This is a genomic window from Stutzerimonas kunmingensis (genome assembly GCF_900114065.1).
Taxonomy (GTDB): domain Bacteria; phylum Pseudomonadota; class Gammaproteobacteria; order Pseudomonadales; family Pseudomonadaceae; genus Stutzerimonas; species Stutzerimonas kunmingensis.
In genome coordinates this window covers 1-54,667 of record NZ_FORS01000006.1, presented here as the reverse complement: position 1 = coordinate 54,667, position 54,667 = coordinate 1, and the positions used below count along the sequence as shown (strand labels likewise).

Below are 54,667 nucleotides of genomic sequence, written 5' to 3'. Positions count from 1 at the left end.
CAACAGGAGTGCTACATGAGCTTTCTGATTCCCGCCGCCTATGCCCAGGAGGCTGCTGCTGGTCCTGCTGGTACTGGTTTCGAGTGGGTTTTTCTGGTCGGTTTTCTGGTCATCTTCTACCTGATGATCTGGCGCCCCCAGTCCAAGCGTGCCAAGGAACACAAGAACCTGATCGCCGGCCTGCAGAAGGGCGACGAAGTGGTCACTTCCGGCGGTATCGCTGGCAAGGTCACCAAGGTTGCCGATGACTTCGTGGTGATCGAGGTGTCTGACAACGTTGAGCTGAAGTTCCAGAAAGTGGCGATCGCCGCAACGTTGCCCAAGGGCACACTGAAAGCCATCTGAGCTGACTTCATTCAATATCGACGGGGCGCGCAAGGCGCCCCGCGTTCATTAAACGGGCTGCGTCATGCTCAATAGATTCCCTCTCTGGAAATACCTGCTGATTCTGGCAGTGCTCGCGATCGCCTTTATTTACTCTGCTCCCAACCTCTATCCGGATGACCCGGCGATTCAGGTTACCGGTGCCAGCACATCGCAGGAGATCGGCGAGGCAGACCTTGAGCGCATCAGCAAAGCACTCGTGGATGGTGGTATCGCGGTCAAGTCTGCGTCCCTGGACGAGCAGGGCCGAGGTGGCCTTGTGCGTCTCGAGCGTCAGGATGATCAGTTGCCGGCAAAAGATATCGTGCGCCGCGCGCTCGGCGACGCCTACGTAGTTGCGCTCAATCTGGCGCCTACGACTCCCGACTGGTTGCGCAATCTTGGCGCAAGCCCGATGAAGCTTGGTCTGGATCTCTCCGGTGGTGTGCACTTCCTCCTGGAAGTGGACATGGACAAGGCAATTGAAACGCGCCTGAACGTCTCCGAGGGTGAGGTCAAGAGTCTGCTGCGCAAGGAGCGTGTGCGATACCGCAGTCTGCCGAATCTGAAGGATTCCGTGCAGTTGGGCTTTGCCGATGAGGCTACCCTGGATGCAGCCCAATCGCTCATCCGCAAGGAATTTACCGACTTCGAGCTGACGTCCGCAGAGCGCAACGGCCAGTACGTGCTGCGTCTGACGCTGACCGAAGCCAAGCTGGCGGAAATTCGCGAGTACTCGATCAAGCAGAATCTGACCACGGTGCGTAATCGCGTCAACGAACTCGGCGTGGCTGAGCCGTTGGTTCAGCGCCAAGGTGCCAATCGGATCGTCGTCGAGCTGCCGGGTGTGCAGGATACGGCCGAGGCCAAACGTATCCTCGGCAAGACGGCGAACCTTGAGTTCCGCCTGGCTGCCGATTCAGATGCATCGCGTGCTTCCACCGAAACCTTCGAGTTCCGCGAAGAGGGCCGCCCGCCGGTTCAGCTTGAGCGCACACTGATCATTACAGGTGATCAGGTGACCGACGCCCAGGCCAGCTACGACGAGAATGGCCGTCCGCAGGTGAATATCCGGCTCGATGGCCATGGCGGCGATCTGATGAATCGCGCCACGCGCAACAATGTCGGGCGCAGCATGGCCGTGATCTTCATCGAGCAGCGGCCGATGACTCGCTATGTGCGGCAGACGGTTGATGGTGTTGAGCAGGAAGTGCGCGTCGAGACCTTCCAGGAAGAAAAGAAGATCATCAGCCTTGCAACTATCCAGTCGCCACTCGGCAGCCAGTTCCGCATCACCGGCCTCGATGGCCAGGGCGAGTCGTCAGAGCTGGCGTTGCTGCTGCGCGCCGGTGGTCTGGCGGCGCCGATGTACTTCGCAGAAGAGCGCACCATCGGCCCGAGCCTGGGCGCTGAAAACATCAAGCTGGGCGTCCAGGCAGCCATGTGGGGCTTCCTCTTCGTCGCCATCTTCATGGTGCTGATCTACAAGTTCTTCGGTGTGTTGGCGACCATTGCGCTGCTGTTCAATATGGTCGTGCTGACAGCCCTGATGTCGATGCTCAATGCCACGCTGACCCTTCCGGGTATTGCCGGTATCGTGTTGACCATGGGTATGGCGGTGGATGCCAACGTGCTGATCTTCTCGCGAATCCGCGAGGAGATCGCCAATGGCATGTCGATCCAGCGCGCCATCCATGAAGGCTTCGATCGGGCCTTCTCGGCGATCGTCGACGGCAATCTGACCACTCTGCTGGTCGGCGGCATCCTGTTCGCCATGGGGACCGGCCCGATCAAGGGCTTCGCGGTCACCCTTTCGATCGGCATCCTGACGTCGATGTTTACCGCAATCATCGTGACGCGCGCCATGGTCAACCTGATCTACGGTGGCCGCGATCTCAAGAAGCTGTGGATTTAAGGGGCTAGCACGATGAAACGCGTAATCAATTTCATGGGTGTCCGCCATGTGGCCTTCGCTCTGACCGTGGTGCTGACCGTTGCGTCACTGGCGAGCCTGGTGGTCAAGGGGCTCAACTTCGGGTTGGACTTTACTGGCGGTACACTGATCGAGCTCGGCTATGAGCGCCCGGTTGAACTCGAGCAGGTGCGTGGGCAGCTGGTGCAATCCGGTTTTGGCGACGCTGTAGTGCAGAGCTTCGGTGCGACTACTGACGTGCTGGTGCGCATGCCGGGCGACGATCCTCAGCTGGGAGAGCGCATCGCTGATGCATTGCGCGGCGCTGACAGTGCCAACTCGGTGAGCGTCAAGCGAGTCGAGTTCGTCGGGCCTGCGGTGGGTGAGGAGCTGCGCGACCAGGGTGGCCTGGGCATGCTGCTCGCGCTGGGTGGTATTCTGGTCTACGTGGCCTTTCGCTTTCAGTGGAAGTTCGGTCTCGGTGCCGTGCTGTCGCTGTTCCACGATGTGATCGTCGTTCTCGGGGTGTTCTCCTTTTTCCAGATATCGTTCGATCTCACCGTGCTGGCCGCTGTGCTGGCGGTTATCGGCTATTCGCTGAACGACACAATCGTCATCTTTGACCGGATCCGCGAGAACTTCCGCATGCTGCGCAAGGCGGAGCTGCTGGAAAACATCAATATCTCCACGACGCAAACCTTGCTGCGCACCATGGCAACTTCGGTATCCACGTTGCTGGCTGTCGGTGCGCTCATGGTCTTTGGTGGCGAGAATCTGTGGGGCTTCTCGTTGGCGCTGTTGATCGGCGTTGGGGCAGGCACGTACTCGTCGGTCTATGTCGCTGGCATGCTGCTCGTCTGGCTGAAGCTCACCCGTGACGACCTGATTCCACCAGTGGTGGAAGAGGAAGCGGACGAGCGCCCCTGATCTTCTTCGAACTTCCGCAGCCTAAAGGAGTCCAAGGCTGCGGAACGGGCGCAGCCCGAAGGAAGAGGAAGTCACAGTGAACAAGTCCATGTTGGTCGGTACGGCGCTCGGAGTGGTGGTCGCCACGGCTGGCGGCGCTTTCGCTACTTATAGTCTGGTTGATCGCGGGCCGAAATTCGCCGATGTGCTGGCGGTGGAGCCGATCAAGGAAACCATTCGGACTCCGCGAGAGGTTTGCAAGGATGTCGCGGTGACTCGGCAGAAACCAGTGCAGGATCAGCATCGCATCGCAGGTACAGCAGTGGGTGCGGTGGTTGGTGGCCTGCTCGGCAATCAGGTTGGTGGCGGTACCGGCAAGAAAATTGCGACGGTCGCCGGTGCGGTCGGTGGCGGTTATGCAGGCAATCAGGTGCAGGGCCGCATGCAGGCCAGCAGCACCTATACCACTACCGAAACACGCTGCAGCACGGTAACCGATTCGCACGACAAGATCGTCGGCTACGACGTGAAGTACGACCTCGCCGGCAAGGTGGGTCGCGTACGCATGGATCGTGATCCGGGTAGCCAGATCCCGGTGCAGGATGGACAGTTGTCGCTATCGCAGCAGTGAGTTGAGCGATTGTGCAGCAACAAAAAAAACGCCCCGTTGGGGCGTTTTTTATGCCGCCATCGTTCTCAGCGCTTGAGAGAAGGTGTCAGGTGCGGCTGGATGGTGGTCAGTACCGCCTTGAAGCATTTGGTGTTGCCGGCAACGATCTGACCCTTCTCAAGGAAGTCATGGCCGCCGCTGAAATCGCTCACCAAGCCGCCGGCTTCCTGGATCAGCAGTGCGCCTGCAGCCATGTCCCATTCGGAAAGGCCAAACTCCCAGAACGCATCAAAGCGGCCTGCAGCGACATAAGCCAGGTCGAGGCTTGCGGCGCCGGCACGACGTAGGCCGGAGGTCTGGCCGACCAGGCTGCGGAACATCTTCAAGTAGCTGTCCAGGTTGTCCATCTGGCCATCCTTGAACGGAAAGCCGGTGCCGAGCAGTGCGCCGTCCAGGCTCTTGCGTGCGCTAACGCGCAGGCGGCGGCCGTTCAGGGCGGCGCCACGGCCGCGGCTAGCGGTGAATTCTTCCTGGCGTACCGGGTCCAGCACGACCGCGTGTTCCAGGCGCCCGCGGTACTTGCAGGCGATGCTGACGGCGTAGTGAGGAATGCCGCGGACAAAATTGGTGGTTCCATCCAGCGGGTCGATGATCCACAGGTAATCGGCGCCGTCCCCGCTGCCTTCGAGCAGTCCGCCTTCCTCGCCCAGGATGCCGTGATTCGGGTAGGCCTTGCGCAGCGCATTGACGATGCTCTGCTCTGCGGCCTTGTCGATTTCGGTGACGTAATCCTTCGCTTCTTTCTCGTTGACCGAGATTGCATCCAGGCGATCGGTGGAACGGACAATCAGTTCGCCGGCGCTGCGGGCGGCGCGCAGCGCGATATTCAGCATGGGCTGCATGGATCAATTACCTGGTCGTTAAAGAAAGCGCGAAATTCTATCAGGAAAGCGCCGGCGCATGTAGCGTCACGGTGGTGGTTGCAGGGGGCGGCAGATGGCGGATCGGGAGCCGCTTCCTGTAAGCTTTCTGCTCGCTTTCAAGCAGAGAATTATTGTGTCGCTGCAGAACATTCGTGTCGTGCTGGTCAATACCAGTCATGCCGGCAACATCGGTGGTGCGGCTCGCGCCATGAAGAACATGGGGCTTTCGCGCCTGGTATTGGTCGATCCCGAGGATTTCCCGAGTCCCAACGCTGTGGCCAGGGCGTCCGGTGCAACCGACATTCTCGATAGTGCACGGGTCGTTGCAACGCTGGAAGAGGCGCTGGCTGGTTGCAGTCTGGTGCTCGGAACCAGTGCTCGTGATCGGCGCATTCCCTGGCCGTTGCTCGATCCTCGGGAGTGCGCGTCGGTTTCCGTGGAGCAGTCTGCCGGGGGCGGCGAAGTCGCATTGGTATTCGGTCGCGAGTACGCGGGGCTGACCAATGAGGAGTTGCAGCGCTGCCAGTACCACGTCCATATCCCGTCTGATCCACAGTTCAGTTCATTGAATCTCGCTGCGGCCGTGCAGGTGCTTACCTACGAGGTGCGCATGGCCTGGTTGGCTGCCGAGGGGCGGCCAACCAAGGTCGAAAAACTGGAAACCACGGCGATGCTGGATGCCCAGCCCGTGACTGTCGACGAGCTGGAGAATTACTTCGGTCATCTTGAGCAGACTCTGGTGGATATCGGCTTTCTCGATCCGGCCAAGCCCAGGCATCTGATGCCCCGATTGCGTCGGCTCTACGGGCGCAGCGGTGTCAGCAAGCTGGAAATGAATATCCTGCGCGGTATTCTCACCGAGACACAAAAGGCTGCCCGCGGCGAGCCTCACAAGCGGAGAAGTGATTGATGTTCGAACGCATGCGCGAAGACATTCAGAGCGTTTTCCATCGCGATCCGGCGGCACGCAATGCGTTCGAAGTTCTGACCTGTTATCCGGGGCTGCACGCCATCTGGATTCATCGCCTGTCCCATTGGCTGTGGGTGCATGAATTCAAGTGGCTTGCGCGGGTGTCCTCGAATCTGGGGCGCTGGCTGACCGGGGTCGAGATCCATCCGGGCGCCAGGATTGGCCGGCGATTCTTCATTGATCACGGGATGGGCATCGTCATTGGCGAGACCGCGGAAATTGGCGATGACGTGACGCTCTATCACGGCGTGACACTCGGTGGCACCAGCTGGAATAAGGGCAAGCGCCATCCGACGCTTGAAGATGGTGTAATCGTGGGAGCCGGCGCGAAGATCCTTGGGCCGTTCACCGTCGGCGCGGGCGCGAAGATCGGCTCTAATGCGGTGGTTACCCGTGAAGTGCCGCCGGGAGCGACGGCGGTTGGGATTCCGGGGCGGGTGATCGTCAAATCCAGCGATGAGCAGGAAGCCAAGCGCAAGGCCATTGCCGAGAAGATCGGATTCGACGCCTATGGCGTCAGCGAGGATATGCCTGATCCCGTCGCGCGAGCCATTGGGCAGTTGCTGGATCATGTTCAGGCCGTAGAGGAGCGCTTGGAGGGCATGTGTGGCGCGCTCAAGGCGCTGGGCAGCGATTATTGCGCCAAGGACCTTCCGGAGCTGCGAGAAGAAGACTTCGTTGAAGTGAAGTCCAACGCTGGCGATGCCCGCACCTGAAGTGCGCGGGCTGGCAGCAGCTGGTATCATGCCGGCCCGCTGCCTCCGGCCGGGCGTGGTTCCAGACTAAAGACCTACTGAATTAATAGGTCTTATAGTTGACTCAAATACTCGGGAATTGCATAATTGCGCCAAACCGTAATGCTTGGTGCAGACCGATGCGATTAACCACCAAAGGCCGTTATGCCGTGACCGCCATGCTCGATCTGGCGCTGCATGCGCAGCATGGGCCGGTCTCCCTGGCCGATATTTCCGAGCGGCAGGGTATTTCCCTTTCCTATCTCGAGCAGCTCTTCGCGAAGCTGCGCCGCGGCAGCCTGGTGACGAGCGTGCGAGGGCCCGGCGGCGGCTATCAGCTTTCTCGCGACATGGCCGGCATTCAGGTCGCCCAGGTCATCGACGCTGTGAACGAGTCGGTCGATGCCACGCGTTGCCAAGGTCTGGGCGGCTGCCACTCTGGCGATACCTGCCTGACTCACCATCTGTGGTGTGACCTCAGCCAGCAGATTCATGAATTCCTCAGCGGCATCAGCCTGGCCGACCTGGTCAAGCGCCAGGACGTGCAGCAGGTCGCCCTGCGCCAAGACATGCGCAAGGCTGGCGGCACTTCGCCGCATATGGACAAGATAGAAACGTCCGCCATCGATTGAGCAGGGCGACTGCCTGATAGGAGATATCTGAATGAAATTGCCGATTTACCTGGACTACTCTGCGACCACACCTGTGGATCCGCGTGTTGCCGCCAAGATGATCGAGTGCCTCACCAACGAAGGCAACTTCGGCAATCCGGCGTCGCGCTCTCATGCCTTTGGCTGGAAAGCCGAGGAAGCCGTGGAGAATGCGCGCCGTCAGGTTGCTGAACTGGTCAACGCCGATCCCCGTGAAATCGTCTGGACATCCGGTGCAACTGAGTCGGACAACCTGGCCATCAAGGGCGTCGCGCATTTCTATGCGTCCAAGGGCAAGCACATCGTCACCACCAAGATCGAGCACAAGGCGGTACTGGATACCACTCGCCAGCTCGAACGCGAAGGCTTCGAGGTTACGTATCTCGAACCGGGCGAGGATGGCATCGTCACGCCGGCGATGGTCGAAGCTGCGCTGCGCGACGACACTATTCTTGTGTCGGTCATGCACGTGAACAACGAGATCGGCACTATCAACGACATCACCGCCATCGGCGAGCTGACCCGTTCTCGCGGCATTCTTTTCCATGTCGATGCGGCGCAGTCGACCGGCAAGGTCGAAATCGATCTGGAGAAGATGAAGGTCGATCTGATGTCCTTCTCCGCTCATAAGACCTATGGGCCGAAGGGCGTGGGTGCGCTGTATGTTCGCCGTAAGCCCCGCGTCCGCCTTGAGGCACAGATGCATGGCGGTGGCCATGAGCGTGGCATGCGTTCCGGTACGCTGGCTACGCACCAGCTGGTCGGCATGGGCGAGGCCTTTCGTATCGCGAAAGATGAAATGGCCCAGGAGAACGAGCGCGTCCGCTCCCTGCGTGATCGCTTCTACAAGCAGGTCGAGCATCTCGAAGAGCTTTATGTGAACGGTAGCCTGACCGCCCGTGTACCGCACAATCTGAACCTCAGCTTCAACTACGTCGAGGGCGAGTCGCTGATCATGGCGCTCAAGGATCTGGCGGTATCGTCTGGCTCCGCCTGTACGTCCGCTTCGCTGGAGCCGTCGTACGTGCTGCGTGCACTGGGTCGTAACGACGAATTGGCGCATAGCTCCATCCGTTTCACCTTTGGTCGGTTCACTACTGAAGAGGAAATCGACTACGCAGCGCAGAAGGTTTGCGAGGCCGTCACCAAGCTGCGCGAGCTTTCGCCCCTGTGGGACATGTTCAAAGACGGCGTCGACATTTCCAAGGTCGAGTGGCAAGCCCACTGACCGGCGTCAAGCGCCGCACAGCCTGATCTAAGAGGATTGCACCATGGCATACAGCGATAAGGTCATCGACCACTACGAAAACCCGCGCAACGTCGGCAAGTTCGACGCTGAAGACCCGAGCATCGGTACCGGCATGGTAGGTGCGCCGGCATGTGGCGACGTGATGCGTTTGCAGATCAAGGTCAACGAGCAGGGCGTCATCGAAGATGCCAAGTTCAAGACCTATGGTTGCGGCTCCGCCATCGCCTCCAGCTCGCTTGCTACCGAGTGGATGAAGGGCAAGACCCTGGAAGAAGCGGAAACCATCAAGAACACGCAGCTGGCTGAAGAGCTGGCGCTGCCGCCGGTGAAGATTCACTGCTCCGTGCTCGCCGAAGATGCGATCAAGGCAGCCGTGCGTGACTACCGCGAAAAGAAAGGTCTGCTTTAAATAGGGAGGTTGCGATGGCTATCACCATGACGCCCGCTGCAGCCCAGCACGTTCGCCGTTCGCTGGACGGGCGAGGCAAGGGTGTAGGTGTGCGACTCGGGGTGCGTACGACCGGCTGTTCGGGCTTGGCGTACGTACTTGAGTTCGTCGACGAAACGGCGGCCGAAGATTCGGTGTTCGAGAGTCATGGGGTCAAGGTGATCATTGATCCCAAGAGCTTGATATACCTCGACGGCACGGAACTCGACTTCGTTCGCGAAGGGCTCAATGAGGGCTTCAAATTCAATAACCCGAACGTTCGTGGCGAGTGTGGCTGCGGCGAGAGCTTCAATATCTGAGGATGCCGTGGGTACTCCCTGTCATTTTGCATTGTTCGAGTTGAAGCCCGAGTTCGAACTGGATCTCGCGTCTCTTGCCGATCGCTATCGAGAGCTTGCTCGTCAGGTTCACCCTGATCGCTTTGCCGACGCTGGCGACAGCGAGCAGCGTCAGGCCCTTGAGCGCTCTGCCAACCTCAATGAGGCCTACCAGACGCTCAAGAGTCCGAGCCGCCGGGCAAGGTATCTGTTGGCCATCGAGGGGCATGAGGTTCCACTGGAAGCGACTGTTCAGGATCCCGCGTTCCTCATGCAGCAGATGCATTTGCGCGAGGAGCTTGAAGAGCTCCATGAGCAGGCCGATCTGGATGGCGTAGCGGCGTTCAAGTCGCGCTTGAAGCAGGCGCAGCAGGGGCTGAACGATGATTTCGCCCGCATCTGGCAGGATTCTGAGCGGCGTGCCGATGCTGAGCGTCTGGTTCGACGCATGCAGTTTCTCGACAAGCTGACCCAGGAAGTGCGCCAACTCGAAGAGCGCCTCGACGATTAACCCCGCGCAGCGCCCGGCGTTGCGCCCGATATCAGACAGAAATGGCCTTACTTCAGATTGCCGAGCCCGGACAAACCCCCCAGCCCCATCAGCGGCGCCTGGCTGTCGGAATAGACTTGGGGACCACCAACTCCCTCGTAGCTGCCCTGCGCAGTGGTGTCACTGCGCCGTTGGCCGATGCTGATGGGCAAGTGATCCTGCCGTCGGTGGTGCGCTATCACGCTGACCGGATTGAGGTTGGCGCACAAGCCAAACTTGCCGCGGCCACCGATCCGTTCAACACCATCAGTTCGGTCAAACGGCTGATGGGGCGCGGGCTGGCCGATGTGAAGCAGTTGGGCGAACAGCTGCCGTACCGCTTCCGTCAGGCTGAGTCGCAAATGCCGTTCATCGAGACCGTTCAGGGCGCCAAGAGCCCTGTGGAAGTCTCGGCTGAGATCCTGCGCGAACTCCGTCAGCGTGCCGAGGCGACCCTGGGCGGTGAACTGGTCGGTGCGGTGATTACCGTTCCGGCCTATTTCGACGATGCCCAGCGTCAGGCGACCAAGGACGCCGCGCGGCTCGCTGGGCTCAGCGTGCTGCGCCTGCTCAACGAGCCGACCGCGGCCGCCGTCGCCTATGGTCTGGATCGTCATGCCGAAGGCGTCGTCGCGATCTACGATCTCGGAGGCGGTACCTTCGATATTTCGATTCTTCGCCTGACCAAGGGCGTTTTCGAGGTGTTGGCCACTGGTGGCGACACGGCTCTGGGTGGTGATGATTTCGACCATGCCGTAGCGGACTGGATTCTCGAGCGTGCCGGTGTGTCCGACGATCTCGAGCCGGGCGCGCAGCGTGAATTGCTGAAGATTGCCTGCGATGCCAAGGAGCATCTGAGTGATGTGGATGCGGTGGATGTCGCGTATGCCGGCTGGTCAGGCGAGCTGCAACGCGAGACCTTCGATGCGCTGATCGAGCCGATGATTGCGCGCAGTCTCAAGTCCTGCCGGCGTGCCGTGCGGGACTCGGGTGTGGAGCTTGAGGAGATTACCGCAGTGGTCATGGTCGGCGGTTCGACCCGAGTGCCAAGAGTGCGCTCGGCAGTTGGGCAGCTGTTCGGTCGCGAGCCACTGACCGACATAGACCCTGATGAGGTTGTGGCCATTGGCGCGGCGATTCAGGCTGAGACTTTGGCTGGCAATAATCGCGATGGGGAAGAGCTGTTGCTGCTCGATGTGATCCCGCTGTCCCTCGGGCTGGAGACCATGGGCGGGCTGATGGAGAAGATCATTCCGCGCAACACCACGATTCCGGTGGCGCGCGCGCAGGACTTCACCACCTACAAAGATGGCCAGTCGGCCATGATGATTCATGTGCTGCAGGGCGAGCGCGAGCTGATCTCCGACTGCCGTTCGCTGGCTCGATTCGAGCTGCGCAGTATTCCGCCGATGGTCGCCGGGGCGGCAAAGATTCGCGTTACCTTCCAGGTCGATGCTGATGGCTTGCTCAGTGTGTCCGCGCGTGAGTTGGCATCTGGCGTCGAGGCGAGTATTCAGGTCAAGCCTTCCTATGGCCTCACCGATGGCGAAATCGCCAGGATGCTGGAGGACTCTTTCCGCAAGGCGGACGAGGACCGTGACGCCCGGGCGTTGCGTGAGCAGCTGGTTGATGCCCAGCGCCTGCTCGAGGCGGTCGAGGCTGCGCTGGCCGTCGATGGCGAGCGCTTGCTGTCTGCTGACGAGCGCGTGGCGATCGACTCCCAGGTCGCCGAGTTGCGCGGATTGCTGGACAGCCAGGATGTGCTGGCCATCGAGCGCCAGACCAAACGCCTGAGCCAGATCACCGACGCCTTTGCTGCGCGCCGGCTGGATTCGACCGTCAAGGCCGCGCTGGCCGGGCGGCGGCTAAACGATATCGAGGATTGACCCAGATGCCGCAGATCATTTTCCTGCCCAATGCCGACCATTGCCCTGAAGGCGCCGTTATCGAGGCGCAGACCGGCGAGACGGTGCTGGACGCCGCGCTGCGCAATGGCATCGACATCGAGCATGCATGCGAAAAATCCTGTGCCTGCACCACCTGTCACGTCGTGGTTCGCGAAGGCTTCCAGTCAATGGAAGCTTCCGATGAGCTGGAGGACGACATGCTCGACAAGGCGTGGGGGCTTGAGCCCAATTCCCGGCTGTCCTGCCAGGCAGTGGTGGCTGATGCCGATCTCGTCGTGGAGATTCCGAAGTACACAATCAATCAGGTTTCCGAAGGGCACTGAGGGTGGGCGTCATGCAGCTGAAATGGAGTGACGTGCAGGAAATCGCCATTGAGCTGGCCGAGCGCAAGACCGATGTAGATCCGCGCTATGTGAATTTCCTTGATCTGCATCGCTGGGTGGTGGAGCTTCCGGGCTTCGCCGATGAGCCCGGTCGGGGCGGCGAGAAAGTGCTCGAAGCCATCCAGTCGGCCTGGATCGAAGAGGCCGAATAGAGCGGTTTCGAAGTTTTCGTTTTCCTCCGGTTGGGTATCTCGGGACCGTTCGGCGGCCCCTGGCGCCATTCGGGCTTCTACCCTCTACCCTTATGTTTTTTGACATGAACCCGCGTATAATCCGCGGGTTTACTCGTTCGCTTTAACCCATCAGTTTTGGAGTCCTACATGGCCCTGCAACGCACCTTCTCCATCATCAAGCCCGACGCTGTCGCCAAGAACGTCATCGGCGAAATCACTACCCGTTTCGAGAAGGCCGGCCTGCGCGTCGTCGCTTCCAAGATGGTTCAGCTGTCCGAGCGCGAAGCGGCTGGCTTCTACGCCGAGCACAGCGAGCGTGGCTTCTTCAAGGATCTGGTTGCTTTCATGACTTCCGGTCCAGTCATCGTTCAGGTTCTGGAAGGCGAAGACGCCATCGCCAAGAACCGTGAGCTGATGGGCGCCACCAACCCGAAAGAAGCTGCTGCCGGCACCATCCGCGCCGATTTCGCCGTTTCCATCGACGAGAACGCCGTGCACGGTTCCGATTCGGAAGCTTCCGCTGCTCGTGAAATCGCTTACTTCTTTGCTGCCACCGAAGTGTGCGCACGCATTCGCTGATTGAGCGAAGGTGAATTCAATGATTGCCACGACCGGTAAAGTGAATCTGCTCGGGCTTACCCAGTCGCAACTGGAGAGCTTCTTCGAGTCCATCGGGGAGAAGCGTTTTCGCGCCGGTCAGGTGATGAAGTGGATTCACCATTTTGGTGTCGATGATTTCGACGCCATGAGCAATCTCGGCAAGGCCTTGCGCGAAAAGCTCAAGGTCTGCGCCGAGATTCGCGGCCCGGAGGTCGTCAGTGAAGACATCTCCAGCGACGGCACCCGCAAATGGGTCGTGCGTGTCGCCTCGGGCAGCTGTGTGGAAACTGTGTACATCCCCCAGGGCGGACGTGGAACGCTGTGCGTGTCCTCGCAGGCCGGATGTGCGCTGGATTGCAGTTTCTGTTCCACCGGCAAGCAAGGCTTCAACAGCAACCTGACAGCGGCCGAGGTGATCGGTCAGGTCTGGATTGCTAACAAATCATTCGGCTCCATCCCGGCGAAAATCGATCGTGCGATCACCAACGTGGTGATGATGGGGATGGGCGAGCCGTTACTGAATTTCGACAACGTCGTCGCTGCCATGCACATCATGATGGACGACCTTGGTTACGGGATTTCCAAGCGCAAGGTGACGCTCTCGACCTCCGGCGTCGTGCCGATGATCGACGAGCTGGCCAAGGTCATCGACGTTTCTCTGGCATTGTCGCTGCACGCACCCAACGATGCGTTGCGTGATCAGTTGGTGCCGATCAACAAGAAGTACCCGCTTGACATGCTGCTGGCGGCATGCAGGGGCTATATATCGAGGCTTGGCGAGAAGCGCGTGCTGACCATCGAGTACACCCTGCTCAAGGGCATCAACGATCAGCCCGAGCATGCCGAGCAGATGATCACGTTGCTGGCGGATATCCCGTGCAAGATCAATCTGATCCCGTTCAATCCGTTCCCTCACTCCGGATATGAGCGGCCGAGCAACAATGCCATCCGCCGTTTTCAGGACATCCTGCACAAAGGTGGGCACAATGTAACGGTGCGTACCACCCGCGGCGAAGACATCGACGCGGCTTGCGGTCAGCTCGTCGGCCAGGTGCTGGACCGGACGCGTCGAAGCGAGAGATACATCGCTGTGCGTGAGCTACAGAGCGAGCCAGGTGCGGCGCAAACCGCTTCGAACCGATCCTGAGGGGGATGCTGATGATTTTGCGCGCTGCGCTGCTGCTTCTACTGACCGGCCTGTTGGCCGGTTGTGTGTCTTCTGGATCCACTGATCCGCTGAGAACCGACGAAGGTCGCCAGCAGGCCCGCGACGCCTATATTCAATTGGGGATCGGCTACCTGCAGCAGGGCGCCGCCGCGCGCGCCAAGACGCCACTGCGCAAGGCCCTCGAAATTGATCCGAACAGCGCCGATGCACACGCCGCCCTGGCTTTGGTGTTCCAGACCGAAATGGAAAACGACCTGGCCGACAAGCACTACCGTGAAGCGCTCTCCAGTCGCAAGGACGCCCGCATACTCAACAACTACGGCAGCTTTCTGTTCGAGCAGAAGCGCTACCCCGAAGCCATGGAGCGTTTCCGTCAGGCTTCCGAAGACAACATGTATTCCGAGCGGGCGCGGGTCTTTCAGAATCTGGGTATGACTGCACTGCAGTTGGGCCAGCGTGAAGAGGCCGAACTCCATTTCACCCGCTCGCTGCGCCTCGACAGTCGCCAGCCCCGCGCGTTGCTCGAGCTTGCACTCATGGCCTTCGAGGACAAGCAATACGTTCCAGCCAAGCGTTACTACGATAGCTTCAGCCAACTGGCCGAGCAGAACGCACGGAGTCTGCTGCTCGGTATCCGTCTGGCCAACATCCATCAGGACCGCGACACTGCTGCAAGCCTCGCGCTGCAGCTGAGGCGACTGTATCCCGGTACGGATGAATACAAGCAATATCTTTCGGAGCAACGATGACCGCGCCGCACCAAGAATCCGCTGCACCGATGGGCAACAACCCCGGCGAGACGCTGCGTATAGCTCGCGAAGACAAGGGCTGGCCGCTGTCTGCAGTTGCACAGCAGCTGAATCTCACCGAGCGCTCGCTGGCTCGCATCGAGGCCGGCGATTTCAGCCAGTTGCCAGGGCACACCTTTGCCCGGGGTTACGTTCGTGCCTATGCCAAGTTGCTGGGGTTGGATCAGAATCGCCTGGTTCAGGAGTTCGACCTGCACACCGGTACCAACGCTTCTGGAAGCAACGTCAACAGCCTGGGGCGCATCGAAGAGCCCGGCCGTCTGTCGCGAAGCTTCATGCGGTTCTTCGGCTTTGCCTTGTTGCTGCTCCTGGCTGCAGTCGCCTGGTATTGGTGGCAGGAACGCATGGCTCGAGAGGCCACGACGCCACCGGTCTCGGCCCTGGAGCGAATCGAAGTGGAAGGCGCGGATGGAACCACCGAGATCCATCTGCTTGATCGCGCTGACGAGGGTGCCGAGCAGCAGAGCGAACAGACAGTCGAGCAAACAGCACCGCTAGCCGATTCGAACGAGAGTGAAGCGATCGAGTCTGAGCAACAGGCTCCAGCCACCACTGATGTGCAGGGCACCATCACCGAGCCGGCGGGCGAGGCCGCGCAGTCTCTGCCGCTGACGCTGCCTGACAGCCCCACGCAAAGCGCTGACGCAACGGCCTCCCCGGCTCCCACGAGTGCCTCGAACGACACCGCCCCGCCAGTAGCCGGCGAGGCCCAGCTAGAGCTGAGTTTCACCGCCGATTGCTGGACGCGAGTCAGCGATGCCGACGGACGAGTACTGTTCAGCGCGCTGGCCAAGGCCGGGACCAGCAGGGCGGTCAGCGGCAAGGCACCATTGGACGTACATCTGGGCTACGCTCGCGGCGCCCAACTCAGTTACAACGGCGAAGCTGTGAACCTCGCCTCTCATATGCGCGGCGAGACAGCGCGCCTCAAGCTCGGACAGTAAGCTGACCATGCATTCCGAATCTCCTATCAAGCGTCGCCAATCCCGCAAGATCTGGGTGGGCAATGTGCCGGTCGGTGGTGATGCGCCGATTTCCGTACAGAGCATGACCAATACCGAGACCTGTGATGTCGAGGCGACGGTTGCGCAGATCCAGCGCCTGGCCAATGCAGGCGCCGATATCGTCAGGGTTTCAGTGCCTTCCATGGAGGCTGCCGAGGCCTTTGGGCGCATCAAGCAACTGGTGCAGTTGCCGCTGGTGGCCGACATCCATTTCGATTATCAGATCGCTCTGCGCGTGGCCGAGCTCGGCGTTGATTGCCTGCGCATCAATCCCGGCAATATCGGTCGCGAAGATCGCGTGCGCGCGGTGGTCGATGCGGCGCGCGACAAGGGCATCCCGATCCGCATCGGGGTGAATGCCGGTTCGCTGGAAAAGGACCTGCAGAAAAAGTACGGCGAGCCGACCCCGCAGGCGCTGGTGGAGTCCGCCCTGCGCCATGTCGATCATCTCGATCGCCTGGACTTTCAGGACTTCAAGGTCAGCGTCAAGGCTTCCGACGTATTCATGGCGGTCGAGGCCTATCGGTTGCTGGCCGGGCAGATCGAACAGCCGCTGCACCTGGGCATTACCGAGGCGGGTGGACTGCGTTCCGGCACTGTGAAGTCCGCGGTCGGGCTGGGCATGCTGCTCGCTGAAGGCATCGGTGACACCATTCGCGTGTCGCTTGCGGCCGATCCTGTCGAGGAAATCAAGGTCGGCTTCGATATCCTCAAGTCGCTGCGTCTGCGTTCACGTGGTATCAACTTCATCGCCTGCCCGAGCTGTTCGCGGCAGAACTTCGATGTGGTCAAGACCATGAACGAGCTGGAAACCCGCGTGGAAGACCTGCTGGTACCGATGGACGTTGCCGTGATCGGTTGCGTTGTTAACGGCCCGGGAGAGGCGAAGGAGGCCCATGTCGGGTTGACCGGTGGCAGCCCTAACAACCTGGTCTACATCGACGGCAAGCCGGCGCAAAAACTGAACAACGAAAATCTCGTCGATGAGCTGGAGCAGCTCATCCGACGCAAGGCCGCCGAGAAGCTCGCGGCCGACGCGGCGGTCATCGTGCGCAGCTGATCTTTAAGGAATCCCATTGAGCAAGTCCCTGCAAGCCATTCGTGGCATGAACGACATCCTGCCTGCGCAGACCCCGACCTGGCGTTATCTGGAAAGCACCTTCGCGCAACTGCTCGACAGCTACGGCTACAGCGAGATTCGCCTGCCTATCCTGGAGTTCACCGACCTCTTCGCTCGCGGCATCGGTGAAGGCACCGACGTGGTCGACAAGGAGATGTACACCTTCCTCGATCGCAACGAAGAGTCGCTGACCCTGCGTCCTGAAGGCACTGCCGGCTGTGTGCGCGCCGTGCTCGAGCATGGCATGACCGGCGGCGGCCAGGTGCAGAAGCTCTGGTACACCGGGCCGATGTTCCGTTATGAGAAGCCGCAGAAGGGCCGCTATCGGCAGTTCCACCAGATCGGCGTGGAAGTCTTCAACCAGCCTGGGCCTGATGTCGACGCCGAGCTGATCGTGATGACGGCGCGCCTGTGGAAGCAGCTCGGCCTGGCCGACGCTGTGACGCTGCAGCTCAACAGCCTGGGCTCCAGCGAAGCACGTGCGCGCTACCGCGATGCGCTGGTGGCCTACCTGCAGCAGCGTTTCGATCAGCTCGACGAGGACAGCCAGCGGCGCCTGACGACCAATCCGCTACGTATTCTCGACAGCAAGAATGCCCAGACTCAGGCGCTGCTGGCCGATGCACCGACGCTGCATGACTACCTCGACGATGAGTCGCGCGTGCATTTCGAAGGCCTGAAGGCGCGCCTCGATGCAGTCGGCATCGCCTACGAAATCAACCCGAAGCTGGTGCGTGGTCTGGATTACTACGGTCGAACCGTGTTCGAGTGGGTTACCGACAAACTGGGCTCGCAGGGCACCGTCTGCGCTGGCGGCCGTTACGATGGCCTGATCAGTCAGTTTGGCGGTAAGCCTACTCCGGGTGTCGGCTTCGCCATGGGCGTCGAGCGCCTGGTGCTGCTGCTGGAAACCCTTGGTCTGGTGCCGGACGCCCTGAGCCCGGCGCCGCATGCCTATATCTGCGCATTCGGTGAGCCTGCCGAGCTGGCAGCACTGGCTCTGGCCGAGCGCCTGCGCGATATGCTGCCAGGGCTGCGCCTGCTGGTGAACGCCGGTGGCGGCAGTTTCAAGAGCCAGTTCAAGAAAGCGGACAAGAGCGGCGCGCGCTTTGCGCTGATCCTGGGTGACGACGAACTGGCAGGGCGCGTGGTAGGTTGCAAGCCGCTACGCGACGACAGCGAGCAACAAAGCATTGCCTGGGATGCTCTGCCCGAGCGTCTGGCTGCCTGCCTCGAGCAGGTCTGAGACTAAGCGAATGAAAGGAGTGACAGCGTGACCTCGGGTACCGAAGAAGAAACACTGGCGCAGATCAAAGACTGGTGGCAGCGCAACGGCAAGCCTCTTCTGTTTGGGGCTGTGCTCGCTCTGGTCTTGGTGTTCGGCTGGCAATTCTGGCAGAACCATCAGGTCAACCAGGCGCAGGGTGCCTCGGTGATCTATCAGCAGCTGCTCGGCGCAGCGCTGGAAGAAGGTGAAGCCGATGCGGCGGAAGTTGCGCGATTGGGCAATCTGCTGAAGAAAGATTTCGCCGGCACGCATTATGCGCAGTACGGCAGCCTGTTCGTCGCGAAGGTGGCGGTCGAGTCGGGGCGGTTGGACGAAGCGGCTAGCGAGCTTCGCGCCGTGGTCGACAAGCCCGCCGACAAGACGCTAGACGAGCTGGCTCGTCAGCGTCTGGCACGCGTTCTGGCTGCGCAGGACAAGGCAGAAGAAGCGCTCAAGCTGCTGGACGGCAAGGCTGATCAGGCCTTCGCTGCCAGTCGCGAGGAGCTGCGCGGCGATCTGCTGGTGCAGCTTGGCCGACGCGACGAGGCACATGCGGCCTACACCGCGGCGAAAGAGTCGCTGTCCCAGGATGCGGCCATCGGTGGTCTGCAAATGAAGCTGGATGATCTGGCCCGAGGGGAGGCGTAAACGATGCGCTGGAAGACTGCAGCATTGCTGACCCTGGCCGTACTGGCCGCGGGTTGTAGCAGCAAGGACACTAAAGAGCCGGAGCCGGCGGAGCTGACCAAGTTCGAGGCGGAGATCTCCTTGAAAAAGGAGTGGAGTCGCTCGATCGGTGAGGGGCAGGGCAAGACCTACAACCTGCTGACGCCGGTGGTGTATGGCGACCAGATTTATGCCGCCGATGTCGAAGGGCTGGTGGTATCCATGGATCGCCTGACCGGCAAGGTCAACTGGAAGAAGAACCTCGAAACGCCGGTTTCCGGCGGGGTAGGCGCCGGGTACGGCCTGGTGCTGGTTGGCACCCTGCGCGGTGAAGTGCTGGCGCTGGACGTCAGCACGGGCGAGGAGCGCTGGCGCAGTCAGGTCAGCAGTGAAGTGCTGGCTGCCCCGGCCGTCAATGGCGACATCGTCCTGGTGCAGACGCAGGATGATCGGCTGATCGCGCTGGAGATGGATACCGGCGCGCAGCGCTGGAGCTACGAGAGCTCTCCTGCGGTGCTGACGCTACGCGGGACCGGCGCACCGCTGCTGACCAATCAGCTGGCCGTTGCCGGCCTGTCCAGCGGCAAAGTGGTCGCACTGGATACCCGTCGTGGGCTTCCGGTCTGGGAGCAGCGCGTTGCCATTCCGCAAGGACGTTCGGAGCTTGAGCGGGTCGTCGATATCGACGGTGGTCTGCTGCTATCCGGTGGCACGCTCTACGTCACCAGCTATCAGGGCCGTGCCGCGGCACTGGAACTGGAAAGTGGTCGTGTCCTATGGCAGCGCGATGCGTCCAGCTATTCGGGTGCTGCTCTCGGCTACGGTAGCGTTTACCTGAGCCTTGCCGACGGCACTGTCGAGGGGATCGACGAGCGCTCCACGACTGCTCTGTGGCGCAATGAGTCCATGGCGCGCCGCCAGCTTTCGGCTCCCGCAGTATTTTCCAGCTATGTTGTGGTGGGTGACATCGAAGGCTATCTGCACCTGCTGAGCCAGGTCGATGGTCGTTTCGTCGCTCGCGAGCGTATCGACAGCTCTGGCGTCCGTGCCCGTCCGGTAGTCGAGGGCGACTGGCTGTATGCCTTCGGCAATGACGGCAAGCTGGTGGCGTTGACTATCCGTCAGGCTGACTGACCGCAAGTTGCGCCCACGGCTCCGCCTGGCGGAGCCCTGAATATTCGGCCGCTGCAATGCAGCGGCCTTCGTGTTTTCTGAAATATCGCAGTGGAGAGCCGCATGGTTCCCGTAATCGCCCTGGTGGGCCGCCCGAACGTCGGCAAGTCCACCCTGTTCAATCGTCTGACCAAGAGCCGCGACGCCATCGTGGCCGAGTACGCCGGTCTGACCCGAGATCGCCAGTACGGCGAGGCCAAATGGCAGGGCCGCACCTACATCGTCATCGACACTGGTGGTCTGACCGGCGATGAGGAGGGCATCGACGCCAAGATGGCCGAGCAGTCCCTGCAAGCCATGCAAGAGGCCGATGCGGTGATGTTCATGGTTGACGCGCGTGCCGGCATGACGCCTGGCGATCAGATGATTGCCGAGCACCTGCGCAAGATGAACAAGCGCCACTTCCTGGTGGCGAACAAGGTCGACAGTATCGATCCGGATATCGCCCGAGCGGAATTCAGCCCGTTGGGCCTGGGCGACGCCCTGCCGATCGCCGCCGCCCATGGCCGTGGTATCACCCATATGCTCGAGCAGGCACTCGGCATGTTCCCCAAGGACAACGCCGAAGTTGCCGAAGCCGAGGGTGAAGAGGGCGAGACGGTTGCCGAAGGAGAAGAGCTCAAGCGCATCCCTGGACCGAGCGAAAAGGATGGCATCAAGATCGCGATCATCGGCCGACCCAATGTGGGCAAGTCGACGCTGGTCAATCGCATGCTCGGCGAGGAACGGGTCATCGTTTATGACCAGGCCGGTACAACCCGCGACAGCATCTACATTCCCTTCGAACGTGACGACGCGAAGTACACACTGATCGACACGGCCGGTGTGCGCCGTCGCGGCAAGATCTTCGAGGCCGTAGAAAAGTTCTCGGTGGTCAAGACACTGCAGGCGATCCAGGACTCCAACGTCGTGATTTTCGTCATGGATGCCCGTGAGGGCGTGGTCGAACACGATCTGAACCTGCTCGGCTTCGTGCTGGAAAGCGGTCGGGCGTTGGTCATCGCGCTGAACAAGTGGGACGGCATGGAGCCGAGTGAGCGCGACTATGTGAAGACCGAGCTGGAGCGTCGGTTGTTCTTCGTCGAGTTCGCCGACATCCACTTCATCTCCGCCAAGCATGGCACCGGCGTCGGTAATCTGTACAAGTCCGTGCAGGCCTCGTTCACTTCAGCCGTGACGCGATGGCCCACCAGCCGTCTGACGCAGATCCTTGAAGATGCGGTTCGCGAGCATGCGCCGCCGATGGTTGCCAGTCGCCGGATCAAGCTTCGTTACGCGCACTTGGGCGGCGCCAACCCGCCGCTGATCGTGATCCATGGCAACCAGGTAGACTCGATTCCAAAGTCCTACACCCGTTATCTGGAAAACACCTACCGACGCGTTTTGAAGCTGGTCGGTACGCCGATCCGTATCGAGTACAAGGGCGGAGAAAACCCTTACGAGGGCAAGAAAAACACGCTTACCGACCGCCAGGTCAACAAGAAGCGCCGTCTCATGTCGCACCACAAGAAGGCCGAGAAGAAGCGCCGCGACAAGCGCTGACTGCTCAGCGATCTCCGTCGAACGACTGGTCCATATCCAGGGCCGGTCGTGCGTGGCGCGGCGTGCCGACCTGACGAGCCGGATTGCCAACCACCGTGGTATGCGGCGCAACGGGATGCAGCACGATGCTGCCGGCGCCAACCTTGGCGCCTTCGCCAATCTCGATGTTCCCGAGAATCTTCGCTCCAGCGCCGATCATCACGCCGCTGCGCACCTTCGGATGGCGGTCGCCGCCTTCCTTGCCGGTACCGCCCAGGGTAACGCCCTGCAGGATCGACACGTCATCGCCCACGACAGCGGTTTCGCCGATGACTATGCCGGTCCCGTGATCGAGCATGATGCCACTGCCGATGCGGCTGGCCGGGTTGATGTCGATGCCCAGGCGTTCATTGCTGCGTGCCTGGATGAACATTGCCAGCAGGCGTTCGCCCCGTTCATGCAAGTGGTGCCCGACACGATAGGCCTGTAACGCCAGATAACCCTTGGAGAACAGGAACACTTCCAGCGCGGTGTCGAATGCCGGGTCGCGGCTGACGATTGCCTGCAGGTCAGAGCACGCCACCTCGGCGAGCGCTGCGGCCTGTTGGTGAATGCCAGCGAAACGATCAGTCAGCGTATGGCTCTGCTCGGTGCTCTCCGCCAGTGCTTGCCCAATGCGCTGGGCAAGCGCGCAGCCGAAATCGGGATGGTCGAGGATAGCCCGCTGGAATAGCGCGGCCAGGGTCGGCTCCGCATCCAGCGCGTGAAGCGCCTGGGCGCGTAGCTCGTTCCACAGCGTGCTGACTGAATGACTGGGCATGCGAGGTTCCTTATGGTCGATACGCGAGGGTGCTCGTTCGCTGCACTGTAGCAGCCCGATGGCAGGCGCCGTGCACCCTCGTATCGTGCATCGCTGTTCGGCTATCCTGTCTGCCTTCCTGCCGAACCCCCGTGCGGCAGGCTTGTCGGAAGGCTGACATGCTCATCAGTAAACTGCCCAACGTTGGCACGACCATCTTCACCACCATGTCCCAGCTGGCCGCGGACACGGGTGCGCTGAATCTCTCCCAGGGCTTTCCCGATTTCGATGGCCCCGACGCGCTGCGCGAGGCACTGGCCCGCCACGTCATGGTGGGACACAACCAGTACGCACCGATGACCGGATTGCCGGCCCTGCGCGAGCAGGTCGCGGTCAAGATCGCCGGGCTGTACGGACGGAAAGTGGATGCCGCCACCGAGGTCACGATTACCCCGGGTGCTACCCAGGCGATCTTCTGTGCGATCCAGGCAGTGATCCGGCCGGGTGACGAGGTCATCGTCTTCGATCCGTGCTATGACAGTTACGAGCCATCGGTGCAGCTGGCTGGTGGCGTCTGCATTCACCAGCAACTGAGCCTGCCGGATTTTCATATCGATTGGCAGCGCCTGGCCGATGCCATTACCCCGCGCACGCGGATGATCGTGCTGAATACGCCGCACAACCCCAGCGGTGCATTGATCGATGCTGATGATCTCGAACGTCTGGCGGCGCTGATCCGCGAGCGTGACATCTATCTGCTCAGCGACGAGGTCTACGAGCATCTTGTGTTCGACGGCCGCGAGCATGCCAGCGTGCTGCGCCACGATGAGCTCTATCAGCGCGCATTCGTCGTCAGCTCTTTCGGCAAGACCTACCATGTCACCGGCTGGAAGACTGGATACGTGGTGGCGCCGCCTGCACTCAGCAGCGAGCTGCGCAAGGTGCACCAGTACGTCAGTTTCACCGGTGTCACGCCGCTGCAGTGGGCGTTGGCCGATTTCATGGCCGAGCATCCCGAGCACATCAGCGAGCTACCGGCGTTCTACCAGGCCAAGCGCGATCTATTCTGTGACCTGCTGGCGGGCTCGCGCTTCAGCTTTACCCGTGCCACCGGAACCTACTTCCAGCTCGCCGACTATTCGGCTATCCGTCCTGATCTGGATGACGTCGCCATGGCTGAGTGGCTGACCCGCGAGCACGGGGTCGCGAGCATTCCGATTTCGGTTTTCTATCAGAGTCCCCCGGCCGATCTGAGGCTGGTGCGCTTCTGCTTCGCCAAACGAGAGGAGACGCTGCGTCAGGCGGCGGAACGACTATGCGCGATCTGAACAATCTGCCCGACCTCGAACTGGCGCTGGTGCAAACCAGCCTGATCTGGCAGGACGCTGCGGCCAACCGCGAGCGCTTCGCCGTACTGCTGGATCAGGCCAGCGGTGCGGACCTGATCGTCCTGCCGGAGATGTTCACCACCGGTTTTTCCATGGATTCGGCCGCGCTGGCCGAGCCGGAAGAGGGGCCGACCTACGCCTGGCTTCGCGCTCAGGCCGCGCGACTGGATACGGTGATCACCGGCAGTGTGATCATCGAGGCGGCCGACGGCAGTCACCGCAACCGACTGCTCTGGGCGCGTCCGGATGGTGAGGTGCTGCACTACGACAAGCGTCATCTGTTCCGCATGGCGGGTGAGCACAAGCACTACACGCCAGGGCAGCAGCAGGCGCTGTTCGAGGTGAACGGTTGGCGCGTGCGCCCGCTGATCTGCTACGACCTGCGCTTCCCGGTGTGGAGCCGCGATCCACACGGCACCGACCTGCTGCTCTATACGGCGAACTGGCCAGCCGCGCGCCGCGATGCCTGGAATCGCCTGCTGCCGGCGCGGGCCATCGAGAATCTGTGCTATGTCGCGGCGGTCAACCGGGTCGGCGAAGATGGCAAGGGCTATCCCTACAGTGGCGACAGCCAGGTGCTCGACTTCAAGGGTGACACGCTGCTGAACGGCGAAGAGCGTGATGCCGTGTTGCGCTGCACGCTGCGCTCACGCGATCTGGCGGCGTTCCGCGAGCGCTTCCCGGCCTACCACGATGGCGATCAGTTCGAGCTCAAACCCTAGGACTGGACCTCGGGCGATAGCCTGCTGCACTAAGGTGAGGCAGCGAGGTGCTGCGCTAACGGCGGTAAGCGTGAACGGCTGTTGTGGGGAGGCTCCCACCCTGGCGCCCGGGCAACCCGCTGGTTAGTGCGTTGTGCTGTGGCGCCGTCGACGCCACAACAGCCAGCCATAGATCAGCAGATTGGCCAGCAGCACTATTGCCGCCAGCACATATTGCACCGGTATGCTCAGCCAGGCCGGGTAGATCAATGGCAGCAGGTAGTGCTCGATAAAGCCCGCCTCATACCCCGCGTCACCCGCCAGCCGTCGCAGCAGATTCTCCCAGTACGTCAGCGGACACGGCCTCCCTGTCAGCTCGACGAAAACGCCCCAGACGATCGCCGGAATGTGCAGCAACACGAAGCCGCGTTTCCATGCGACCAGCAAGCCGCCAAACAGCACGAAGAGAATGAACCCGAGGTGCAGGAGCAACACGGTGTCCGCGCCAACTCGATAGAGCATTGGGCTACGCCGTCGCGTCTGCGCGACTCATGCCGCGGATCTGACGATCCTGCAGGCGCGCCATGAGGGTGACGGACAGTAGAGCGCCGAGCAGTGCCATGAACATGTCCGATTGGGTATCCCATGGATCGCCCTGGGTGCCGAGAAAATCCTCCGCGCCCTGGCCGGCGATGAGCGCCACCCACCACTCGATCAGCTCATAGAAGGCGCTGAAGGCCAACGCGACACAAAGTGCGAGAAAGCCGAGCATCTTCCCTGGCGCGACGAAGCGCAGGCGGAGCAGGACCTCCCGTGCCAGCAGCGCAGGCGTCACACCCTGAATGAAATGGCCGAGCTTGTCGTAGGGATTGCGGCTGAGGTCGAACCATTCCTGCACCCAGAATCCCGGTGGTACCCGCGCGTAGGTGTAGGTGCCGCCGAGGATCAGGATCAGCGCATGAATGGCGATCACCACGTAGAGCAGTCGCGTCAGCGGCAGGCGCTGGTGGCTCCACAGCAGCAAGGGCGCAGCGATCAGTACCGGAGCGACTTCCAGCAACCAGGTGGCACGGTCATACGGAGCGATCGCGGAGCAAGCCAGCGCCAGCAGCACTACCAACCCCAGCGTTGAATAGAGTGTTCTGTCCTGCATCGAGTTAGCCGTCGTGATCGATCCAGCCGGCAGCATGCCGGGGAGCCAGTCGGCCTGCAACCGGACGCAGGGTCAGGGCGCTTCAACCCTGGCGGGCGGGCGCCGCTGCCGAGCGGGAGATCGAACGTTTGCAGCGCCGCAGGTCGACGGCACCGACATAGGCATTGGCATTGCCCTGCACGCAGGCGATGCGCTGGTTGCGCGTGCGCTCCCATTCGCTGACCGGATGCTGGCGGTTCCAGATGTCGTACAGGCGCCGGTCCTGTTTCGACAGGCGCAGTTTGTAGCGCTCGCTCATGTACAGATAGGTGCGGGCGATGGCACCGCGGCTGTACTCGGGTGGCATGGCCGTGCGCTGCTTGAAGTTCACCACGAAGGGGCAGGCACCGTACTGGCTGGGCTTTTCGCTGAGCATGCCGAAGTCGAAGTTGCTGCGGTCGCCGTTCACCTCGCCGACCACCGGAACCAGGTTGTGCAGGTCGGCCTCGGCCAGGCTGAAGATGGGGTCTTTGGCGGTGCACTGCTTGCGCCCGTCCTGTTGCCAGCACTGACGCTGATGGCCGATGACCCAGGCCGGGACGATATGAAATGTGCCCGTTAAATAGTTACACATTTCCTTGTCGTAGGAGTCTGGGGCGTCTACCGTGACTCATATTGCAAGCTTTATGGGGCGGGTGAGATGGAGTTGGTCTTCGCAGATGAGGGGTTCAAAATAAACGGGGTTAGCTACCCAGGATTTCCTATCATCCTAACGGCAGAACTACGGTCAATTCCCGAGATAAGCGCCTTCTTGATTTACCGCTGCCTTCACAGGGGGCGAGTTGAAAGTAAACATACATGGGCCTCATACGGGCAAGCCCTTTACGACTATTTAGGTTTTCTAAATGCTGCCAATCGAGACTGGAGAGATGTTGGTTTTTTTGAGCTGGGCTCGAGCCCACTGGCTGCATACCGTGACTGGTCGATGCGTAGTTGCGGGCATAGCGAAAACACTATAAATCTTAGACTGCGAGTTGTTTGCTCTTTCTATAACTATGCAAGGCGCCAAGGTTGGATAGAAAGGGTTCCATATGATGTTGAAACAGTAAGGGTCGCAGTTCATTCTGTATTTTTGGCTCATGTGGATGTAACTGGAGGATATGTCGCTTCTCCAGATGTACTAGTGAAGGGGAAGAGAACAGCAATAAAAATTCTAACTAAAGAGCAGGTTAGAATTTTTTTAAATGCCGTAAGTTGTTCTACTCAAAAGCTTATTGCACGACTAGCCCTAAGCAGTGGATTGAGGAAGGAAGAGCTCCTTACATTTCCAAGCTCCTATATATTTGATCCCGCTCAAATATCTAAAGGTGGTTCTCACTTTAGGGTTTTCTGTAGTCCAAAGGATATGGAGCTTAAGGGGAATAAGGCGCGGGAGATTGACATCCCTCGCTCGCTTATGGCGGCACTCTGGCAGTACAAAATTCATGAGCGTAATCGGAGTATGCAGACCTCATGTGTAGAGTCAATTCCGTTGTTTCTATCCAGGTATGGTGTGCCTTACAGTCCTAAAGGCCAGAGTCTAAATCATATGTGGAAAGATCTGGGGCTTCCTTTCACAGTCACTCCTCATATGCTCCGCCATACCTATGCGACGCATACACTCCATGACATGCGCAGGCGTAAGAGTGTTATAGATCCGTTGCTATATGTGCGGGATAGGCTCGGCCACTCCAGTGTGGCTACTACGCAGAGGTACTTGCACTTAATTTCTATGATCGAAGATGATGTTATGGGGGAGTATCAAGAATTTATTGATTCTGTCTGTGTTGGAAGAATATGAATATGGCGCGCAAAGATTTTTCTTCTGCTGCTCTGGTGATAAATAAAGGCTCATCTAGCCATATCATCGCGGATCATCTGTCAAAGGCCATTAATTTTGTTCCGGAGAGTTATGTGATTAACTTTCCGGAAAGTCCGTTGACAGTGCGGAAACTGGATTTCGGGCGATATTATGGTGCAGGGTGTGATGAGGTTACCTATTATTGCCATCAAGTCATCGAAGTGCTGCTCGGGTCTGCTATAGCTTCGCAAGGTAAGACTAAGTCCGTGGCGAGTATTATTACTTATGCAAAGCGCGTTTCGAGAAGCTTTTTATGCTATTGCTCATTTATGTCAATGGCTATGAAGGGCGAGATAGGTTTGCGACATATTGATAGGGGGTTTGTTGCATCTTTTATTAGATATCTCGAGGCCTCTGGTGCTGGGTATACAACTCAGAAAAATATTTACACCTGCTGTAAGTCAGTGCTTGGCGAGTTGGTAAGGTGTGGGTTACTTTCAAGTGATATATTTCCTCCTAATCCTTACCCGCACTCCAATAGGAGGAAAAGTAGTGGAAAAGCTTTTTCAAAGAAAGAATTTACACAAGTTATTAATGCTTTGAAAAGAGAGGTGATTGCAGTAAAAGAGGCGTCTGGTCCTATTTTGGCGGAGGGCTTGGCCTTTTGTGCGGTTGCAATAGTAGCTCGTACTGGATTGAATCTAACGCCTTTAATCGAACTTTCCATGGGTTGTTTGCTTCCTCATCCGCTTAGGCGTGATCGTAGTATTTTGATTACTTATAAGCGCCGCGCTCATAAAGTAAACTATCAGTCAGTTAGCAGTGGCGCTGTGTCAACGCTGGATGATGAAGTAGATACCCTGAGTGTGGTGATGCCCGATATTTCCGCCATTATAAACATGGTCGCAGAAAGGAATGGCTCCATAAGGAGTAAGGGGGAGTGGAACGATAGGCTATTCGTTCGTGAGCGTCCCTTAAAGAATCCTGATGAAAGAACTCCGGCACCTATAACTATTAATACTATTAATCGAGCTTTGGAGGCTCTAGTAGTTCGTCATGAGTTGATTTCTGATAATGGTGATAGACTGGTTGTTAATGTATCTAGATTAAGGAAAACCTTTACCAATAAAATATGGGAGCTCTCAGGTAATGATCCTTTTTTAACTGCAATGTTGGCTGGAAATACTCCAAAAGTCCTCTTAGATAGTTATTTGGAGGCGCCGGCTGATGCTGAGAAAAATTGGGCGTTGATGGGGGAGGTTCGTAATAAAGAACTTCTCGAAAATAATCATGCCGATCTTGGTCTTATTCAGGTAAAAGAGGTAAATACCGCTGTGGCCCGTTGCAAGGATACCGTTAACGGGCACAGGGCTCCCAAGAATGGGAGTCATTGTGTGGAGTTCTTAAACTGCTTTCGCTGCAGCTCTTTCGTAGTGACTGCGGATGACCTGCATAGATTATTAAGCTTCTATTGGTTGTTGGTTCGTGAACGCGGGCGAATCGGTGCAAAAAAATGGGTGAAGTTATATAGGCATATAATTAAAATTATTGACGAAAAAATCTTGCCTAAATTTGATAAGTCCACTGTTGTGGCTGCCAGGGAAAAAGCTAGGCAGAATCCTCATCCATTTTGGAAAGATCCTGAAATTTTGGGGTTGGCATAATGATTTTGGCTAAGGGTGTTAGCTATTATCAACAAGAAGCACTAAGAAAGGCTCATGAAGGTCACACGCACCTGCCTATAGCAGTCACCGCTACACGGCTAGGGGACGGGACTTACAAAGTCTTAAGTTACCTCGCGGATGACGTTTGGCGATTCCCAAACGCGATTTTTCCACCAGGGACTGCTGACCACGATAAATACATTCGGTTCGGCAAGATTCCAGAGCGTTGGCGCTCAGTGCTGAAAATAGTTATGCTTGAATACTATTTAAACGGCATAGAGGGCCGGGTGCGACCAGTCGGATCTTCGTTAATTTCATTTTTCAAAAACGTATCATTATTTTTGAAGTTTGCTGGTGCTTATGTCGAGTGCTTGTCTGAAATTTCAGAATTCCTGTGTATGCAGTATGTTAATTATTTAAAAAATAGTAGCAGTAGATCTGGTGATAAGTTTTCCAAGTCCTATCTTCGTACGCGATTGAGCTCAGTGCACACACTGCATCTGCTCAGTAAAGTTACTGCTACTCCCATGGTGCACCCTTGGCCTGAAAGTAGCGCGACTGAGTTGTCAGGCGCAAATCGTGCTCACTGGCTCCAATCAAAGACCTTGCCAATTCCAGATAACAAGCTCGCGGAAATTTTTCGTGCGGCTGTATCACGTCTAGAGCGCGCAGACGAGACATTTGCGCTTGCCGAAATGGTTTCCGATTGGCAAGCGCAATATTCCTATTCTGGCACTATAAACGCAAGACTTGCGGCTACGGGATACCGGGGTGGCATTTTAGGGTTGAGACTTGAGAAAGATCTCCTGCTAGATGCCTGCAGTATCGTCATTCTTCTAACGAGCGGTATAAGAGTTTCAGAGCTCATGAGCTTAAAAGTAGGCGCTCACTACGTACGTGATGGGGAAGATGGTACTAAGTTCTACTGGATGTCTGGAGTATCCACAAAGACCAAAGAGGGTAAGGTAGATTGGCTAGTCACAAAGCTTACCCATGAAGCGCTAGATGTTGCGGGGAAGGTCACCGCAGAGATTCGTGCCGAGCTAAATGATAGATACAATTTGGCTAAGTCGGCAAGTAATCTGATAGAGATGCATGATTATGAAGCGCATCTCGATTCTTTGTTCCTTGGGTGGGGAGGTCATGCACATAAACTCCAAGTTTTTGCTGCACAAACCATTAGGACAAGGTTAAAGCGGTTTATGCTGGCTCATAATATTGACTGGGATGTCGCACCACACCAATTTAGAAGGACGTTCGCTCGATATGTGGCTCGCAGTCAACTCGGTGATGTTCGTTATCTTCGTGATCATTTCAAACATTGGACGCTGGATATGACTGCGATATATGCAGAGGATCAAGTTAGAGATAAAGAGCTGTTTGATGAAATCTATGTTGCAATGCGTCACGAAAAAATGCTGGTGCTTGAAAGTGTTTTTGAAGAAGACGCATTGGTTTCTGGTGGTTTGGCAGAGACCATTCGTATTTTTCGATCCTCTGATGAGGCGATTCGGACGTACAAAAGCCGTCGTGAAATGGTTCAGTTTGTATCGGAGGTTGTGCACCTGAGAAGTACTGGTATTGCATGGTGTACTGCAGATAGTACGGGCTGCTCCGGTGGCAGTGTATTGGATAAAACTCGATGCGGTGATTGCTCGAAAAGTCTTATCGATGAATCGCGGCTGCCACATTGGGTAGGCATATATGCTCAAATGTTGGAGCTTAAAGCTATCGCTAATGACTGTGGCCCAGGTGCGGGTGCACGAATTGACAGCGATATTCGACGGTGTGAAGTCGTCCTTCAAGAGCTTGGAGTTGATATTGAGGAGCTTAAGCTCGGTGTTTTACTTGAAGGGGGACTTCGTCATGCTTAAAGAAGATCGAATATCGGGAACCGAAAAAAAGTTGCTAGATGCTTTAAAGCGAATCCAGCATGGACGTACGAGGATAGTAGAATCTAGTAGAAAGTTATCTATTGCCTCGGTTGCCGAAGAGGCAGGTGTGAGTCGTGCAACAATCCATAATCGCTATCCCCGTGTTGCCGAAGAAATTCGTACTGCTCTCGGTCAGGGGCATCGAGAAAAGATTGTCAAAGGATTGGAAGCTCAGCGAGAGATGCGCGATGTAATCAAGGCACTCCGTATGGAAATTAATGGATTGAAAGCTATGAAGGTTAAACTCGTGTCTATCAACGAAAGTCTCGAAGCAGAACTGAGGATGCTTCGAGCTATTGTCGACTCAAAAAATGTAAAAGCGTTGAAGTCCAGAGGGTGAGTATGATTATTTCAGGGCGAGCTATGGCAGTGGCTTAGTCCGGTTATGCCAGAGTTCTAGCATCAAGATTCCCTAGTCAAAAGCATAATGAAGTGCCCCTGCGTAAGCAGCTGCTAGAGATTTTACTTGGCATGGATGCAGTTGTTTGCGAAGAACCTCTTACGCCGATTCTGTTGGAAAAGTTGGTTTTTGAGATGGCAGCTTTGAACGGTTAAAAAATACATTAGATTTCGGCGCCTCTACGAAAAAATAAGTTTTGAGCGAACCAGATTTTAACGTCGCTCACGCTCTTTCATGGGGCAGAATCATGACGGCTTTTTTCAACAGAATCGGCCGATAGCTGAAATTCAATTACGTTTGATACCCAAACAAAAGGAGTAAATGGGTGAGAGGGTTTTTCAATAGCGCATTGCTTTTTGGCACTGTTCTGGTCAGTTCTCTGAGCTCGGCAGCGGATCTGACTCTGATCTCTTGGAACGCCATGAGGTTGGGACAGGGTGGGGAGAAGAGCTTTCCAGCACTCGCCGAGGTGGCAGGGAAAGCAGATCTGGTAGCCATTCAGGAAGTGATGAATGAGGAAGGGCTGACAAAGTTGGAGGCGGAGCTTGAGAAACGGACCGGGGAGCAATGGTCGACGTTGGTCAGCCATGCGGTGGGCTCCCGCTCCTACAAAGAACTCTATGCTTTCCTCATGCGTGAGAGCGTTGTCGTATACGAAGACGGGGCAGTCGTGTACATGGATCGAGGCGATCGCTTTATTAGGGAGCCCTTATCCGCCCGATTTAAATCGAAACGAGATGGTACGTTATTTGCTGTGGCCAGCATTCACGTGTTGTACGGGAAAGGTCCCCAAGACCGTGAGTCGGAGGTCAGGGAATTGGAGAACTACTGGGCGTGGCTGGAAAGCATCTACCCAGAAACTCCGGTCATGCTGGTAGGTGACTTCAATATGCCTCCCTCTCACCCCGCATTTTCCGGCCTCTCACAGCACGCAACGCCCCTCATTACAAAGGGAGCAACCACGCTTTCCGCACGCGAAGGGCTCTACGCCAATCTTTACGACAACATCTGGGTATCCAGGACGCATCGTCTGAAGCTGGATAACGCTGGCATCATGGACTACCCCCGGATGATCGGCTGGAGCCATGAGAAAAGCCGGAAGCACGTGAGTGATCACGCTCCCGTATTCGTCACCCTGGGAAATACGAAGCTGCGCCAGGGGGTTGTAACGGTCCGACCGGAGGCAGAAAGGAGTCGAGTTGCGGGGGGCGGAATGAAGCAGATTTTCCCGTCTCAAGCTCAGAAGAGCACTGCAACCATCGCCTCCAACATAGACGATGCCGGCCATATCCGCGGAAATGCTAACTCCCGCATTTTCCACTGGCCGGGCTGCCCGAGCTACGACAATGTATCACCAAAGAACCGAGTGGAGTTCAGCAGTGCTCAGGAAGCAGAAGCCGCAGGGTACCGGTTGGCCGGCAATTGTCGCTGATAGATCTAATGCACCGACTAAAGGTTGGTGTCACAGCCCCGTCGCAGTGAGGCAGTCGAACGCATCAATGTGACCTAGGGCAGCTTCGGCTGCCCATTATCCGATTAGGAGTCGGACCGTGCCTATGCGCGCACCTTGCAGTGACCACCAGCAACCGGATGGGTGTGTCGTGGTCTTCGCTAGCGCGTCAACGTTGAGCTGAACACTGGGCCGAGCGCTCCAATTGGCAATGTATCTGCATGCTCTTCAATCCGACCGGCCAAAAGCATCTCACTCCGGTTTGGGTAATGACGTAGGAGGAAGCGAGCATCGCGCCGAACGCGTTCGGGTAGAGATGTGTCACGAGAGAGCTCGACCAAGAAATCGTGCGTCTGTACCACTGCCCGGGTACGTTCGTGGGGCATAGTCATTTTTTCTCCAGACATGCATGGTTCGGGGGGGGGGGGGGCGATCGCGGCTTATGAGGTCAAAGGTCTTTAGTTCGGCAGATGCAATGCCGCAGAGAAGATCGTGTGAGTGTTTAGCTGTCCGTCTGGTAGCTGGTCTGCTGAGATGGAATACGTTCGATTTCCCTCCACTACATACTCATACCCAAGCTCTTGCCCTTGCTCGTTACGGATCACGCTGACCTCCAGCAGCGGCTCCATCATCCAGCGCCCCGTCTTGTTTATGTGCGCTGGGGTCACGAGTTGGGCCTGTTCAATCCAGGCATGATCGCTTTTTGCTCCCACGATCTGCTCAAGCAATGGGAGGGTGGGAACCATCAGCATGCTTCGAAAGGCCTCCTTGCCATCATCCTCGACCATCTGAAGGTAAAACCAAGGCCAGGCTACCTCTTGCTCGACAAATGACCAGAACTGCACGCCATCTGGACCATTGGAGAGCCCAGGAAGCAGCTCCGCATTGCGATTGGTTTTGAACACCTTCTGCTCCTTGATGAGAATTTACCTCGATTGATGAACAATATATTTTGTAGTCATATATTGTTCAATCGCGCTTCATCTTTCCATTTTGCGGGGCGCAAAATGGAAGTCCGGGATTCGTTCAGTAGAGCGTTGAGATTGGTTCGGCAGAGGCAGGGGCTGACCCAGGAAGATTTTTCAATTGTTAGCAGCCGTACGTACGTCAGCATGCTGGAGCGGGCGGCTACCAGCCCGACGCTCGAAAAGCTTGATGGCCTCTGCAAGGTACTCGACATCCACCCAGTCACTCTCTTGGCCATTACCTATCTGCTCGGAGCAGAGAGCCCTGGGGACCATGAGTCGCTCCTGAAGAGAGTTGGTGATGAGCTGGATAGGCTGCTGGCCGAGCCAGCATCATAGGTTTCCGCGTAGCGCCTTACCGATCCTTGCATTGCGAGGGGTGGCTTGTGATCGCTACTCCTTTCAGAGCGTCAGGTCGTTAAAGGCTCCCATGTCCGTCGCACAAGCAATCTCGCACCGAATCAAGCGAATGAAGAAGGGTAAGCCTTTCGTGCGCACGGTCTTCGCAGAGTTGGGCTCCCGTGCGGCGGTCGATAAAGCACTCTCCAGGCTGGTGCAAGCGGGCCGTCTGGAGCGCGTAGCTCGTGGCGTTTATAGGGGAGCCCGCAGAACTCGGAAAAAATCGTACGCTAAGGTTTTCCGAGCTGCCGCAGCGGCCTGAATTTCCCGTCTTCCAGCTTGCGGCTTTGCCGCCAAACGTAATCGCCGGTCAGGTTGATGTGCTCCCAGCCCAATGGCGAAAGGTATTGCAGTAACTCAGGATTAACTGGCTTGCCTGCCTCTTCTCGGGCCTGGGTCGCGCGCTCCAAGTACACGGTGTTCCACAACACGATGGCGGCCGTCACCAGGTTGAGGCCGCTGGCCCGGTAGCGCTGCTGCTCGAAACTCCGATCCCTGATCTCGCCGAGGCGGTTGAAGAACACCGCCCTGGCCAGGGAGTTACGCGCCTCGCCCTTGTTCAATCCGGCATGCACGCGGCGACGCAGTTCCACGCTTTGCAGCCAATCGAGGATGAACAGCGTGCGCTCGATCCGACCCAGCTCGCGCAGAGCCACGGCCAGGCCGTTCTGGCGCGGGTAGCTGCCAAGCTTGCGCAGCATCAGCGATGCGGTGACGGTGCCCTGCTTGATCGACGCGGCCAGCCGCAGAATCTCGTCCCAGTGAGCGCAGACGTGCTTGATGTTCAGGGTTCCGCCGAGCATTGGACGCAGCGTCGGGTAGTCTTGGACGCTATTGGGCACATACAACTTGGTTTCACCGAGGTCGCGGATGCGCGGCGCGAAGCGGAAGCCCAGCAGGTGCATCAGGGCGAAGACGTGATCGGTGAAGCCAGCGGTGTCGGTGTAGTGCTCCTCGATCCGCAGATCGGACTCGTGGTACAGCAGACCGTCGAGCACGTAGGTGGAATCACGCACGCCTACATTCACCACGCGGGTGCTGAACGGCGCGTACTGGTCAGAGATGTGGGTGTAGAACAGCCGTCCTGGCTCGCTACCGTACTTCGGGTTGACGTGGCCGGTGCTCTCGCCTTTACCGCCGGCACGGAAACGCTGGCCATCGGAGGATGAGGTGGTGCCGTCACCCCAGTTGGCGGCGAAGGCATGCCGGAACTGGCTGTTGACCAGCTCGGCCAGGGCCGTCGAGTAGGTTTCGTCACGGATGTGCCAGGCTTGCAACCAGGACAGCTTGGCGTAGGTCATGCCCGGACTCGACTCGGCCATTTTGGTCAGGCCGAGGTTGATGGCATCGCCCAGGATCGCCGTTAGCAGTAGCGTCCGGTCTTTCGCCTGTGCGCCATCCTTCAGGTGCGTGAAGTGGCGGGTGAAGCCCGTCCATTCATCCACATCCATCAGCAGCTCGGTGATCTTGATGCGCGGCAGTAGCTGGCTGGTCTGGTCGATCAGCGCCTGCGCGGTGTTGGGCACCGCGGAATCCAGCGGGGTGATTTTTAGCCCGGACTCGGTGAGGATGGCATCGGGTAGTTCGTTGTCCTTTGCCAGTCGGGGTCGTCTCAGAAAACGGAAAATAAAGCACGCTAAGCCGGTTGCAGCGGCCGTAGCGGCCTGAACTTGCCCGCGCCGATCTTGGCGCTGCTGCGCCAGAGGTAATCGCCGGTCAGGTTGATGTGCTCCCAGCCGAGCGGCGACAGGTACTGCAACAGGCCGTCATCGACGGCTTGACCGTGGCCACGCAAGGCGTTCGCGGCCCGTTCCAGATAAACCGTGTTCCACAGCACGATGGCTGCCGTCACCAGGTTGAGGCCGCTGGCCCGGTAGCGTTGCTGCTCGAAACTGCGGTCGCGGATTTCGCCCAGGCGGTTGAAGAACACGGCACGGGCCAGCGCGTTGCGGGCCTCGCCCTTGTTCAGTCCGGCATGCACACGGCGGCGCAGCTCGACGCTTTGCAACCAGTCTAGGATGAACAGCGTGCGCTCGATGCGGCCCAACTCGCGCAGGGCGACGGCCAGACCATTCTGGCGCGGATAGCTGCCGAGCTTGCGCAGCATCAGCGAGGCCGTCACCGTGCCTTGTTTGATCGACGTGGCCAGCCGCAGGATTTCATCCCAATGGGCGCGGACGTGCTTGATGTTGAGCGTGCCGCCGATCATCGGTTTCAATGTCTCGTAGGCGGCATCGCCCTTTGGAATGTAGAGCTTGGTGTCGCCCAGGTCACGGATGCGCGGCGCGAAGCGGAAGCCCAGCAGGTGCATCAGCGCGAAGACGTGATCGGTGAAGCCCGCCGTGTCGGTGTAGTGCTCCTCGATGCGCAGGTCGGATTCGTGGTACAGCAGGCCGTCGAGCACGTAGGTCGAGTCGCGCACGCCGACATTCACCACCTTGGTGTGGAACGGCGCGTACTGGTCGGAGATGTGGGTGTAGAACGTCCGCCCTGGGCTGCTGCCGTATTTTGGGTTGATGTGGCCGGTACTCTCGGCCTTGCTGCCGGTGCGGAAGTTCTGGCCGTCCGATGACGACGTGGTGCCGTCGCCCCAGTGCTCGGCGAAGGGATGCCGGAACTGCGCGTTGACCAGCTCGGCCAGCGCCGCCCCGTAGGTTTCGTCGCGGATGTGCCAGGCTTGCAGCCAGGCCAGCTTGGCGTAGGTTGTGCCGGGGCAGGACTCTGCCATCTTGGTCAGGCCCAGGTTGATCGCGTCGGCGAGGATCGTGGTCAGCAGCAGGTTCTTGTCCTTGGCCAGGTCGCCCGATTTCAGATGCGCGAAGTGCCGGGTGAAGCCCGTCCATTCGTCCACCTCCAGCAGCAATTCGGTGATCTTGACGTGCGGCAGGGCCATTGCGGTCTGGTCGATCAGGGCCTGCGCGGTGTCGGGCACCGCCGCGTCGAGTGGCGTGATCTTCAGTCCCGATTCGGTGATGATGGCATCCGGCAACTCGTTGGCCAGCGCCATGCGGTTTACGGTGGTGAGCTGCGTTTCCAGCAGCGTCAGCCGTTCATGCAGGTACTGGTCGCAATCGGTGGCCACAGCCAGCGGCAATTCGCTGGCCTGCTTGAGGCTGGCAAATTTCGCTGGCGGCACCAGGTAGTCCTCGAAATCCTTGAACTGGCGGGAGCCTTGCACCCAGATGTCGCCGGAGCGCAGTGCGTTCTTCATCTCCGACAGCGCGCACAGTTCGTAGTAACGCCGGTCGATTCCGGCGTCGGTCATCACCAGCTTTTGCCAGCGCGGCTTGATGAAATCGGTTGGCGCATCGGCGGGCACCTTGCGGGCGTTGTCGCTGTTCATGTTGCGCAGCACTTCGATAGCGTCGAGCACGTCCTTGGCGGCGGGCGCGGCCCGCAGCTTGAGCACGGCGAGGAATTCCGGCGCGTAGCGGCGCAGCGTGGCATAGCTCTCGCCGATGCGGTGCAGGAAATCGAAGTCCTCGGGCTGCGCGAGTTTCTGCGCCTCGGTGACGCTCTCGGCGAAGGCATCCCAGGACATGACGGCTTCGATGGCGGCGAACGGATCGCGGCCGGCTTGCTTGGCCTCGATCAGCGCCTGGCCGATGCGTCCGAATAGCCGCACCTTGGCATTGATCGCCTTGCCGGATGCCTGGAACTGCTGCTGATGTTTGTTCTTGGCGGCGTTGAACAGTTTGCCCAGAATGCGGTCGTGCAGGTCGATGATTTCGTCAGTGACGGTCGCCATGCCTTCGATGGTGAGCGCAACCAGAGTCGCGTAGCGGCGCTGCGGCTCGAACTTGGCCAGGTCGGCTGGCGTCATCTGGCCACCCTCGCGGGCGATCTTGAGCAGCCGGTTCTGGTGCACCGACCGCTCGATGCCGGAGGGCAGGTCGAGCGCCTGCCACGCCTTGAGGCGTTCGATGTGTTCCAGCATGTGCCGCGAGTTCGGTTTGACCGGGGATTGCCGCAGCCAGGCCAGCCAGGTCGTCTTGCCGTTGTCGCGGCGCTTGAGCAGATCGTCGAGGCGACGGCGATGCATGTCCGATAGCGGTTCGGCCAAGGCGTCGTAGATGCGCCGGTTGGCGCGGGTGATCGCCTCGGCGCTCGCCCGCTCGACGGCGTTGAGAGCAGGCAGAATGACCGACTGCCGCCGCAGGTGCTCGATGAAGGCGCTTGCCAGCACAATGCCCTTGTCGGTTTGCATGGCCAGCTCGGTCAGCGTGTGGACGGCCTGCCGGTAGTGGCTCATGGTGAAGGGCCGGAAACCGAAGACGGTTTGCAGCTCGATCAGGTGCTCACGCCGGGTCTGCTCCCGCTGTCCGTACTTGCCCCAGCTTTCGATGCTGACCTTGAGCTGGTCGGCGACCAGTTTCAGCAAGGGCGGGAACGGCGGTTCATCAACGCCCAGTATGACGCCCGGAAAGCGTAGGTAGCAAAGCTGCACCGCGAAGCCCAGCCGATTGGCCGGGCCGCGCCGCTGCCGGATGATGGAGAGGTCGCTTTCGCTGAACGTGTAGTGACGGATCAACTCATCCTTGGTGTCCGGCAACGCCAGCAGGCTTTCGCGCTCGGCGGCGGAGAGGATCGAACGGCGGGGCATGCGGTTTCCTTCTTCTTGAAAACGTAGGTTTGTGACAAGCCCGCCAAGGCAACCGGCGCGGCACGGGAATCAAGGCATTGCGATTCTCGAAAATAGCTCTTGAAATTCTATTCTTGATTGCATATCATCTCAACGAGTTTCGATAAGAAAGGATGCGCATGCGACCGTCTGTTGTGCTTGACATGAAGCGAAGCGCAGTGCGTGAAGCGGTAGGCCGCTTTCGCGCCGCGAACCCGCGCGTCTTCGGCTCGGTGCTGCATGGCACCGACCGGGATGGCAGCGACCTCGACCTGTTGGTCGATGCGCTGCCCGGTGCCACGTTGTTGGACTTGGGCGATTTGGAAGAAGAACTGAAATCGCTGCTCGGCGTTGACGTCGATCTGCTGACTCCCGGCGACCTGCCGCCGAAGTTCCGGGCCAAGGTGCTCGCGGAGGCGCAACCGATATGAGCGAGAACCGCCTGCCCGATTACCTCGACCACATTCAGCAGGCCGCAACCGATGCGCGCAGCTTCGTGGAAGGGATGGCCAAGGACGACTTCTTGGCCGACAAGCGCACCCAGCAGGCCGTCATCATGAGCCTGATCGTCATCGGCGAGGCGGCCACAAAGGTGATGGATGGCTACGTCGAGTTCACCCAGGCGCATGCCGACGTGCCGTGGCGCAGCATGCGCAATATGCGTAATCGCATGGCTCACGGCTATTTCGACATCAACCTCGATGTGGTGTGGGAGACGGTACAGGAATGGCTGCCGGCGTTGCTCCAGCAATTGCCCGCCGTGCGTCAGGATGCCGACGATGAAGACCGTAACGACAAAGGCATGGAGCCATGACCAATCAAGCCGCCGATGTTCGGCCCCTCTGGCGTGTTCGATCCCGCGACCTATGAGCCGCGCTCGGGCAAGACCTTCTGGATGGCCGCAACGGACGTGAGTTCGCTGGTGGGCAAGGAGGCAGCAGCCGACACGCTCATCGGCAACTGCACGACCGCACGACCAGCCTCCCGTTCAAATTCGAGTTAGAATTCATATCCAGCCTGTCTGGGGGCACTGTGAAAGAGGGATCTCCGATGACTGTTGAATCGAGAATATTTTCTGTAGCCGAGTATGTTCAGCCGTCCGAAGGCGAGCCTATTCGTTCCGTTGTGCTTGAAACCCGAGACTCAATTATCGTGGTTTGGCATGTCCATCCCGGGCAGGAAATTGCGGCTCACATTCATCCTCACGGCCAAGACACGTGGACTGTTTTGTCGGGAATGGCTGATTACTTTCAGGGCAATGGGATTGTTCGTGCCCTCAGGGAAGGTGAGATAGCCGTGGCAAGACCGGGCCAAGTGCACGGGGCGCGAAATACAGGTACCGAGCCATTTGTGTTCGTCTCGGTTGTGGCATCAGCCAATGCCGGTTTCGTATTGGCTGAGCGATAGAGCCCAATCTCTGGAGTTGGTCCAATGAGCGGTCGGGGAGATAGGTAACAGACATGCAGCGGACACGGCTGCTAAACCAGGTCGCAAACCTCCTTGCGTCGCAGCGTGCCGCAAGCGACGCGATCAATCGAATGGGGTCGGCATGAGACTGAACACCATCCAGTTCCCGACCGCGTAGCCGCCTGTCCTGCCGATCAGGTCTTGACCATCGACGCCTGGGATCAGTCCTGAATGTTCTTGGAGACCACTACGTTATGAGCCGCAGCCGCCGCAAAACACCCATCGTCGGGCACACGACCTGCGGCAGCGAGCGCGAGGACAAGAAGCTCTGGCATCAGCGCTGGCGCACCCGTGAGCGCACGGCGCTGACCAGCGCGTCGCCCGAAGCCCTGAGCGCCCATCTGCCCCTGCTGGAAAACCAGGCCAGCAGCGTCTGGTCGATGGGCAAGGATGGCCGCTCCTACTGGCCCGTCAAGCGCCAGGCCGCCACGGCGGATCGCATCGCCAATCACAAGGGACGCAACCCGCAAGAACGCGCCTCCCTGAAAAAGCGCCTGCTGCGCAAGTGGATGAGCAAATGAAGCTCTCCTTCCATCAGCACATTGCGCTGTTCTGGATGATCGGTGCTCCGGGCGTCTTCGCGCCCGTGATCGAGAACGCCAAGCGGCCCGATGCCGGCGCCGTCATGGCGTGGGGTGTCGCGATCGTGGCGGTGATGATCCTCTTCACCCCTTTGCTGCTGCGCTGTCCACCATTCCGGCGCTGGTATGGCCGGACGGATGCGCTGTCGGAGCGGCAGCGCCAGGCGCTTGCCGAGCGCGGCCTGCGCCGCTACTACCAGACCGCTTTCGATGACGGCTACGTGCCCCGCGTGATGCCCTACGTGTGGCGCATCATCTGGACGGTCGGCGGGTTGATGGCTGTGACCGCCGTACTGCCTACCAACACCGGACGGCCAGCCTTCGATGCCTTGGTGGTCTTCTCGACCTGGTATCCGATAGGCGTGATGCTGCTGGTTTTCGCGTCGAGGCCCCTTGGCCGGTTGATTCGCCAAAGAGCACAGGAGCGGCGGAAATGAGCACGTCAACCATCGAGGCGCTGGCCAGCGCCTGGGCAAGGATTGCCGAGGAAGCGGAATTCCCCGCTGACTACGAGGGGACTGCCACACCACAAGCGCATCGGGCTAGCGAAGCTATTCAGGAGCAGATTCGGGAGCGCATCGTCGCCACCAACGACATGCGGCTGTTCAGCCTGCTGCACCTGCTGGGTCAGGCGTCGCTGCGCATGGAGCAAGCGCTGTGGCCGGAGGATTACGAGCGGATGACGCGCGAGGTTGAGGAAGCCCTGCGGCAAGCCACCGACGCCAACGCCAGATCGTACACCCACGAAGAAGTGATGCAGGCGATGCAGGAACGCATCGACCGGGCGCGAGACAAGCCATGTTGATTGGCTATGCGCGCGTCTCGACGCAGGATCAGAACCTGGAGCTGCAACGCGAAGCCTTGAGCAAGGCCGGATGTAAAAAGGTCTTCGAGGACAAGGTGAGTGGCACGCGGGCAGACCGGCCTGGCTTGGCCAAGACGCTCGAAATGCTGCGCGAAGGCGATACTTTGGTCGTCTGGAAGCTCGACCGGCTGGGCCGGTCGGTCAAGCAACTGGTCGATCTGGTCGGCGATCTGCACAAGCACGGTGTCCAGTTCAGGAGCCTCACCGACTCCATCGACACCGGCACACCATCCGGGCGGTTCTTCTTCCACGTCATGGCGAGCCTTGCCGAAATGGAGCGCGAGCTGACCGTCGAGCGCACCCGCGCCGGGCTGGAAGTCGCCAAGCAGCTCGGCCGCAAAGGCGGCCGCAAGCCGAAGATGACCGACAGCAAGATCGAGTCGGCCAAGAAGCTGCTGGCCAGCGGGGTGCCGCCCAAGGACGTGGCCAAGAACCTCGGCGTGTCCATTCCGACGCTGTACCGCTGGGTGCCAGCCTCCACGCACGCTTAGCGTGCTTTATTTTCCGTTTTCTGAGACGACCCCCAGTCGGGTGACAGTGGCCAGCTGCTCGTCCAGCAGCTGCAAACGCTCTTCCAGGTACTGGTCGCTGTTCGGGTTGATCGCGAGTGGCAGCGCCTGTTCCCGCTTGAGTGCGGCGAATTTCTCGGGAGGCAGTAGGTAGTCATCGAAGTCGCGGAACTGCCGCGAGCCTTTGACCCAGATGTCGCCGGAGCGCAGCGCGTTCTTCAACTCGGACAAGGCGCAGATTTCGTAGAAGCGCCGGTCGATGCCTTCCGGGGTGATCACCAGCGGTTTCCAGCGCGGCTTGATGAAGGCGGTCGGTGCGTCGGAGGGCACCTTGCGCAGATTATCGGCATTCATCTCGCGTAGGGTCTGAACGGCATCCAGCACGGCTTGCGCTGCCGTCGCGGCTCGGAGCTGAAGCACCTCCAGAAAGGCTGGGGTGTAGCGGCGTAGCGTAGCGAAGTTCTCGCTGACCAGGTGCAGGTGGTCGAAGGCTTCCGGCCGGGCCAGCAGCTCGGCCTCAGTGACACTCTGGGTGAACTCGTCCCAGGGAATGACCGCCTCGATGGCGGCGAACGGATCGTCACCGGACTCTTTAGCGTCCAGCAGGGCCTGGCCGATCTTCGAGTACAGGCGCACCTTGTCATTGATCGCTTTGCCCTGCTTCTGGAACTGCTGCTGATGCTTGTGTTTCGCGCCACTGAACAGCTTGACCAGGATGCGGTCGTGCAGATCAACCAGTTCATCGATCACGGTCGCGGTGCTTTCCAGTACCACGGCGACCAGCGTGGCATAGCGCCTCTCCGGTTCGAACTTGCCGAGGTCTTGTGGCGTCATCTGCCCGCCCTCGCGGGCGAGCTTCAGCAATCGGTTCTGGTGGATGTGCCGGCCGAGGCTGTCGGGAAGGCCCACCAGTTGGAAAATCTTCAGCCGCTCGATGTGCTCGATCATGTGCCGCGAGTTCGGCTTCAGCGGTGATTGCCGCAACCAGGTCAACCAAGTGCTGTTGCTGCCGGCCTTAATGGTGAGCAGTTCGTCGAGCTTGGCGTGATGCGATGGGTTCAACGGCTCGATCAGGGCGCGATAGACCCGCCGATTGGCGCGTGCAATGGCCTCCGAACACGCCCGGTCAATAACGCTCAGCGTCGGCAGGATGCGCCGCTTCTGGCGCAAGCTCTCCAGCGCCTGCCCGGCCAGCAGCAAGCCCTTGTCGGCCTGCTGGGCCAGCTCGGTCAACTCGCGCACCAGGGCGCGGAAGTCCGACAGACCGAACGGGGCCAGTTGCAGGTAGGTGCGCAGTTCCAGAGCGTGCTCGCGGCGGGTCACGTCGCGCTCACCGTACTTCGCCCAACTCGCGGGGTCGGCTTGGACTTGCTTGGCCACCCACTGGATCACGGGCTCGGGTAGCGCCGTGTCGTTGCCCAGCGCATAACCAGGGTAGCGCAGCAGGCAGAGCTGCACGGCGAAGCCGAGGCGGTTGCCATCGCCCCGCCGTTGACGGATCAGGGATAGGTCGGAGTCGTTGAAGGTGTAGTAGCGGATCAGGTCATCCTGGCTTTCTGGCAGCGCAAGCAGGGTGTCGCGCTCCGTAGCCGAGAGAATCGAGCGACGCGGCATGGTTCAGTCGTCCGTGCGAAGGTACTGGTAGAGGGTTTCACGGCTGATGCCGAACTCGCGTGCGAGCTGAGCCTTCGGCTCGCCGGCAGCGGCCCGCTGCCGCAACGTGATGGCTTGATCGTCGGAGAGAGCTTTCTTGCGGCCCCGGTAAGCACCGCGCTGCTTGGCCAGGGCGATGCCCTCGCGCTGCCGCTCGCGGATCAGGGCGCGCTCGAACTCGGCAAAGGCCCCCATGACCGACAACATGAGGTTGGCCATGGGCGAGTCCTCGCCGGTGAACACCAACCCCTCCTTCAAGAACTCGATGCGCACGCCGCGCTTGGTCAGCCTTTGCACCAGACGGCGCAGATCGTCGAGGTTGCGCGCCAGGCGATCCATGCTGTGCACCACCACGGTATCGCCTTCGCGGACGAATCCGAGCATGGCTTCCAGCTGCGGGCGCTGGGTGTCCTTGCCCGAGGCCTTGTCGGTGAACAGCTTGCCGATCTCGACCTGCTCAAGTTGGCGTTCCGGGTTCTGGTCGTAACTGCTGACCCGAACGTAACCGATGCGTTGTCCCTGCAAGATGCCTCCATAGGCTGGATGGGCGGTAGGGCTTACGTTGGTTTTTGGTTCCATTGCGCCCTAAGCCTTGAATTTGTCAGGTTGGAATCTATGACCTTGGCAAGCATGTGTCAAAGAATGTGAAAGCAGACTCTATTCTGACGGCGCAGCGTGGCCATTCCTGACATCCAGTTAGGGTATGCCTTAAATTGACGCTCCGACATGAGTTGTGTATTAGATATAACTTATTGTAGTATTTGTAACATTAATCATCTTTTTGACGAAGGAGCCCGTGCTTGAGCTTTCTTGCCCTATTCGTCAGCCTGCCCACCAAGGCATCGACCGGCCGCATGCGCGTCTGGCGTTCTGTCAAAGCGCAGGGCTGCGCAACGCTGCGCGACGGGGTCTATCTGCTGCCCGACTCGGCGGACAGTGCGGCGACGCTGGGCGAAGTGGCGGCGCAGGCGGTGGAAGTCGGGGGCAGCGGCCAGGTCTATCGACTGTCGGGGTGTGACGAAGCTCAGAAGGCCGCGCTACGCGCCCTGTTCGACCGGGGCGAGGAGTACGCCAGCATCGCCGAGGAGATCAAAGCGCTCGGGCGTAACCTGGCATCCCCGGACGGCGCCGATGCCATGCGCAAGCTCCAGCCGCTCGTGCGCCGCTTCGAGCAGGTGAACCGCATCGACTTCTTCCCCGGCGAGGCGCAGCGGCAGACCTTGAGCCTGCTGGACGACCTGCGCGACGCGATCACCCGCCGTATGTCTCCCGACGAGCCGACCGCCCGGCAGACGGATATTCCGCGGCTGAACCGCGCCGACTATCAGGGTCGGACCTGGGCCACGCGGGCGCGCCCGTGGGTGGACCGACTCGCTTCGGCCTGGCTGATCCGGCGGTTCATCGACCCGAGCGCGCGCATCGTCTGGCTGGCGAGTCCCTCCGACTGCCGCAATGGCTGGCTCGGCTTCGATTTCGACGGCGCCGCCTTCAGTCATGTGGGCACCAAGGTCACCTTCGAGACGCTGCTGGCGAGTTTCGGACTTGATTCCGCCCCTGCACTGGTACGCCTGGGCAAGCTCGTGCATTGCCTGGATTTGGGCGGGCTGCCGGTAGCAGAAGCGCTGGGCATCGAATCGCTGCTCGCCGGCTTGCGCGCATCGGAACCCGATGACGACGCGCTGCTTGCCCGCGCGTGCGAAATTTTTGATTGGCTATTGAAGAGTTACGAGGACAAAACAACGTGAACGCCCCGACCAGTCCTCAGACCGCCGCGCAACCACGCCCGGCCCGTCCGTCTTTCTGGGACATCACCCAAGACGACCTGCTGCTGGCCGCAGGCTTCGGCCGTATTCGACGGCTTGTTGGCCAACTTCCGTATTTGACTGGTTACTGTTGAACTACAAGGAGAAGATCTATGAGCGTTGCGAATGAAGAGTCGTATCGCCCGAGCAAGGCGACGGATGCCACGACTGAAGCCGTCCCTCCACCCATGAGCTACCCACAGCTCTTCGCGCGCTTCCTCAAGTTCGGCTTGCTCGCATGGGGCGGGCCTGTGGCTCAGATCGACATGTTGCGCCGCGAGCTCGTGGACGAGGAACGCTGGATCTCCAGCAAACGCTTCAACAAGCTGCTTGCGGTGATGCAGGTGCTGCCCGGACCCGAAGCGCATGAAATATGCGTTCATTTGGGCATCCGAGCAAAGGGGCGGCTGGGGGGCGTGCTGGCGGGACTCGGTTTCATGCTTCCCGGATTCTTGCTGATGTTCGCGCTGTCCTGGTTGTACTTCCAGATTGAATTCGTGGGTACCGCGCTGGGCGCGGCGTTCCTTGGCGTGCAGGCGGCTGTGATCGCCCTGATCGTGCGCGCCGTGCACCGTATCGGCGAGCACATCCTGCTTGATCGCTGGTTGTGGGTCATTGCCATCGTTTGCGCGCTGGCAGCCATAGGTCGTGTCGACTTCTGGATCACCCTGCCGGCGGGCGGCCTTGTGTACGCCCTGCTCGTGCTGAATCATCGGGCCTCAGCGCTCTTGGTGACACTGGCGGCGGTGGCGCTGGCCGCGGCCGTGGCTTTGTGGGCTGCACCGACAGCGAAGCTTGTGGAAGCGGTCGTTCAGGGCCAGGCCTCGGTGCTGCTCATCTTCGCGTCGGGCCTGAAGGCCGGCTTGCTCACCTTCGGCGGCGCCTACACAGCGATTCCGTTCGTTCGCAACGACGCCGTCGGGCGCGGATGGATGACGGATGGGCAGTTCCTGGACGGCCTGGCGCTGTCCGGTGTGCTACCGGCACCCCTCATCATCTTCGCCACGTTCGTCGGCTATGTGGCGGGGGGGCCGATCGGGGCGGTGGCCATGACGGTGGGTGTCTTTCTTCCGGCCTTTGCGTTCTCGCTGATTTTCTACGACCGGCTGGAGGCGGTCGTGGAGAACAAACGGCTGCACGCCTTTCTGGACGGCGTCGCGGCTGGGGTAGTCGGCCTGATCGGCGCAACCACCATCGACTTGGCGCAGGTCACTGCTGAACGTGTCCCATCGTTGACGGTGGGCATGTCGATTTTCGCCGCAGGCTTGGCATTCCTTTATGCCTGGAAGAACAAGCTCAACGTCGTCGTCGTGATCCTCGCGGCGGGATTGGCGGGGTGGCTGGTATTTCCGAACCAAGGCTGAACCTGATCGAGTCAGCCTTCGTCGCGCCGTTTCCGATCCACCTTGCTGAGGAAGCCAAGATGCCTTACGAACTGAAACCTCTTTCATGCGATCCGGCCAAACTCACCGGCCTGTCCGAGAAGCTGATCGTCAGCCACTGGGAAAACAACTACGGCGGTGCGGTAAAGCGCCTCAATGCCATAGCGAGCCCCGCCATTGGCGGCGCCCTATTCGCCGCCGGCTGGCTGGCGGCGCCGCTGGTGGCCTGCGGCCTACTCAAGGTCGTCTATGACGTTGTGCTTTGGCGCGCTTTTCGGAAGTACGAGGGACCATCCTCTTGAGAGCGCTCGCGCGCAAGCACATGGCGCGGCTTAGCGTACGATTTTTTCCGAATTCTGCGGGCACCCATCTAACAACAAAATGTGGTCTCCGCCAATCAAGGCGCTGACAGATGAAGCTTTAAATGGAAATCCGGGTGAGCTCCAGAGCTTGAGTCTCATAGGTCTGGCTGCGTTTGAAGAGCATCGTTACCAAGATGCTTTAAAATATTGGCATCACGCATTAGCAGAGATGGGTTCCGACCATCCGTCACACGCTGCTTTAGTACAGGCCATTGGAAAGGCAAGAAACGGTCTTTCAGCGGATGAAAAAAACAACAATTTGACGATTAACCATGTTGCTGGCTTGCCACCAACACCGCTCAAGGTACGGGTGGACATTTCCCCGGAAATTTTCGAAAAGGTCGCTTTGGATGACAGTGTGTTCGTTTTCGTACAGACGCTATCGGGCTCCAAGGTACCTCTCGCTACCATACGACTTAAGGTCTCAAGTCTGCCGGCCGAGGTGGAGTTTTCAGGCGCTGATGCAATAGTTACCAGCAACACCTTATCGCAGACAGCCGCGATTCAAGTGACTGCTAGGGTCTCTAGGGGAGGGAAGAGTAGGTCGGGGGAATGGTTGGGCCGAAGCTCGACGACATTAAATTCGAAGAGCGCTAGGCTGAAGCTTACGATCAACCTTCCGGATATCTGATCGACTGCACCGCAAAGTGCTGTTGCCAGGTACTGTAAAATAGAAGAGTGAGCACTTGATTTGCTGGTGCTTTCAAACAACGGTGTTGTTTTTTTAACAGCCGAACTGGAAAGGGAGGCTGAGCTGCTCAGTGATCACTTTATCCGTTGGCTGATTTACGCCGGCATGTTCGCTACAGGCACTGAACGACAACGCAGATGGTATGGTCTGTGCGTTCTGACTCGTCAAGGATCGGCCAATGGATCGTTTGTCTAATTTGCTCTCGCGGTTCGGCGTGCGGGCCAATCTGTTCTATGACGGCGACCTATGCGGCTCTGCATCTTACGATGGCGCCGAGCGGCGAGGTTATATCCATCTGCTTCAGGCCGGCAGCGTGACGTTGCTTGGTCCCGATCGCAAGGATTTGCAGCTCACTCGCCCTAGCTTGATTTTTATGCCACGCCCCGCCAAGCATCAATTGTTTGCGGGTGAGTCCGATGGCGCAAAGTTGTTGTGTGCTTCCATGGAGTTTGAGGGCGGAATTGATAATCCTTTGTCGGCTTCATTACCGGACTGTTTGGTGCTCGCACTCGATGATCTGCCCATGCTGGCAGACACGTTGGAGTGGATGTTTGCCGAGGCGGCAAATGTGCATTGTGGAAGGGAAGCCGCGCTTGAGCGCTTATTTGAGCTCCTAATCATTCTGTTGCTCCGTTACCTGCTCGATCATCACCAGTTGCGCACCGGAATGATGGCTGGACTGGCCGACATGCGGCTTGCCCGATCGCTTTTACAGATGCACAACTCCCCGGAACATGCCTGGTCAATAGCAGAGCTGGCCAGTGAGTCAAATATGTCACGCGCTGCGTATGCCGTGCATTTCAAGAGTGTCATCGGACAGACGCCTGCTGATTATTTGTTGAGTTGGCGAGTTAGCCTGGCTCAGAAGCTGATGCGAGAAGGGCGCTCGATTACGCTGATTGCAGCTCAAGTCGGCTACGAAAGTCCTTCGGCGCTGTCTCGCGCATTTAGACGCAAGACGGGGTTGAGCCCTCGTGACTGGTTGAAAGATCTGGCGGGGGAAAATGATGGCAAAAAGGCCTAAGGCATTACTGCCTTAAGCCATTGAAAAAATTATGCATTAATTTTACGTTTTTCCAGTTCAACCAGCGAATGGCCTGCCACAAATATCGAAACAGCAAGCAACCCTAAGTCTTTAAGCAGAAACTGACCTGGCGCAACGGAAATCGCCGGAAACCCTAAACTAGGCTCAATGACGCCCGGAGTGGAAAACATAAAGCTAAGGGTTGTGAAGAACAGGCCTGCAGACAGAGCGCCTCCTACCACGGATAGTTTGGGCGACAGCATGCGGCCTGCGATCAGAGTGCCGATCGAAATCTCTAGTATGCCGAGCAGGCTGGAGAACATGTCGACCGAAAAAATGCTATACACCCATCCCAAAAGCGGGCTGTTGCTCACCAGTGGAACCAGGCCCTCGGCCTCGTAGTGGGTAAATTTCATGCCGCCGAACCAGAAGTAAATAATAGCGAGAGCCAAGTACGCGCCATAGATACCTAGCCCCATAGTTTTGGTTCCAAGCGTTAAGTGGGCCTGTACGCTGGACTTCGAGTTTTCAATGCCTATGGTTTTCATGTCTGAGCTTCCAGTAGTGAGTGAGAGTGTGTTGGCTGCCGAACGCCGTATGCGTTGGCGATGAGATGATTATGGCTGGCATCTCTAATCAAGAGGCATCAGAAAGTATTGATTTCAGTGCAGATCGTCTTGGGCGGTGCAATTCGCGATGAAGGGATCGCCGTGGAGAGCGATGAGTGCACTATTTCGATAAAGGAGTCGTTTTACATAGGTCGATGAAGCGCGTTGCGGCATCGCCTACTGTCATTTCTCAAATCTGACTATGGGGCTTGGGGCGAAGGGCGGCACTGACTAGGCTTAGAACAGCTACCAACTAGCCGCGCGGCCGCGATGCACAAAGAATGGTAACTGAGCCGTGAGTGCGGTGGGCGCCCGCATTTATTTCCAAACCCTACAGATACATCGATCTTCGACTTCAACCGGGCAGATAGCTGTTGCAGCAAGCCTATCAATCGACTTTGACGTGTTAAAGAGGATAGGTTTTCCAGGGTTGGGGAACAGCATGCCCTGCAGAACGACACACGTCACTTTTGTTAAATTAATAAGCTAGCTACCTATTGGGCATAACCTTGCAATTTGCTTCAATTTACGCACATGCACTTGCGACCTCAAAATGCAACGTAAGCCCCGAATATCTCCATTATTGTCGCCGCCAGCCTTAGTTACAGCTGCTATGATGAATGAGATCGAAAACTGAAATCCCCCACTAGAATTGTTGACTGGAGTCAAAATGAATAAAAAGCGGCCGGTTAATCTTGATATTCGAACCATTCAGCTTCCTCTCACGGCGCTTACATCGATTCTGCACCGGATTTCAGGAATTATGCTCTTTATTTTTCTGGGACTGATACTGTATATGCTGAGCAAATCGTTGGAGTCAGAAAAGGGTTTTAATGAAGTCAAGGAGATTTTTTCTTCACCTTTCGGCAAAGTTAGTTTCTGGTTGGTATACTCTTCATTTATTTATCATCTCGTAGCCGGAATTCGACACCTAGTTATGGATGTGGGTGTTGGTCATACTTTGAAAGGCAGCAATCGCGCCTCTACTATTGTTTTAGTAGTGTCGGGTGTTTTAATGGTTGCTGGCGCCGTATGGATTTGGTAGCTGTGGAGTCGTAATGCGTATTTACAAGGACTAAAAGCGTCCTTTAAAGCTAACTTACGAAAGTATTTATAATCGACGGTTCACGCTTAAACGGTTGAATCCTTTCGGGCTTCCGAATAGCTGTTAGCTGAAAGCTATCATGAGCTAAGTTTTCTGTGCATCATCAAATGTGTTAATGGGAGCGCCATAGTACTAGGTACAAATATGGCTCTAGGACAATGTTAGATGTTTTGGATTTTGAGGCGGATCGCTCTTATCGAAGATCGTCTAATTCGCTCTGAAGCGCAGGTTTTTTGAAACTATCACCTGGTTGGCACACTGTGCGAATCAACATCAGATATGAGAAAGCCAATCAGGTGAACACTACCCTCGAGGGCTCATCTGTCCAGTTAAAGCCTCGAGTCTTTCTGGGTGCGCAAAAGACAAGAAGGTTATATGGGAAAATTATGAGGCCTGGATACCATGCGTCATGGGCGTGCCGATGCTGTGAGTGACAGAGCGAGAAGCAAGTGAAAGTCCCTGAAGTAGGGGCGGGATGCGCCCGAGTGGCATTTTTTGTCTTAAGGTAGATCGCGTAGCTGTTCTTCAGAATAATCTTCAGAGCGTTGACGACAGCCATCGCTGTGCATTCCTCAAGAATAGAATGTGTCGGAAGGGTGGCGTCATTGGTGTTAGTCATCGCTTAGGATTTCTCAATCTGGCTTACACGGGCGCCTGTACCGATATCCCCGCGGATGGCGACGTATCGATGTTGAATTCCTCGCCAGACGAAGTGCAATGAGCTGCGGCTATAGGCTTGCGCAGCCTTAGATAGCCGGCCGTCGCAGGCGCGCCGGTTGGCCGGGATCTTCTTCTGCCCGTCAGGTGTCCGGTCGGAACTCCAGCACGAACGCTACGACCTTTTCGGCGGACATTTCGCACGGCTTCAACAATGTCCTATCTGATGTAACGCGGAAGAGGTTGAAGCTGACAATGTCAGTCCCGTCCAACTCCCTGGCGAACAGACTGTTGCGACGTCCGTCCCCAGATCGCCGGACGATCAAGCTGAAACGCCGGCCTTCATAAGTCCCTTCTCTGTATCCCTCCGCAAGCTTCGCGAAAGCGGCATCGAACTCGGAATGCTCCATGTCATCCATCCTTATTGATAGAACAGAGGCGCGGCGGGTGCGAGACCGCCAGTGCCGGGTCGCGCTAAGGTGCCGGGCAGATTCCTGCAGCCGACGAGGCCCGGGGTGGGCAGGATAATTGAGATGTCGGCGCCCGCATGGCTATCAGCGAAGTCGTCCGTCCAGTCTGCTAGGCAACGTCCACGCCTTTCCAGAAAGCGATGTAATCCCGGATACCCTCGGCATCCGGAGTGGGGGCGGGATAGGTCCAAGCGGCGTTCACGTTGAGCGCGTCACCCGCGCGAACATGAAAGAAGCGCGCGGCGCCTTTGATCGGACAGACAGATGTGTGCGGGCTCATCTCAAGCAGGCTCAGGTCGACTCCTGACGGTGGGAAGTAGTGATTTCCCTCGACGATGACTGTTTCGTCGCTTGTGGCGATAGTAGTGTCTTTCCAGATGGCTGAGACCAACGGACTCTCCTTTTGTATTCATCAACCGGCGAAGGCTCGCGGGCTGGCTGCCCCAAGCCGCACCTCCTCAGGTGGCAGGCGGGTTGCGCCCGAGAAGTTTGTCGAGCTCGCCTCTGACATCGAGCGCGAATAGCTCATCGGAGCCACCGATAAGGGTGCCATTGATGAAGATCTGCGGCACGGAGCTTCGCCCCGACGCTTCCGCCATGGCCTGCCGGTGAGCCGGATCCGCCTCAATATCGAGCTCCTTCCATCGCACGCCCTTTTCCTTGAGGAGCGCCTTCGCTCGGCGGCAGAACGGGCACCAATTCGTGGTGTACAGCAATACATCAGTTGTCATATTGCATCTCCGGCAGTTGCACGCGGATCGCTGTCATGGCGTTGATCTCCAATTCGCGGCGTTCAAAGATGGCGACTGCACCTTGGCCGACATCGGAGCAGATGCTGACGATTGGCCGCTATCCAGGCGACATGGCCCAAAGTGCTTTCACCGCCAGGCAGAGGCCGCACGCGCCTCCTGTAGCGCCGAGCCGATGCTCTAAGGTAACCGAGCCTCGATTGGGACGGAAGCGGTCCCGCTCGAATCGCCCATCATGCTGGTCGAGCATATCAGGACGACGGATAGTGCAGGAACTTTCAAATTGAGCTTGATGTCGAGCCAGGTATCGCGAGCGAAGGCGTTCTAGAGGCCGGGGGGTACGAAGACTGTGTTCGGCAAAACGGTTCACGTTGATCGCCAAAGCTTCCCAGGGCGCACGTCTACGATCGGCGCGACGTGAGATAGCTCGCGCCGCTAGCCCCCGTAGCGCTCCGTCTTGATGATGGAGGCGTCCAAGCCCGCCAGCAGCGCGCTATCGGTTGCGATGTTGACGAATCCGTTAGACCCGCAGACGAACACTTGCGTCGGCTTTCCCTGAAGCCTGGTTAGAATTTCTTGGACCATCATGCCGTCGATCCGTCGCGCAAAGTCCGATGCGCGAACCGGTTTCTCGCGCGTAATCGCGAGCGCCAGGACGAACGCCGGATCGCTGATTTCGATGCAATGAAGTTCTTCTGAGAAGAGAACGTCCTCGGCGGTTCGTGCGGACAGGAGCAACGCTGTCGGAACGGCTTGGGCCAATGCGCGGCGCTGCCGGATCATTGCCATCAACGGCACGAGGCCGGAGCCTCCCCCGATCAACAGAACCGGATCTATGGCAGGCTCAGGCCAAAGGAAATGGCCACCGAGCGGACCGCGAACTTCGATTTCGTCACCAATCGCCGCGATGTCGTGAAAAAACGGCGAAACTTCGGCATCCGGCATGCGCTCGATAGCTATCTCGACGATCGGGGTCGAAACTGCCGATGACGCGATCGAGTAGCTGCGCATTGCACTGTAGCCGTCGGGCGCGGTCAGCCGGATATCGACGTGCTGACCTGCGGTGTGCGCGAACGGCTTGCTCAACCGAAGGAAGAAGCTCTTGATACTCGGTGTTTGCTGGATGATGTCGTCGATCACGCATGATTGCCACGAACGGACTTGCGCTTCGTTTTCAGTCATGGGTGTATCGTTGTTCGCGCCACGGATCGCCGTAGATGTGATAGCCGTGCAGCTCCCAAAAGCCGGCCTCGTCACGCGTCGTGAATTGCAGCGCATTCACCCATTTGGCGGATTTCCAGAAGTAAAGGTGCGGCACTAGAAGACGCGCCGGCCCCCCATGATCGCGGGAAAGTGGCTTGCCCGCATAACTGAGGGCGACCATCGCTTTCCCGGAAAGCAGATCCGTCAGAGGGACGTTTGTCGAATAATTATCGTAGCAGTGCGCCAAGACGAAATCGGTAGGCCGATCAAGCTCTGCATCTGCAAGGATGTCTTCAATGAGTACACCCTCCCAAACGGTATCCAGTTTGGACCAAGAGGTGACGCAGTGAATATCCTTTGTCACCTGGGTCTTTGGTAGAGTGTTGAATTCGCCCCAATTCCACGTTTTGACGGGCTTCGGACCAATTTTGACTGTGAATTTCCAGTCGGAGGGCTCTACCCTCGGCGTAGGGCCGGCCGACAGAACAGGGAAATCCTCCACCAGATGCTGACCTGGCGGAATCCGATCGGACTGGTCGCCTGAACCGCGACCGGTGAAACCTCTGGTGACCATAGTGACCCCTCTTGCTCGATACGGCAGACCGAAGCCGGCCTTCATTTCAGTACTCTGCGTAAAGCATTTGCCCGCACATCCGCCGAATAAGCCAATCGACTAAAAATCAGATACAGATGCTCTATCATCGTAAAAAATCGCGTATCGAACATAGCGTCAGGCCAGCATGATTCCCGGCGGTTGCAGGGGCTGAGTGCAACACGGTTATTGAATTGAAGCAGGCGCAGCATGATGCATTCCTACCACCTCTGTCATGACTTCAATCGGGCA

At 58.6% G+C, this 54,667-nt stretch carries 60 protein-coding genes and 3 pseudogenes; 45 read left to right on the top strand and 18 right to left on the bottom strand.

Annotated elements, in window-relative coordinates:
* Positions 1-15 precede the first annotated feature (15 nt).
* From yajC to BM275_RS15260, 4 genes are all read left to right on the top strand, one after another.
* The gene (yajC, locus tag BM275_RS15275; protein WP_003296020.1) at positions 16-345 is read left to right on the top strand and encodes a preprotein translocase subunit YajC; all 330 of its coding nucleotides are present in this window, start codon (positions 16-18) and stop codon (positions 343-345) included.
* A gap of 64 nt (positions 346-409) precedes the next feature.
* Positions 410-2,278 (top strand): protein translocase subunit SecD, encoded by a 1,869-nt coding sequence (gene secD, locus BM275_RS15270; protein WP_014819455.1) that lies wholly within the window; start codon positions 410-412, stop codon positions 2,276-2,278.
* 12 nt (positions 2,279-2,290) lie between these two features.
* Entirely contained in the window at positions 2,291-3,202 is a 912-nt protein-coding gene (gene secF / locus BM275_RS15265) for a protein translocase subunit SecF (protein WP_023444169.1), read from the top strand.
* Positions 3,203-3,278: 76 nt separating this feature from the next.
* Complete coding sequence (locus tag BM275_RS15260; RefSeq protein ID WP_014819457.1) at positions 3,279-3,812, top strand: glycine zipper 2TM domain-containing protein; 534 nt, start codon at positions 3,279-3,281, stop codon at positions 3,810-3,812.
* A 65-nt stretch (positions 3,813-3,877) separates the two neighbouring features.
* Here BM275_RS15260 and suhB read toward each other — a convergent pair whose 3' ends face one another.
* Positions 3,878-4,693: a type III secretion system regulator SuhB gene (suhB, locus tag BM275_RS15255; protein WP_023446554.1), complete on the bottom strand. Its 816-nt coding sequence runs from the start codon at positions 4,691-4,693 to the stop codon at positions 3,878-3,880.
* 94 nt (positions 4,694-4,787) lie between these two features.
* Between suhB and trmJ the strand changes: the two genes are divergently transcribed.
* The 19 genes from trmJ (at position 4,788) to der (ending at position 21,423) form a co-directional block, all read left to right on the top strand.
* Positions 4,788-5,624: a tRNA (cytosine(32)/uridine(32)-2'-O)-methyltransferase TrmJ gene (gene trmJ, locus BM275_RS15250; protein WP_224742751.1), complete on the top strand. Its 837-nt coding sequence runs from the start codon at positions 4,788-4,790 to the stop codon at positions 5,622-5,624.
* Positions 5,624-6,400, top strand: a complete 777-nt coding sequence (cysE, locus tag BM275_RS15245; protein ID WP_090522119.1) for a serine O-acetyltransferase — start codon at positions 5,624-5,626, stop codon at positions 6,398-6,400. The genes trmJ and cysE (BM275_RS15245) overlap by 1 nt, the downstream gene beginning before the upstream one ends.
* A gap of 158 nt (positions 6,401-6,558) precedes the next feature.
* Positions 6,559-7,050, top strand: a complete 492-nt coding sequence (gene iscR, locus BM275_RS15240) for a Fe-S cluster assembly transcriptional regulator IscR (protein ID WP_014819461.1) — start codon at positions 6,559-6,561, stop codon at positions 7,048-7,050.
* 31 nt (positions 7,051-7,081) lie between these two features.
* Positions 7,082-8,296 carry an IscS subfamily cysteine desulfurase gene (locus BM275_RS15235; protein ID WP_014819462.1) on the top strand — a complete coding sequence of 405 codons (1,215 nt, stop codon included), beginning with the start codon at positions 7,082-7,084 and terminating at the stop codon, positions 8,294-8,296.
* A 43-nt stretch (positions 8,297-8,339) separates the two neighbouring features.
* On the top strand, positions 8,340-8,726 hold the full coding sequence (iscU, locus tag BM275_RS15230) for a Fe-S cluster assembly scaffold IscU (protein ID WP_003284664.1): 387 nt from the start codon (positions 8,340-8,342) through the stop codon (positions 8,724-8,726).
* Positions 8,727-8,740: 14 nt separating this feature from the next.
* Positions 8,741-9,064: an iron-sulfur cluster assembly protein IscA gene (iscA, locus tag BM275_RS15225; protein ID WP_090522117.1), complete on the top strand. Its 324-nt coding sequence runs from the start codon at positions 8,741-8,743 to the stop codon at positions 9,062-9,064.
* Positions 9,065-9,071: 7 nt separating this feature from the next.
* Complete coding sequence (gene hscB / locus BM275_RS15220) at positions 9,072-9,593, top strand: co-chaperone HscB (protein ID WP_090522115.1); 522 nt, start codon at positions 9,072-9,074, stop codon at positions 9,591-9,593.
* A 41-nt stretch (positions 9,594-9,634) separates the two neighbouring features.
* Entirely contained in the window at positions 9,635-11,497 is a 1,863-nt protein-coding gene (gene hscA, locus BM275_RS15215; protein WP_090522113.1) for a Fe-S protein assembly chaperone HscA, read from the top strand.
* A gap of 5 nt (positions 11,498-11,502) precedes the next feature.
* On the top strand, positions 11,503-11,841 hold the full coding sequence (gene fdx, locus BM275_RS15210; RefSeq protein WP_090522111.1) for an ISC system 2Fe-2S type ferredoxin: 339 nt from the start codon (positions 11,503-11,505) through the stop codon (positions 11,839-11,841).
* Positions 11,842-11,852: 11 nt separating this feature from the next.
* The gene (iscX, locus tag BM275_RS15205) at positions 11,853-12,053 is read left to right on the top strand and encodes a Fe-S cluster assembly protein IscX (RefSeq protein WP_041013198.1); all 201 of its coding nucleotides are present in this window, start codon (positions 11,853-11,855) and stop codon (positions 12,051-12,053) included.
* A gap of 168 nt (positions 12,054-12,221) precedes the next feature.
* Complete coding sequence (gene ndk / locus BM275_RS15200; protein ID WP_003284654.1) at positions 12,222-12,653, top strand: nucleoside-diphosphate kinase; 432 nt, start codon at positions 12,222-12,224, stop codon at positions 12,651-12,653.
* A 19-nt stretch (positions 12,654-12,672) separates the two neighbouring features.
* Complete coding sequence (gene rlmN, locus BM275_RS15195) at positions 12,673-13,821, top strand: dual-specificity RNA methyltransferase RlmN (RefSeq protein WP_090522109.1); 1,149 nt, start codon at positions 12,673-12,675, stop codon at positions 13,819-13,821.
* An 11-nt stretch (positions 13,822-13,832) separates the two neighbouring features.
* Positions 13,833-14,591, top strand: coding sequence for a type IV pilus biogenesis/stability protein PilW (pilW, locus tag BM275_RS15190; RefSeq protein ID WP_014819467.1), 759 nt, complete (start codon positions 13,833-13,835; stop codon positions 14,589-14,591).
* Positions 14,588-15,595, top strand: coding sequence for a RodZ domain-containing protein (locus BM275_RS15185; RefSeq protein ID WP_090522107.1), 1,008 nt, complete (start codon positions 14,588-14,590; stop codon positions 15,593-15,595). The genes pilW and BM275_RS15185 overlap by 4 nt, the downstream gene beginning before the upstream one ends.
* A gap of 7 nt (positions 15,596-15,602) precedes the next feature.
* The gene (gene ispG / locus BM275_RS15180) at positions 15,603-16,715 is read left to right on the top strand and encodes a flavodoxin-dependent (E)-4-hydroxy-3-methylbut-2-enyl-diphosphate synthase (protein WP_090522105.1); all 1,113 of its coding nucleotides are present in this window, start codon (positions 15,603-15,605) and stop codon (positions 16,713-16,715) included.
* Between the two features lie 16 nt (positions 16,716-16,731).
* Complete coding sequence (hisS, locus tag BM275_RS15175) at positions 16,732-18,021, top strand: histidine--tRNA ligase (protein WP_023446543.1); 1,290 nt, start codon at positions 16,732-16,734, stop codon at positions 18,019-18,021.
* 27 nt (positions 18,022-18,048) lie between these two features.
* Complete coding sequence (locus BM275_RS15170; RefSeq protein WP_014819471.1) at positions 18,049-18,690, top strand: tetratricopeptide repeat protein; 642 nt, start codon at positions 18,049-18,051, stop codon at positions 18,688-18,690.
* Positions 18,691-18,693: 3 nt separating this feature from the next.
* The gene (bamB, locus tag BM275_RS15165) at positions 18,694-19,842 is read left to right on the top strand and encodes an outer membrane protein assembly factor BamB (RefSeq protein ID WP_014819472.1); all 1,149 of its coding nucleotides are present in this window, start codon (positions 18,694-18,696) and stop codon (positions 19,840-19,842) included.
* A gap of 102 nt (positions 19,843-19,944) precedes the next feature.
* Entirely contained in the window at positions 19,945-21,423 is a 1,479-nt protein-coding gene (gene der / locus BM275_RS15160; protein ID WP_014819473.1) for a ribosome biogenesis GTPase Der, read from the top strand.
* 4 nt (positions 21,424-21,427) lie between these two features.
* Here der and cysE (BM275_RS15155) read toward each other — a convergent pair whose 3' ends face one another.
* Positions 21,428-22,222: a serine O-acetyltransferase gene (gene cysE / locus BM275_RS15155; protein ID WP_090522103.1), complete on the bottom strand. Its 795-nt coding sequence runs from the start codon at positions 22,220-22,222 to the stop codon at positions 21,428-21,430.
* A gap of 158 nt (positions 22,223-22,380) precedes the next feature.
* On the opposite strand from cysE (BM275_RS15155), the gene BM275_RS15150 reads away from it, so the two are divergent.
* Both BM275_RS15150 and BM275_RS15145 read left to right on the top strand, forming a co-directional pair.
* Positions 22,381-23,529 (top strand): pyridoxal phosphate-dependent aminotransferase, encoded by a 1,149-nt coding sequence (locus BM275_RS15150; protein WP_090522101.1) that lies wholly within the window; start codon positions 22,381-22,383, stop codon positions 23,527-23,529.
* The gene (locus tag BM275_RS15145) at positions 23,517-24,311 is read left to right on the top strand and encodes an amidohydrolase (RefSeq protein WP_041013203.1); all 795 of its coding nucleotides are present in this window, start codon (positions 23,517-23,519) and stop codon (positions 24,309-24,311) included. Before BM275_RS15150 ends, BM275_RS15145 begins: the two co-directional genes overlap by 13 nt.
* 123 nt (positions 24,312-24,434) lie before the next feature.
* On the opposite strand, the gene BM275_RS15140 is transcribed toward BM275_RS15145, so the two are convergent.
* The 3 genes and pseudogenes from BM275_RS15140 to BM275_RS15130 all read right to left on the bottom strand — a co-directional run.
* Positions 24,435-24,812 (bottom strand): DUF2784 domain-containing protein, encoded by a 378-nt coding sequence (locus tag BM275_RS15140; protein WP_090522099.1) that lies wholly within the window; start codon positions 24,810-24,812, stop codon positions 24,435-24,437.
* Positions 24,813-24,816: 4 nt separating this feature from the next.
* The gene (locus BM275_RS15135) at positions 24,817-25,443 is read right to left on the bottom strand and encodes a DUF2238 domain-containing protein (protein WP_167362171.1); all 627 of its coding nucleotides are present in this window, start codon (positions 25,441-25,443) and stop codon (positions 24,817-24,819) included.
* A gap of 82 nt (positions 25,444-25,525) precedes the next feature.
* A pseudogene (locus tag BM275_RS15130) lies at positions 25,526-26,029 on the bottom strand (endonuclease); the annotation flags it as partial.
* 93 nt (positions 26,030-26,122) lie between these two features.
* Between BM275_RS15130 and BM275_RS15125 the strand changes: the two are divergent.
* From BM275_RS15125 to BM275_RS15105, 5 genes are all read left to right on the top strand, one after another.
* Positions 26,123-27,262, top strand: coding sequence for a tyrosine-type recombinase/integrase (locus tag BM275_RS15125; RefSeq protein WP_090522097.1), 1,140 nt, complete (start codon positions 26,123-26,125; stop codon positions 27,260-27,262).
* Positions 27,263-27,264: 2 nt separating this feature from the next.
* Positions 27,265-28,926, top strand: coding sequence for a hypothetical protein (locus tag BM275_RS22080; RefSeq protein ID WP_139229579.1), 1,662 nt, complete (start codon positions 27,265-27,267; stop codon positions 28,924-28,926).
* On the top strand, positions 28,926-30,800 hold the full coding sequence (locus BM275_RS15115) for a tyrosine-type recombinase/integrase (RefSeq protein ID WP_090522093.1): 1,875 nt from the start codon (positions 28,926-28,928) through the stop codon (positions 30,798-30,800). Before BM275_RS22080 ends, BM275_RS15115 begins: the two co-directional genes overlap by 1 nt.
* Positions 30,793-31,200, top strand: a complete 408-nt coding sequence (locus tag BM275_RS15110; RefSeq protein ID WP_090522305.1) for a hypothetical protein — start codon at positions 30,793-30,795, stop codon at positions 31,198-31,200. Before BM275_RS15115 ends, BM275_RS15110 begins: the two co-directional genes overlap by 8 nt.
* Positions 31,201-31,585: 385 nt before the next feature.
* Positions 31,586-32,692: a sunset domain-containing protein gene (locus tag BM275_RS15105; protein WP_090522090.1), complete on the top strand. Its 1,107-nt coding sequence runs from the start codon at positions 31,586-31,588 to the stop codon at positions 32,690-32,692.
* 179 nt (positions 32,693-32,871) lie between these two features.
* Here BM275_RS15105 and BM275_RS22435 read toward each other — a convergent pair whose 3' ends face one another.
* Positions 32,872-33,096, bottom strand: a complete 225-nt coding sequence (locus BM275_RS22435) for a BPSL0761 family protein (protein ID WP_336606230.1) — start codon at positions 33,094-33,096, stop codon at positions 32,872-32,874.
* A 72-nt stretch (positions 33,097-33,168) separates the two neighbouring features.
* A complete protein-coding gene (locus BM275_RS15095) occupies positions 33,169-33,615 on the bottom strand; it encodes a hypothetical protein (RefSeq protein WP_059309449.1) in 447 nt (148 codons plus the stop codon).
* Positions 33,616-33,717: 102 nt separating this feature from the next.
* Here BM275_RS15095 and BM275_RS15090 point away from each other — a divergent pair, with 102 nt between their 5' ends.
* Positions 33,718-34,014 carry a helix-turn-helix domain-containing protein gene (locus BM275_RS15090; protein WP_059309450.1) on the top strand — a complete coding sequence of 99 codons (297 nt, stop codon included), beginning with the start codon at positions 33,718-33,720 and terminating at the stop codon, positions 34,012-34,014.
* Positions 33,977-34,336 (top strand): DUF6088 family protein, encoded by a 360-nt coding sequence (locus BM275_RS22645; protein ID WP_473828330.1) that lies wholly within the window; start codon positions 33,977-33,979, stop codon positions 34,334-34,336. The genes BM275_RS15090 and BM275_RS22645 overlap by 38 nt, the downstream gene beginning before the upstream one ends.
* Here BM275_RS22645 and BM275_RS15080 read toward each other — a convergent pair.
* A pseudogene (locus BM275_RS15080) lies at positions 34,305-35,678 on the bottom strand (Tn3-like element ISPa40 family transposase); the annotation flags it as partial. The gene BM275_RS22645 and the pseudogene BM275_RS15080 overlap by 32 nt on opposite strands.
* Positions 35,679-35,710: 32 nt before the next feature.
* A complete protein-coding gene (locus BM275_RS15075; RefSeq protein WP_013521180.1) occupies positions 35,711-38,677 on the bottom strand; it encodes a Tn3 family transposase in 2,967 nt (988 codons plus the stop codon).
* 182 nt (positions 38,678-38,859) lie between these two features.
* On the opposite strand from BM275_RS15075, the gene BM275_RS15070 reads away from it, so the two are divergent.
* The 7 genes from BM275_RS15070 (at position 38,860) to BM275_RS15040 (ending at position 42,099) form a co-directional block, all read left to right on the top strand.
* Complete coding sequence (locus tag BM275_RS15070; protein ID WP_016487057.1) at positions 38,860-39,126, top strand: nucleotidyltransferase family protein; 267 nt, start codon at positions 38,860-38,862, stop codon at positions 39,124-39,126.
* Positions 39,123-39,509 carry a HepT-like ribonuclease domain-containing protein gene (locus tag BM275_RS15065; protein WP_003100872.1) on the top strand — a complete coding sequence of 129 codons (387 nt, stop codon included), beginning with the start codon at positions 39,123-39,125 and terminating at the stop codon, positions 39,507-39,509. The genes BM275_RS15070 and BM275_RS15065 overlap by 4 nt, the downstream gene beginning before the upstream one ends.
* Before the next feature lie 236 nt (positions 39,510-39,745).
* Positions 39,746-40,102: a cupin domain-containing protein gene (locus tag BM275_RS15060; RefSeq protein WP_003465043.1), complete on the top strand. Its 357-nt coding sequence runs from the start codon at positions 39,746-39,748 to the stop codon at positions 40,100-40,102.
* A gap of 254 nt (positions 40,103-40,356) precedes the next feature.
* Positions 40,357-40,683 (top strand): hypothetical protein, encoded by a 327-nt coding sequence (locus BM275_RS15055; protein WP_003100858.1) that lies wholly within the window; start codon positions 40,357-40,359, stop codon positions 40,681-40,683.
* Complete coding sequence (locus BM275_RS15050) at positions 40,680-41,180, top strand: hypothetical protein (protein ID WP_003100856.1); 501 nt, start codon at positions 40,680-40,682, stop codon at positions 41,178-41,180. The genes BM275_RS15055 and BM275_RS15050 overlap by 4 nt, the downstream gene beginning before the upstream one ends.
* On the top strand, positions 41,177-41,548 hold the full coding sequence (locus BM275_RS15045; protein WP_003100853.1) for a hypothetical protein: 372 nt from the start codon (positions 41,177-41,179) through the stop codon (positions 41,546-41,548). The genes BM275_RS15050 and BM275_RS15045 overlap by 4 nt, the downstream gene beginning before the upstream one ends.
* Entirely contained in the window at positions 41,542-42,099 is a 558-nt protein-coding gene (locus tag BM275_RS15040) for a recombinase family protein (RefSeq protein WP_003100847.1), read from the top strand. Before BM275_RS15045 ends, BM275_RS15040 begins: the two co-directional genes overlap by 7 nt.
* 18 nt (positions 42,100-42,117) lie before the next feature.
* Here the strand turns inward: BM275_RS15040 and BM275_RS15035 are convergent.
* Together BM275_RS15035 and BM275_RS15030 are read right to left on the bottom strand one after the other, a co-directional pair.
* A pseudogene (locus tag BM275_RS15035) lies at positions 42,118-43,731 on the bottom strand (Tn3-like element ISPa40 family transposase); the annotation flags it as partial.
* 3 nt (positions 43,732-43,734) lie between these two features.
* On the bottom strand, positions 43,735-44,295 hold the full coding sequence (locus BM275_RS15030) for a recombinase family protein (protein WP_003117272.1): 561 nt from the start codon (positions 44,293-44,295) through the stop codon (positions 43,735-43,737).
* Positions 44,296-44,570: 275 nt separating this feature from the next.
* Here BM275_RS15030 and BM275_RS15025 point away from each other — a divergent pair, with 275 nt between their 5' ends.
* The 5 genes from BM275_RS15025 (at position 44,571) to BM275_RS15005 (ending at position 49,031) form a co-directional block, all read left to right on the top strand.
* Positions 44,571-45,515, top strand: coding sequence for a chromate resistance protein ChrB domain-containing protein (locus BM275_RS15025; protein WP_003117271.1), 945 nt, complete (start codon positions 44,571-44,573; stop codon positions 45,513-45,515).
* A gap of 170 nt (positions 45,516-45,685) precedes the next feature.
* Positions 45,686-46,936, top strand: coding sequence for a chromate resistance efflux protein ChrA (chrA, locus tag BM275_RS15020; RefSeq protein WP_003117270.1), 1,251 nt, complete (start codon positions 45,686-45,688; stop codon positions 46,934-46,936).
* Positions 46,909-47,256 carry a chromate resistance protein gene (locus tag BM275_RS15015; protein WP_223656445.1) on the top strand — a complete coding sequence of 116 codons (348 nt, stop codon included), beginning with the start codon at positions 46,909-46,911 and terminating at the stop codon, positions 47,254-47,256. Before chrA ends, BM275_RS15015 begins: the two co-directional genes overlap by 28 nt.
* 79 nt (positions 47,257-47,335) lie before the next feature.
* Positions 47,336-47,947 carry a tetratricopeptide repeat protein gene (locus tag BM275_RS15010; protein WP_231980892.1) on the top strand — a complete coding sequence of 204 codons (612 nt, stop codon included), beginning with the start codon at positions 47,336-47,338 and terminating at the stop codon, positions 47,945-47,947.
* Positions 47,948-48,185: 238 nt separating this feature from the next.
* On the top strand, positions 48,186-49,031 hold the full coding sequence (locus tag BM275_RS15005) for an AraC family transcriptional regulator (protein ID WP_003464995.1): 846 nt from the start codon (positions 48,186-48,188) through the stop codon (positions 49,029-49,031).
* 29 nt (positions 49,032-49,060) lie between these two features.
* Here BM275_RS15005 and BM275_RS15000 read toward each other — a convergent pair whose 3' ends face one another.
* Complete coding sequence (locus BM275_RS15000; protein ID WP_003464991.1) at positions 49,061-49,579, bottom strand: YkgB family protein; 519 nt, start codon at positions 49,577-49,579, stop codon at positions 49,061-49,063.
* A gap of 730 nt (positions 49,580-50,309) precedes the next feature.
* On the opposite strand from BM275_RS15000, the gene sdhC reads away from it, so the two are divergent.
* A complete protein-coding gene (gene sdhC, locus BM275_RS14995) occupies positions 50,310-50,684 on the top strand; it encodes a succinate dehydrogenase, cytochrome b556 subunit (protein WP_005005993.1) in 375 nt (124 codons plus the stop codon).
* An 860-nt stretch (positions 50,685-51,544) separates the two neighbouring features.
* On the opposite strand, the gene BM275_RS14985 is transcribed toward sdhC, so the two are convergent.
* The 6 genes from BM275_RS14985 to BM275_RS22075 all read right to left on the bottom strand — a co-directional run bounded on the left by BM275_RS14985 (position 51,545) and on the right by BM275_RS22075 (position 54,627).
* Positions 51,545-51,811 (bottom strand): hypothetical protein, encoded by a 267-nt coding sequence (locus tag BM275_RS14985; RefSeq protein WP_003464988.1) that lies wholly within the window; start codon positions 51,809-51,811, stop codon positions 51,545-51,547.
* Positions 51,812-51,980: 169 nt separating this feature from the next.
* Positions 51,981-52,262 carry a DUF427 domain-containing protein gene (locus BM275_RS14980; RefSeq protein WP_003464986.1) on the bottom strand — a complete coding sequence of 94 codons (282 nt, stop codon included), beginning with the start codon at positions 52,260-52,262 and terminating at the stop codon, positions 51,981-51,983.
* Positions 52,263-52,329: 67 nt separating this feature from the next.
* Positions 52,330-52,602, bottom strand: a complete 273-nt coding sequence (gene grxC / locus BM275_RS14975) for a glutaredoxin 3 (RefSeq protein ID WP_005005995.1) — start codon at positions 52,600-52,602, stop codon at positions 52,330-52,332.
* A gap of 453 nt (positions 52,603-53,055) precedes the next feature.
* On the bottom strand, positions 53,056-53,802 hold the full coding sequence (locus BM275_RS14970; RefSeq protein WP_002118292.1) for a ferredoxin reductase: 747 nt from the start codon (positions 53,800-53,802) through the stop codon (positions 53,056-53,058).
* A complete protein-coding gene (locus BM275_RS14965) occupies positions 53,795-54,442 on the bottom strand; it encodes a sulfite oxidase-like oxidoreductase (RefSeq protein WP_002118288.1) in 648 nt (215 codons plus the stop codon). The genes BM275_RS14970 and BM275_RS14965 overlap by 8 nt, the downstream gene beginning before the upstream one ends.
* Positions 54,439-54,627 carry a hypothetical protein gene (locus tag BM275_RS22075; protein WP_139229578.1) on the bottom strand — a complete coding sequence of 63 codons (189 nt, stop codon included), beginning with the start codon at positions 54,625-54,627 and terminating at the stop codon, positions 54,439-54,441. The genes BM275_RS14965 and BM275_RS22075 overlap by 4 nt, the downstream gene beginning before the upstream one ends.
* Between the last annotated feature and the right edge of the window lie 40 nt (positions 54,628-54,667).

Excerpts from the sequence above, each read along its gene's own strand:
- BM275_RS15135 (WP_167362171.1), bottom strand. The coding sequence starts at position 25,443 with ATGCAGGACAGAACACTCTATTCAACGCTGGGGTTGGTAGTGCTGCTG.
- iscU (WP_003284664.1), top strand. The coding sequence starts at position 8,340 with ATGGCATACAGCGATAAGGTCATCGACCACTACGAAAACCCGCGCAAC.
- BM275_RS15185 (WP_090522107.1), top strand. The coding sequence starts at position 14,588 with ATGACCGCGCCGCACCAAGAATCCGCTGCACCGATGGGCAACAACCCC.
- BM275_RS14985 (WP_003464988.1), bottom strand. The coding sequence starts at position 51,811 with ATGGAGCATTCCGAGTTCGATGCCGCTTTCGCGAAGCTTGCGGAGGGA.
- BM275_RS22080 (WP_139229579.1), top strand. The coding sequence starts at position 27,265 with ATGGCGCGCAAAGATTTTTCTTCTGCTGCTCTGGTGATAAATAAAGGC.
- sdhC (WP_005005993.1), top strand. The coding sequence starts at position 50,310 with ATGAATAAAAAGCGGCCGGTTAATCTTGATATTCGAACCATTCAGCTT.
- iscR (WP_014819461.1), top strand. The coding sequence starts at position 6,559 with ATGCGATTAACCACCAAAGGCCGTTATGCCGTGACCGCCATGCTCGAT.
- chrA (WP_003117270.1), top strand. The coding sequence starts at position 45,686 with ATGAGCGTTGCGAATGAAGAGTCGTATCGCCCGAGCAAGGCGACGGAT.
- BM275_RS15010 (WP_231980892.1), top strand. The coding sequence starts at position 47,336 with ATGTGGTCTCCGCCAATCAAGGCGCTGACAGATGAAGCTTTAAATGGA.
- der (WP_014819473.1), top strand. The coding sequence starts at position 19,945 with ATGGTTCCCGTAATCGCCCTGGTGGGCCGCCCGAACGTCGGCAAGTCC.
- BM275_RS15065 (WP_003100872.1), top strand. The coding sequence starts at position 39,123 with ATGAGCGAGAACCGCCTGCCCGATTACCTCGACCACATTCAGCAGGCC.
- secD (WP_014819455.1), top strand. The coding sequence starts at position 410 with ATGCTCAATAGATTCCCTCTCTGGAAATACCTGCTGATTCTGGCAGTG.
- BM275_RS15070 (WP_016487057.1), top strand. The coding sequence starts at position 38,860 with ATGAAGCGAAGCGCAGTGCGTGAAGCGGTAGGCCGCTTTCGCGCCGCG.
- bamB (WP_014819472.1), top strand. The coding sequence starts at position 18,694 with ATGCGCTGGAAGACTGCAGCATTGCTGACCCTGGCCGTACTGGCCGCG.
- ispG (WP_090522105.1), top strand. The coding sequence starts at position 15,603 with ATGCATTCCGAATCTCCTATCAAGCGTCGCCAATCCCGCAAGATCTGG.
- rlmN (WP_090522109.1), top strand. The coding sequence starts at position 12,673 with ATGATTGCCACGACCGGTAAAGTGAATCTGCTCGGGCTTACCCAGTCG.
- fdx (WP_090522111.1), top strand. The coding sequence starts at position 11,503 with ATGCCGCAGATCATTTTCCTGCCCAATGCCGACCATTGCCCTGAAGGC.
- BM275_RS15060 (WP_003465043.1), top strand. The coding sequence starts at position 39,746 with ATGACTGTTGAATCGAGAATATTTTCTGTAGCCGAGTATGTTCAGCCG.
- BM275_RS15045 (WP_003100853.1), top strand. The coding sequence starts at position 41,177 with ATGAGCACGTCAACCATCGAGGCGCTGGCCAGCGCCTGGGCAAGGATT.
- suhB (WP_023446554.1), bottom strand. The coding sequence starts at position 4,693 with ATGCAGCCCATGCTGAATATCGCGCTGCGCGCCGCCCGCAGCGCCGGC.
- BM275_RS22435 (WP_336606230.1), bottom strand. The coding sequence starts at position 33,096 with ATGCCCCACGAACGTACCCGGGCAGTGGTACAGACGCACGATTTCTTG.
- BM275_RS15050 (WP_003100856.1), top strand. The coding sequence starts at position 40,680 with ATGAAGCTCTCCTTCCATCAGCACATTGCGCTGTTCTGGATGATCGGT.
- BM275_RS15110 (WP_090522305.1), top strand. The coding sequence starts at position 30,793 with ATGCTTAAAGAAGATCGAATATCGGGAACCGAAAAAAAGTTGCTAGAT.
- BM275_RS15005 (WP_003464995.1), top strand. The coding sequence starts at position 48,186 with ATGGATCGTTTGTCTAATTTGCTCTCGCGGTTCGGCGTGCGGGCCAAT.
- cysE (WP_090522119.1), top strand. The coding sequence starts at position 5,624 with ATGTTCGAACGCATGCGCGAAGACATTCAGAGCGTTTTCCATCGCGAT.
- BM275_RS15075 (WP_013521180.1), bottom strand. The coding sequence starts at position 38,677 with ATGCCCCGCCGTTCGATCCTCTCCGCCGCCGAGCGCGAAAGCCTGCTG.
- BM275_RS15145 (WP_041013203.1), top strand. The coding sequence starts at position 23,517 with ATGCGCGATCTGAACAATCTGCCCGACCTCGAACTGGCGCTGGTGCAA.
- hscA (WP_090522113.1), top strand. The coding sequence starts at position 9,635 with ATGGCCTTACTTCAGATTGCCGAGCCCGGACAAACCCCCCAGCCCCAT.
- BM275_RS15235 (WP_014819462.1), top strand. The coding sequence starts at position 7,082 with ATGAAATTGCCGATTTACCTGGACTACTCTGCGACCACACCTGTGGAT.
- BM275_RS14965 (WP_002118288.1), bottom strand. The coding sequence starts at position 54,442 with ATGAAGGCCGGCTTCGGTCTGCCGTATCGAGCAAGAGGGGTCACTATG.
- ndk (WP_003284654.1), top strand. The coding sequence starts at position 12,222 with ATGGCCCTGCAACGCACCTTCTCCATCATCAAGCCCGACGCTGTCGCC.
- cysE (WP_090522103.1), bottom strand. The coding sequence starts at position 22,222 with ATGCCCAGTCATTCAGTCAGCACGCTGTGGAACGAGCTACGCGCCCAG.
- iscA (WP_090522117.1), top strand. The coding sequence starts at position 8,741 with ATGGCTATCACCATGACGCCCGCTGCAGCCCAGCACGTTCGCCGTTCG.
- BM275_RS15000 (WP_003464991.1), bottom strand. The coding sequence starts at position 49,579 with ATGAAAACCATAGGCATTGAAAACTCGAAGTCCAGCGTACAGGCCCAC.
- BM275_RS15150 (WP_090522101.1), top strand. The coding sequence starts at position 22,381 with ATGCTCATCAGTAAACTGCCCAACGTTGGCACGACCATCTTCACCACC.
- BM275_RS15115 (WP_090522093.1), top strand. The coding sequence starts at position 28,926 with ATGATTTTGGCTAAGGGTGTTAGCTATTATCAACAAGAAGCACTAAGA.
- BM275_RS15090 (WP_059309450.1), top strand. The coding sequence starts at position 33,718 with ATGGAAGTCCGGGATTCGTTCAGTAGAGCGTTGAGATTGGTTCGGCAG.
- trmJ (WP_224742751.1), top strand. The coding sequence starts at position 4,788 with ATGGCGGATCGGGAGCCGCTTCCTGTAAGCTTTCTGCTCGCTTTCAAG.
- yajC (WP_003296020.1), top strand. The coding sequence starts at position 16 with ATGAGCTTTCTGATTCCCGCCGCCTATGCCCAGGAGGCTGCTGCTGGT.
- BM275_RS22075 (WP_139229578.1), bottom strand. The coding sequence starts at position 54,627 with ATGCTGCGCCTGCTTCAATTCAATAACCGTGTTGCACTCAGCCCCTGC.
- iscX (WP_041013198.1), top strand. The coding sequence starts at position 11,853 with ATGCAGCTGAAATGGAGTGACGTGCAGGAAATCGCCATTGAGCTGGCC.
- grxC (WP_005005995.1), bottom strand. The coding sequence starts at position 52,602 with ATGACAACTGATGTATTGCTGTACACCACGAATTGGTGCCCGTTCTGC.
- BM275_RS14970 (WP_002118292.1), bottom strand. The coding sequence starts at position 53,802 with ATGACTGAAAACGAAGCGCAAGTCCGTTCGTGGCAATCATGCGTGATC.
- pilW (WP_014819467.1), top strand. The coding sequence starts at position 13,833 with ATGATTTTGCGCGCTGCGCTGCTGCTTCTACTGACCGGCCTGTTGGCC.
- BM275_RS15055 (WP_003100858.1), top strand. The coding sequence starts at position 40,357 with ATGAGCCGCAGCCGCCGCAAAACACCCATCGTCGGGCACACGACCTGC.
- BM275_RS15040 (WP_003100847.1), top strand. The coding sequence starts at position 41,542 with ATGTTGATTGGCTATGCGCGCGTCTCGACGCAGGATCAGAACCTGGAG.
- secF (WP_023444169.1), top strand. The coding sequence starts at position 2,291 with ATGAAACGCGTAATCAATTTCATGGGTGTCCGCCATGTGGCCTTCGCT.
- BM275_RS15125 (WP_090522097.1), top strand. The coding sequence starts at position 26,123 with ATGGAGTTGGTCTTCGCAGATGAGGGGTTCAAAATAAACGGGGTTAGC.
- BM275_RS15140 (WP_090522099.1), bottom strand. The coding sequence starts at position 24,812 with ATGCTCTATCGAGTTGGCGCGGACACCGTGTTGCTCCTGCACCTCGGG.
- BM275_RS22645 (WP_473828330.1), top strand. The coding sequence starts at position 33,977 with ATGAGCTGGATAGGCTGCTGGCCGAGCCAGCATCATAGGTTTCCGCGT.